The sequence below is a fragment of the Fimbriimonas sp. LA-C6 genome, assembly GCF_055398105.1.
In genome coordinates this window covers 1,260,574-1,316,582 of record NZ_AP038796.1, presented here as the reverse complement: position 1 = coordinate 1,316,582, position 56,009 = coordinate 1,260,574, and the positions used below count along the sequence as shown (strand labels likewise).

The following is a 56,009-nucleotide window of genomic DNA, read 5'->3' as shown; positions in this document are numbered from 1 at the left end:
CTGGAAGCGGTGGGTCAAGGCTTTGGAGCGGTTTGAGTCTGGAGCAATGGAGCTACCACGCGAAATGCAATCGCAAAAGTGACTCCGATTTTGTCTCCATCATCGGCGTCGCTTGCCTCGCGTGATTCGACGATTTTGTCGAGTTTGAGTCCGCTGAATTGGCTCTTGTGGAGTGCGAGCATGGCTCGGTGGGAGTCCTCTGTGTCGGTTACGTCTACGAAGTAGTTGGGGGCGTGGGTGGAGAAGAGCATTCGCCACTTGATGCCTGTGTCTTTGCTGGCGGCTATGGCTGCTTGCCCTGAGTGGAAGTGGTCGCCGTGGCTTGCTTTGGGTGGGTATTCGCCATCGAACGCCATGAGCCAGTCTGGTTTTAGTCGGACCATTTGGTCGTGGAGCACTTCGATGACTTCGTCTGTGGGTTGGAGGCGTCCGTCTCGGAATCCTAGGAAGATCAGGTTGTGTACGCCCCAGCTTTCGGCGGCAGCTTGTTGCTCGGCGTGGCGGGTGATTTTATTTTTCTCGGCGTTAACCCACGGGTAGAAGCCTTTGTCGCCGTCGGTGCAGATGACTAGATCGACGGTGGCGCCTGCTTGTTGGAGTTTCTTGAGAACTGGGCCTAGGTAGAACTCGCTATCGTCGGGGTGGGCGGTGACGATCATGACTCGGGCACCTTTTTTGAAGAGGGCTTTGGGATCGGGTTCGATGGTGGGATTTGGTACGGGGATGGGCTTTGGAAAGAGGTCGACTCGGATGGGTTGGTACCAGTAAAAGCCGCCTAGTAAGGAGACCAGTGTCCCGTAGATCCACAGTCTCCGTTTTGCGGTTTTACTCAAAGCCATAGGTTAAGCATGACTCCAAGGGACCCAAGATGGCGAGCTTGGCGAGCAAAACTCGGGACTTCTACGGGTTTGGAGGTACCTTGAAACTGTATGTTTCGCAAGCTTATGGAGCGTTTCGACCGTCTGGTTGGACGCGGTGTCATTGACGATGAGTTTTACGAAGAGTTAGAAGAGGCTCTGCTCCTCGTCGATACCAATATCACCACCACCACGGAGATTCTCGATGAGCTACGGAAGGTGGTTCGGGACGAGAAGGTCACTGAGCCGGAGGCGATTCGCGAGCGTTTGAAGCAGGCGATTGTGGAGCGGTTTGAGCAGAAGGGTGCGACCGGCTTGGACATCAACGATGACGCTCCTACGGTTTGGTTGTTTGTGGGTGTGAACGGCGTTGGTAAGACCACGACGATTGCTAAGGTTGCTCACTTGCTGACCACACGTGGTTTTAAGGTTTTGCTTGCTGCGGGCGATACGTTCCGTGCGGCTGCGATTGAACAGCTTGAAGTTTGGGCGGAGCGGTCTGGGGCTGAGATTGTGCGCAACCAGCCGGGGGCTGATTCGAGTGCTGTTATTTTTGATGCGATCCAAGCGGGTAAGTCACGTGGTGCTGACTTTGTGCTTTGCGATACTGCCGGACGTCAGCACAGCAAGGGCAACTTGATGGGTGAGTTGCAGAAGGTGGTGCGTGTGGCGGAGAAGGCTCTTGGACGCAAGCCGGATGAGATCTTGCTGGTTCTGGATGCGAATACGGGGCAGAACGCGATTCGTCAGGCGGAAGAGTTTATTAAGGCGGCAGACGTGACGGGCTTGGTGCTTACCAAGTTGGACGGCTCGGCGCGCGGTGGGGCTTTGATTGGGGTTTATGACCGGTTTAAGGTGCCGATTAAGTTGATTGGTACTGGAGAGAAGGTTGGCGACATTCGCGACTTCAAGCCTGCGGATTTTGCCTCTAGTCTGTTTGATTGAGGAAGAGCTCTGGGGGAGCTCTTCCTCTCTTCGATTAGATGCCCATGGGTCGGGCTTCTTTCCACTTGCCTCGTGTGAAGTCGGGGAACTTCACGGGTGCGCTTCCTCGTTTGACGGAGGCTTCGCTGACTGCGGAGGGGGCGCTCCAGGCGGCTGCGTCGTAGACGTCGCTGTCGGGGGCTGTTCCGTCGAGCATGCACTGAACTACGCGGTAGTTCATGATGAAGTCCATTCCGCCGTGGCCGCCTGACTTGCGTGCTAGTTCTCCGATTCGGCGCCAGAGGTCGTGCTCGAACTCGGCTTTATAGCTGTCTAGGTTGACGTACTCGTCGTCTTTCTGGCGGCCTTCGATGTAGATTCGCGCTGGGTAGTCCACGAAGATGCCGTTTGAGCCTGCGATCATGTTGATTCGGCTATATGGCTCTGGGCTTGAGACGTTGTGCTCTAGGCGGATCATCTTGCCCGTGTGGGTTTTTATGAGGCTGGTGTTTTGGTCGCCGCAGGCATAGGTTTCGTTCATGCGTGGGTCGTCTTTGGCGAGATGCTTTTTGCGGTACTCCGTGAGACCGGCTTCTGGTGAGCTCATGGAGACGAGGTAGTCGAATTTATCTCCTCGGTGGATGCCCATGTAGTTGGCGACTGGTCCGAGGCCGTGGGTTGGGTAGAGGTTTCCGTTGCGGTGCAGGTGTTCTGCGCGTCGCCACTCGCCTTCACCTTGTGCTTCGAAGAGGATCTCGCGGAGGTCGTGGTTGTAGGCGGCTCCGCCCTGGGTGATGACTCCTAGGAGTCCTGCGCGGACGACGCCGAGCATGAGCATCTCGTTGTAGCCGTAGCAGCAGTTTTCGAGCATGATGCAGTGCTTACGGGTTTTTTCGGATGTGTTGACCAGTTTCCAGCAGTCTTCCAGGGTTCGGGCGGCTGGGACTTCGCAGGCGACGTGTTTGCCTTGTTCCATGGCGTGGACGGCCATTTGGACGTGCCAGATCCATGGGGTTGCGATGTAGACGATGTCGATGTCGTCTCTGGCGTTGAGTTTTTCGAAGGCGGTGTCGCTACCAAAGTAGAGTGCTGGTTCTTTGTGGCCAGCGTTGGTTACATGTTTGGCTGCGCCGCGAACTCGGGATTCGATTTTGTCGCAGAGGGCTACGATCTCGACGTTTTCTAGAGCAAGAAGGTTGCCGAGGAGGCTTGATCCTCGACCGCCTGTGCCGATCATGGCGATTCGCACTTTGGTGTGTTTTGCGAACGGGACGCCCATCATGGACTGACCTTCTGCTGGGGGGACCGCAAACTCTAGTCGGCCGGAGGAGTCGGCGGTGAGGCCGAGAGTTGCGAGTCCTAGCGTGGCTGTTGCTACGCCGGCAGTTTGTAGCAGGCCACGTCGCGTCAATTCAAGTTCTTCTTTGCTCATGATTACTCTGTCGGGGGGTTGTTATCGTCGCTTACTTATACGTTAAAGTTCTTATCTGGATGATAACGCAGTTTAGTTAATCATGGGGCTCTAAACCAAGCTTAAAATTGCAATTTTGAAAAGAATCGCAATCAGGCTGTGCTGGTTGGTGTGGTTTGATCTGTTCAGCAAGTTTCCGGGCTGTTCAGATAAAATCTCTAGTGTTAAGTGTGAGACATGCCGTTTTGGCGTGAGATCATGCGCCCCGATTCCTTATGATCAGCCCCCCCGAGGATCTCCTTTGGGTCGAAATTAGTCGTTCGGCTCTTCGTCACAACTACGATATTGTTCGGGGTTTGCTCGGCTCTGGGGTTGAGATGGCTCCTTGTGTGAAGGCGAACGCTTATGGTCATGGCCGCGACTTGGTGGCTCGGGAGCTTGTTCAGCTTGGTGCTGAGTGGCTGGCTGTTCAGACCTTTGAAGATGCGCTGGCTTTGAGCTGTGAGTTTCCTGATCGGAAGGTGATGGTTTTTGGTCCGGTGCCTGCGCGTGCGATTCCTGAGGTTGTTCGGCGTCGGATTCGGGTTTTTCTGAGTCGGTTCGAGGACGTTGAGCTGTTTGCTGCGGAGGCTCGGAAGCAGGGCGTTCGGTTGCCGGTTCAGGTTGAGGTTGATACGGGGATGAGCCGTTATGGCGTGCTTCCTGGTGAGTTGAAGGCTGTTCGGGAGCGGATTGCGACTTTGCCTGAGCTTGAGTTGGAGGCGTTGGTGACGCACTTTGCTTCTTCCGGTGGGCCTCCTTATAACCAGCTTTTTGATGACCAGTGGCGGTGTGTTGAGAAGAATCTGTTGGGTGCGGATGTTCCTTTGAACATGGCCAAGAGTTCGGCGATTGTTCGGTATGGGAAGACGCACGGACAGATTGTTCGGCCCGGGATTATGATTTACGGGTACGGCGGGGCTTCGGAGATCAATGTCCAGTTAGCGGAGCAGGGTGTGCCGTTGAAGCATGCGTTGTCGTTTAAGACGCGTGTGACGTTGGTGAAGGATTTGCCACCGGGCGCGTCGATTGGATACGACGGGACTTATATTACGGATCGTCCGACGAAGATTGCGGTTTTGCCTCTTGGGTATGCGGACGGGTTGTCTCGGTTGTTGTCGAATCGGGGTCAGGTTTTGGTGCGAGGTCAGCGTGCGGTGATTCGTGGTCGGGTTTGTATGAACGTCACGATGGTGGATGTGACGGATATTCCGGGTGTGGAGTATGGGGACGAGGTGGTTTTGCTCGGTTCTCAGGGTGAGTGCACGATCTCGGCGGACCATGTTGCGTCTTTGACTCAGACGATTCCTTACGAGGTTTTGACGAGTATCAAGGAGAGCATTCCTCGTTACGTTGTGGATTGAGGGATTCTTTTTCGGTTTTGCGCATGGCGCGCGTTCCGTTGTTGGGGCTATCGGAGGGGGTGAGGGTTGGTGACTTCTGGCACCCCTGCCAGGGTGCGGGTTCGGGGGAGTTGACCTTGGGTCTGCGACCCAAGGCTACCGCGCTTGGACGCCTTCAGCGTCCCCCGGAGTTTTTGGAAGGGACTTGTTTGGTTGTGCGTATGTCGCGCCTTCAGCGCTCAGCTTTTGGTGAGGCTTTCCCAGGGCTTGCGCCGCTGGGCTGTATTATGCCGTTCCTTCAGAACTCTGGAGGGCGTGTGCTTATGGGCTCTGTTTTTGTGGCAACTCTCCCAGGGATTGCGCCACTGGGTTAGGTTATGCGTTTCCCTCGGAACTCCGGAGATGGGGTGAGGTTGGTTTGGTGTGTGGGGTGCCGGAATTTTTTGGCCGTTCTTTTAGAACTCCGGAGTTTTCTGTTGTGGTGGGCAGGGGTATGGGAGCTGAGTTGGGGTCCGCAAGGTTAGAGGAGCTTGCGGAATTGGTGTTTGCCTACTCGGAGGACTTTGTTTCGGAGGTCTTCTGCTGGGAGTTTGGCGTGGGGGTCGGTTATTTTTTCGGTTTCTACGGAGACAGCGCCGGCTTGCATGAGTTGGCGGGCTGCGCTGTTGCTTTTGGCTAGGCCTAGGCTGGAGATGAGGGCTACGATTTGCACTTGGCCTTCTTGGATGAGGTCTTCTGGGATCGTGGCTTCTTCGGCTTCTACTGGCTGTTGGCGTTTGGAGAAGGTGTTGATGAAATACTCTTCTGCTGCGGTGCCTGCTTCTGCTCCGTGGTAGAGGGTGACGATTTCTTTGGCCAGTCTCACCTTGGCGTCTCGTGGGTTTTTGCCTTCGGCGACTAGGGTTTTGACTTCGTCCATGGGGACGTCGGTGGCTAGTTCGAAGTAGTTCTCGATGATGTCATCTGGGATCGACATGGTTTTGCCGAACATGTCGTTCGGGGTGTCGATGATTGAGATGTAGTTACCCAGGGACTGGGACATCTTTTCTTTGCCGTCGAGGCCTACGAGGAGCGGGCAGAGGACTACGACCTGGGGTTCCTGGTTGTACTGCTCCATGAGGGTGCGGCCGACTAGGTTGTTGAACTTTTGGTCGTTGCCGCCGATTTCGATGTCGGCGTTGATTTCTACAGAGTCCATGCCCTGGCATAGGGGGTACATGATCTCGTGCATGGCGATTGGGCGGTGTTCGGCTAGACGCTTGGTGAAGTCGTCGCGCTCAAGGATTCGGGCGACTGTGTAGCGGGAGCAGAGGCGGATGACGTCTTCGAAGGTCATTTTGCCGAGCCAATCGGCGTTGAAGTAGATCTTGGTTTTTTCGCGGTCGAGGATTTTGCCGACTTGTTCCATGACGGCGTCGACGTTGGCTTGCACTTCTTCTCGGGTGAGCTGTTTGCGGGTTTTGCTTTTGCCGCTTGGGTCACCGATTTGGGCGGTGAAATCGCCGATGATGAGGCATGCGGTGTGGCCCAGCTTTTGGAAGTCGCGGAGTTTGCGGAGTACGACTGCCCAGCCGAGGGTGACGTCCTTTGCGGTTGGATCGACTCCAAGTTTGACGCGCAAGGGACGTCCGGACTCTAGCTTCTTTCGCAGATCGGCTTCGCTGATAATTTCGGTTGTGCCTCTGCGTAAGAGGGCGATCTGCTCATCTATCGTCATGGAAGCTCGAAGTTTACCGAGTTCCGAACTCCAGAGTCCAAGTTAGGCGAACTGAAACTCTGGAGTTGCGAAGATGAGTCGGGTGACGGCTGCTGCGGTGGCATTGGCGTTTTCTGGCGTTATACGGCCCGCAGAGGCCTTTTGGGCTGCTGATCTGAGTATTGGGAGCCTCTCGGGTTTTACGGGGGCGTCAAACACGGAGACGAGTTTATTGACGACACCGGTGGGCGAAAGGTCCTTCTCGAACAGTCCGTAGGCTGGGTAGCGGAGGCTGTACTTGACGCCTCGGGCTTGGCCGAAGATGCGGTCGCCCCAGGCGATGCGCTCTACCATGGTTGCGGAGGTGATCCATGCTTGGCCTGTGGTCCAGCCGGAGACGTCGGGTGGGTACATGAGCCACATGCCCATTCCTTTCATGGTGTTGAGGGTTGCTCCTGCGGGTGAGAAGGCGGCTCGGTTGATTTCGCCTTCTCCTGATGCGCCTTTGAGGCTGTCTCGCATTTGTGAGCCGACGCCGAGTTGTCGGAGGGTGGTTACGCAGAAGTCGGCGGGATTCTTTACGAGGGTGCGTGCTGCTTTGTCTGAGTAGAACTCAGGGGACTTCATGATGGCTTTGAGGAGCACTTGGATGTCGAGGCCGCTCTGGTGGAATTTGCGTGCGAATGGTGCGATGGTTTCTGGATCGGGCTTGGACCAGACGAACCAGTCCCAGATCTTGGTGGTGAGGAATTCGGCGGTGCGTTCTTGGTCGCAGAGGATGTTGAGGATGTCTTCGCCTGTGAAATCTGACTTGTTGCCGAGGAAGGTTTTGATTCCGTTATCGTGCTTGGCTTCGCGGAAGGCGAACTCTGCGTTCTTAATTTTTTTGCCTTTGCTGCGATTGAAGCTCCAGCCGGTGAAGGCTCGGGCGGACTCTTGGATGTCTTTCTCGGTGTAGTGGCCGATTCCTAGTGTGAACAGCTCCATGACTTCGCGGGCGAAGTTTTCGTTGGCGTGTCCTTTAACGTTTTCTTGGTTGTCGAGCCAGAAGATCATGGCTGGATCTTTGCTGACTTCGGTGAGCAGGGTGCGGAAGTTACCGATGGCGTTGCGGCGGAAGATTTCGTTCTGGCCGTACATCATCATTGCGCCCTGGACCTTGCTGGCGCTTGTGGCGAAGTGGTCGTGCCAGAAGAGGGTCATCTTCTCTTGGAGTGGGTGGCGCGTCATGAGGAGGCGTGCTCCCCACCAGTTGACGACGTTCTGGATTCTTACGCCTTTGCCTTGGAAGTCGAGTGAGTCGATATCGATGCCGAAGCCTTCGTCTACGGACTTGAAATCGCAAAGTCTATCGATGGCGCCGGACAGGCCGTCCTGGAGGTAGTAGGTGATTTCTGCCTCACTTGCTCCAAGGCCAAAACGCCTGAGTAGGTGGGCGCATTTGTCGCGTTCGCTTACGAGTGACATGGTTAGGATGACGAGCTTCGCTTTGGGAAGTTCAGTCTCCTATTAGGATCGGGGAGTTTGGCAAATAAAAAAAGGGGGGCCAAGTTTGGCCACCCCAGAAATCGAAATTTAGGCTTCTTCTTTAGCGCTGGATGCGTTGTAGTCTGCCTGGCTCACAAATTTGTAAAGCTTGGAGCCCTCGTAGTTAGCTGTGAATGCGTAGCGAGTTTGCTCGCCCGACTTTGTTTCTCGAACCATTTTCTTCTTGGTAATGTCTGCGTCTGCGACCTCAACGTGAGATCGAGTTTTAAGATTGTAAAACTTCACTTTCCCTCCTCGAAGGGCCATATAGCCCTTGTGTCAGTTCGGCGTGACTATATCACAATCTCAGGTTCCAGGGAACCTGTTTCGGGCAAGTAATTTTCACTGGAACGAACTTCGTGTAAATTTAGCGCAAAGTTGGGGGTCATTTACACGTGTTTATTCGGATTTGGAGTGATCTCTGCTTGTTGATCAACTTTCTTGATTGATGACAAATGCTGCATTCCGTTTCAACGATATGGTCAATTTTCTGTCAAAAGGAACACTATTACAAAACAAGCCGTCTACTCAACAGCAGTCATAGTGATACAGTGAGACTGTAGAATAAACCGCTCGGCTCCATCATCAGTGATGGGGTGGCCAGATAAGAGATATGAAACAGAGAAACGTCCGGGAAACGCTCGTTGCGTCGTCGCAACACGTGATCAACGATGCTCGTGGGTATGAGGAGTTCGCTCTGCGCGAGTTGCGTGCAGCTGGGTATCGGATTACCATGCCGCGTGTACAAGTCATCCGCTCTTTGGCCGATACGATCGTTGCGCTCAGTGCTTATGCGATCCACGAGAAGATTGTCAATAACGGTGGCAAGATCGATGTGGTGAGCGTGTATCGAATTTTGACAACCCTCCAAGAGGTGGGTCTTATTCACCACATTGGTGTGGTTGACGGTTATTTCCCTTGCCGGATGTCCAGCGGAAACGGCAAGCAGTCCGAAGTGGTTGTTTTTGAGGATTCGGGCGACGTTTTGGAGTTGAAGTTGCCACAGGCTGTTGTGGATGCGATTGAAGAGCAGTCTCACAAGAACGGCTTTGAAGTGGGCAGCATTCGCGTTGAGATCCTTGGTACTCGGGTTTCACGCTGACGAGTTGATTTGACGTGAAACGGGGCGGCTAGCTTTGCTAGCCGCCCCGTTTTCGTTTGTGGACGGTGTTCTTACTTGAAGAACATGTCTCGTTCGATGGTTGAGACGCCGTTGATGCTGTAGCGGGTGATCTTGATGCGAGTTTTATCGCCCCATTTGAGTTGGGAGATGGCTTCCTTCACATCTTGAGCTTTGTTTATTGTCTTGCCGCCGATTTCTGTGATGACGTCTCCGGTTTGAATGTCGTTCTTGTCGGCTACGGAGCCTGTGACGACGTCGGAAACGACTGCACCCTTGGCTTTGGCTGGGATGTTGAACTGCTTGCGTGTGTCGTCGTCGATGTTCGCGATTTGCACGCCGAGTTGGACTGGGCCTGTTCTTGGTTTATCTGGGGTTTCATCTTGATCCAGGTTCGGGAACTGTTTGGGGAGTTCTCCGAATGGGTCGAGTTGGAAACGACCTTTTGGCATTTCGACTTTGGGTTCGTCTGGCACCTTGTAGGCCATCAGCTTGATCTTGGTTGACTTGTGTTCGTCGCCTCGTAGGTATTCGACAGGGACCGTTGTTCCTGGGGCGTAGGCGAGCATGGCGTTTCGGAGGTCGAGTTGGCCTCGGATTTCGCTTGTGCCGATTTTTACGATGACGTCGTCTTTCTGGAGACCGGTGCTTGCTGCTGGCTCACCAACGATTCGGACGACGCGTGCACCACCGTTGGGGATGCGCGAGCCGGGTTTGGTGCGCTCGTACTCTTTGACATCGACTGGGATCAGGCCGAGCATGCTGCGGGTGAGCTTGCCTTTGCTGATGAGGATGTCTGCGATGAGCTTGACCTGGTTGCCTGGGATGGCGAAGCCGATACCGTTGCTACCGCCTGTTGGGCTGTAGATCGCTGTGTTCATCCCGATGACCTGGCCGTCGATATTGACGAGCGGGCCGCCCGAGTTGCCCATGTTGATGGCTGCGTCGGTTTGGATGAGGTCGGTATAGACTCGGTTTGAAATTGAGGTGCTTCGGCTGAGTGCGCTCACGTGTCCGATGGTGACCGTGTTTTCGAAGCCGAATGGAGCGCCGATGGCCATGGCGAACTGACCTGGCTCTACCTGTGAGCTATCGGCGAAGGTTAGGTAGGGGAGGTCTTTGCCTTCGATTTTGATGAGGGCGATGTCGCTATTGGAGTCGTTGGCGCGGGTGACTTTGCCTTGGAACTCTCGGCCGTCCTTGAGCGTGACGGTGACGGTTTCGGCGGTTCCTACGACGTGGTCGTTGGTGAGAATCCAGCCATCTGGCCGGAAGATGTAGCCGGAGCCTTCGCCCGAAGTCATGGGCATTCTCATTCCTTCCGCGTTCATCTCACGTTTGGAGGTGGCTTTGATATCGACAACAGCCGGAGCCACAAATTTGGCAAGGTTCTTGAACGAGGTGTCGAGATTTCTTAGTTCGGCGAGATTCTCGGTCTTCGTGGAACTAATCAATCTGGGCTTGACCGACATGACCTGCGGTTCAGAGAATGGCGATTTCCCGGCAGCGCCTGTTTTGACGCTTGCCATGCAGACCGCACCGAGTGCGATGCCTGCAACAAGTGTGTAGTAGACAGCCTTTGGCTTACTTGTATTCTGAGTCATTTGGGAATACGTTTCCTTGTGGGTTTGCGATAGCTAGTTTGCTTGAGCTCTTGGATACGGTGTTTTCCCGGCACGAGCCAAGTAATTATCCTTCACTTTCAAGCTTACGAACTTATCGCTTTCTAAATATGCGAACGCCGTGGTCCATGCTCTTGGTTCCCTCTTTGTGGAAACACAGTTGCCTTGGGACCAAGAGCCCATATAGGTTGTCGGCAGCGGTGGGTTTACTTGACAGTAGTTGGGGAAAGACTGGAGAAGTTTTTCTCGAACTGTTGGGCCGAGATCTGAGATGATCATCAGTCGGATTGCGCCAACGTCTCGGCGGCTTTCACCGTCCATGGTGGCTACCGTGTCGGGGTCGTTACGGCGGTATTCGTAGACGGTTGCCCTGGCGAGGCCATCTGTCAGGCGCAGGATCAGGGACTTCCACTGGGAGTTCTGATTGATCTGCATGTCTTGTGTTTGGAAACCGCAGGGGAGCTTAGTGGGAACGATGGGCGCGAACCCGACCATCTCTTTGGCTTTCGATGCATTCGTCAGTGAGGTGGGGCGTTGGTATCGAATGTGGTTGGTGCCTTCTGGGCATCGCATTTGGAAGACTTCGGGGTCGATTGATTCTGGGTATTTGATGTCTTGGACTTCGAACTGGACGACGACTTCACCTTCGGATGAGACGGTTTCCGTTTTGAGGGGGAAGTAGGTGGTGGTGTCCACGTAGAAGCGGCGTGTATCCATGTCTTCCGACTTGGGGGTGGCGACGATTTTCCAGGCTGTGCGTCCGGCGACCCTTGATTTGGAGTCCACGGAGAACTTGTAGTTCTTTGCCGCGAGGGCCAATCGGTATTCGATGTCCCCTTTCAGTTTGAGTGGGGATTCGTGATCGAGCAGCACTTTGGCGTCGGGATCGTAGAACATGTAGCGATCGCCATCATCGACCGACTCCATTCCTTGGGAGCGGAGTGGGTAGAGGACAGATTTGCGGGTTTTGCCGGTTTTGTCGCGCTCGATTTTGATTCTCTGTCTGGAGCCGTGTTGGGGATCTCTTTGCGAGATGATCCCCACTACGTTGACCGAGAACTTGGTCTGCATGCTGCGCTCTAGAAGGTCGATTGCCTTCTTATGAGAGCTTTGGGCATGCCCAGGGCCACTGAGTGTGCATGAAATGACACCCATTGCAAGCAGAGGATTAATGGCCATAGTTTGCAGTGGACATCATCGGCATTCCCGACATTGGATCTGCGGCAACGCTTACCATTTGATCACGCTGGATTTCCAGTGCGATGTTGCTTGCTTGTGTTTGCTGTGCGGGCGTGCTGCTTGCCGTTGCTTTTTGATTACTGGGATTTAGGAGTGTGAGCGTGACGAACATGGTCACTGCTGCCACGCCTGCGAACAACACGAAGGATCGATGTATGGAGTAGCGATTGCCCACGGGAACCTGATCGTGGGTTCGCACGGCTTTTAAAAGGCGTTGCTCGAAGTCGGCGGCAGGTTCGGGTGCGGAAATGCCTCCCAGGATTGCCTTGAGTGCTCTCAAGTCTTTTTCTTCGGCTGCGCATGCGTTGCAGTCTCGGATGTGCTGCTTGATTTGCAGGACTTCGGAGGCTGGTAGTTCGCGGTCGATGTACGCCGAGAGATTGTTTTGCACAAATTTACAGCTCTTCACTGTATCCCCCATAGGTGTCTGGTGCATTTTTGAGAAGGTGTTGTTTGAGTTGTTTTCGCCCACGATGAATTCGCGAGCGAACCGTTCCGACTGACGTTCTCATGATCTCTGCGACTTCCTCATAAGCTAGTCCTTCTACGTCTGCAAGCAGTACGGCCGTTCGAAATTCTGATGTCATTGCGAGCAGAGCTTTCTGAACGGGTTCCTCTAGAGAGTTTTCCATCATTAGCCGGTCTGGTGAGGCATCGAAGTCCGGTAGTTCCCAGGTGGTTGTACCTTCTTGGCTCTCTACTTCTAAACTGGTGACTTTGAGACGGCCTTTTCTGCGGACTGAATCGATATGGGCGTTTGCCATGATTCGGTACAGCCAGCTGGTGAAGGGGAGGGAGTCGTCGTACCTATGGAAAAACCGATAGGCTCTGAGGAAAGACTCTTGGACGAGATCTTCTGCTTCTGAGGCGTTTCCGGTGAGTCGAAAAGCGAGGCTGTAGGCCTGTTTATAAGCATCGCGCATGAGGCTTTCGAACAGGGCTTTCCTGTCTTGCGCTGCTACGGGTCTTTCTTTTACTGCCAAGAAGAACATTTCGGAGGACCTTCCAATTCGTTGATAGTACGGGGTCGAGCGGTTAAACAGTTCCCCGCGAATTACAACCTGGTACTTAGTCCCAATAGTTGTGCAAAGAGTGCATCGAATACCAGGCCAGCTGACACGTTGCCCTGAATTTTGCGGTGTGCTTCGATGACGAATTGGGGCCAGTTTGGGTTGACGCCTGGCTCTCTGGCGAGGAAGGTTGCCAGGAGGGAAAGGGTCTCAGCGTTGCTGGTTCTGGCTCCTCTTTTCTGGACGGCTTCGACTTTGTCGCAGATTTGACGGAACTCTTCGCTGACGACGAGTGCGTCGCCGATTTTGCGGGACTTGAGTGACTTGGCGAACTGTGCGATGAGTCGGTAGGAGTCGGGTTTTTCCAGAAGACGTGCGAGGCGGCCGGGGGTGCCTTCGGCGAGTCTTATGTCCTCTTCGGTGGCTTCGGGGAAGTTTGCTCGGAGTTCATCGAGTTCGGGGACTGCGCAGGCTACTGCTAGGCACCTGGAGAGGATGGTGGGGAGGACGCTGCCGACGCTGTCTGTGGTGAGGATGAGCTTTGCGTGAGGGTGTGGCTCTTCTAGGGTTTTGAGGAGGGCGTTGGAGGAGTCTCGGTTCATTCGGTGGGCATCGGTGAGGGATGCGACCTTGTGACGGGACATGAGGGGTGGGGTTCTGAAGAACGGGATGAGGGGCGTGGGGAAGTCCTCGGCGTCCTTTGGGCTGTCTGTGTATTGGATGGCTCCCAAGCGGATGATGTTGCTGGGTTGGGCTGGCCGAATGTTGAGCAGGTCGGCGCAGGTGCCTCGTTCGAACGAGAGACATGCTTGGCATTCGCCGCATGCGCCTTCGGGTCCTGGCTTACGGCAGAGCCATGCCTGGGCTAGGATTTCTGCCAAGACTTCTTTGCCGGAACCTGCGGCGCCGTAGAACAGCACTGCATGGACTCCACACTCTTCGGTTGCGAGGCGGTGGACGAGTTTTTTAGCGCCTTGGAGACCGGTGAGGTGGCTTAGTTTAGAAACGGTGGAATTGTTCGACATTCATCACAAACATCACGGCACCGCCCACGGGCACTTTTACAGGGCTGGGGATGAATGCGCCGGGAGGAGCGGTCTCGTAGGGGAGGACATTGACTAGTTGTTCTCGGCTTTGCGAGTTTTGCTCGACGACCTTTTGAAGGGTTGAAAGCTCTTCGTCGGCAACACCGATGAGGTACGTGGTGTTTCCTTCACGTAGGAATCCTCCGGTTGAACCGATGATCGTGAACTTGAAGCCAGCTTTGACTAGCTCGTCGGTGACACGGTTCTTGTCTCGGTTGTGGACAATGCAGACGGCGAGTTTCACTACCGGACATTATACGTGACCCTGGGTTGATTGCCCTAGTGTTTCGCACGGGGCGATGAGGGGGGTGTCTTTCTGAGCTTGAAGTAGGGGCAGCAGAGTGGATCGCCGATGACGATGTCTTCCCAGCCGACGAAGTGGGAGGCCGCATAGAGGCTTTCGGCCATGGTGTATCCGGCTGTATAGAGGTCTAGAGAGATGGTTGGTGAGGCGATTGCTTGGAGCAGGGGTTCATCGGAGTAGCCTTTGCCGCAGGTGAGGCCTCGGGCGATGAGGTCTGCGAGGAGCGATTGGCCGCCTTCTGTGGGGAGGAAAGTGCGGGCGCTTGTGGAGACTGCTGTGTCGGAGATTGAGCCAGGTGCGAATTTGAGTGAGAGATAGGCTTCGGCGGAGTATTTGGCGTCGTTGCTGCCCCAGGAGAAGTATCCGAGTAGGTCTGATCTTTGGCCGATGAAGGTTTCTGATAGGTCGAGTTCGGTTGGGATTTTTCTCGCAGTTAGGACTTCGTTTGCGTGTTGCATGTCGGCGTTGAAGTCGCTGTATTCAGACTCGCGGAGGATGGTTGTGGCGGTGATGGGGCAGGGTTGCTTGGCTTTGTCGCCGAGACCGAATGCGGGTTGGACGTCGAGCAGGACTTTGCCTTTTTTGAGGAGTTTTGGTTGGGTCGATTCGGCTTGGAGTGCTCGGGTTACGAGGGCTTTGGCGTCGGCTTCGGTGTAGCCGTCTAGTCGGGTGACGAGGTAGCCGCCGAATTTTGCGTGGGTGAAGGGCTCGGCGGCGTTCCAGTAGCGGTTGCGGTATGCGGTGCCGGTTGCTCCACTTCCGGTGATGGAGATTTTTACGGCGTCGGGAGTGAGGTTGTAGTCGAGGGCTGATAGGTAGCTGTCGACTGAGGGGTGGCCGCGTGTGAGTTCGGGCTCTTTACTGCCTTCGTCGCAGCATCCGAGAGGCGCGCCTGCGATGCGGATGGGGACACCTTTTGTGAGGACGATGAAGTTGATGGATGGGTGTTTGGCTAGGTAGGTGCGGAGTGGTTTTTCGATTTTTGAGGTGTAGTCCGCTAGTGGGATTGTTTCGTTTGCTGTGTTGAGAGCGGAGTCTTGGCATTGGATTGAGATGCGGTTGCGGATGTGTCTCTTCTTGGCGTAGTCGGCGGCAACGGATTTGGAGATGGGGCTGTTTGTGTTGCAGACCAGGAGCACTTCATCTGGGCTTCTTTTCTTGGGTGTATTGGGCTCGATTGCTGGTGAAAGCGATGCGAAGAGCATCAGAGCGGCGACTGGGAGGCATCTCAACTTCATGGAGTTTTTTGAATTTACCTGGGTGGGTTTTTGAAGGGATGTGTGCGTGTCAAGTGGTTGGATTATTTACGCGATTCAGCCGTGTTGAAATGCGCAATATGTTGAATAAAGTATAAGAATTGGATGAATATGTAAACAAATTAGATAAATTTAACAGTGACTTAATTAAGTAGATAAAGGATGGGTGATGCTTGGGGAATCGCTGTTAGATCCCCCTTGGAGAGTTTTATGAAACGAGCCTTCACCCTTATTGAGCTCCTCGTTGTAATTGCAATCATTGCGATTCTCGCTGCCATTTTATTTCCTGTTTTCGCGCAAGCAAAGGTTGCTGCTAAGAAGACGGCGGCGATTAGCAATCAGAAACAGATCAGCCTTGGGTTGCTGATGTATATGGGCGACAACGATGACACCTATCCTCGACAAGACAGCTGTGCGCCTGGCAGCTCTTTGAACCCAGATCTGAATAGCAAGCCGTTCAATAATCCTGGAGCGGGATGTACGACTGGCGCTTTCTATTACCGTGTCAACCACTTCTCGTGGCAGAAGTATGTGTTTCCTTATTCGAAGAACGTGGCTCTCTTCGAGCATCCGCTTCGGCAGAAGGACTCTACTAACTGGACGAATAATGGACAAATCTATGGTTCGTTTGCGTTGAACCTAGGCTTTACAGGAGCTTTGGATACGAACGCAGGCAATACGCCGAACAAGGCCTTTGGGAATCGCGTGCCTTTCACGGGTGGTACGCAGTCTGGAATTCCTAGCGTGTCTGAGGCGGCGATTTTGATGGAGTACCCGAGTGGGCAGTCCTCGGTGGTTCCTACCATGACGGACGACACGCAGCCATCCACCTCATCGCTTACTGCTTATCCGGTGGCAGTTCGCGAGTATTGGCGATACAAGATGATGAAGGGGACTGTTATTGACTGTGTGAATGGCACGAGCGGTACCGAACCTGATCCACAGAAGATTGCGTCGGGTGGTGTTGTTCTTGGATTTGCTGACGGTAGTGCTAAGTTCTACCAGGCGTCGAAATTCCTTGCTAAGACTCCGACGAAGGCTGAGATATTTGCAGGCGGCACTTATAGTTTCGGAAACGATTGCAGCAACTTCTCGGGCAACCTTGGATTTACGAAGCTGAATCCGAAGCTTGACTACCCGATGTGGGGACTCAGCCAGTGAGAACTGGTCTTGCTTTGATCCTGGCTTTGGTTGCTGGGATTTTGGTTGTTGGGTGCTCTGCGGGCGAGGTCACCGAGTCGGACTCGGCGAAGGTTCGGGCAGAATTTTCGCAGGACAAGTATGAGGCGGCTATGAAGGCTGCTGGCAAGGGTGACGAACTTGCTAAAGAGAAAGCCGCTGCTAGTGCGCGTGCGGACAGTCAGTAATTGAGATAGGAGGCTTCGCGGGTTATTGGTGGATTGAGACCATGCCTGCGGAGCCTTCGCTGCCTCTGACCGTGATGTGGATGGGGGTGAATTGTTTTACTACCCAGACGGTTGTGAGGAACCTTGAGGTTAGGACGGAGACCTTGAAGGTGGTGGGGCCCTCTGCTAGGACGCAGGGGAGCAGCATTTGATCGGCTAGGAACGGGTCTACGGTGGACTCTGTGCGTTGCCAGTCGACCAGGTCGTCGAATGCGCCTTGGATGACTGATTCTGCGCGGATGCTGCGGCTTCCTAGGGCTGTTGAGCCGCCGAAGCCTTTTTCGTAGTGTGCGGAGAGTGTTACGTAGAAACCTGGCTCGTGGGAGTCTGGTGACAGAAGCTCGATGTTTACGGGCATGTTGGCGTGTTTTGCCAGTTGTTTGAGGTGCGCTTCTGCTCTTTCTAGGAGGGAGATGGGGAGGTTGCTGCAGACTAGGGTGGCTTGGATTCCTAGGAACCTGCCTCTGTCGAGCCATTCGATTCCATGGAGGGCGCACGGCTCTATGTCCATGGAGACTATTCCGGCTGATTCTCTTCCGAATCCCGCTTGCATGAGTGTTGGGTAGGCGTAGAGGCCGACTTTCTTGAGCGCGGGTAGGGTGAGGGTGGAGAAGGCGTCGTAGCAGAGGCTGTTGGAGCCGTAGGTTTCGCCTTCTATGCTGATGCTGCTGTACATGCCTGTGAGGGCTAGGACGGGCAGGAGCGTATTGAGGACGATGAGTGCGTTGGAGCCTCGGCCGTTGTTGTGCCGTGGCGATTCCAGGGTGCCGTTGATGCCCTTGGCGCGCCTGGTGGGGAGGAAGCTGAAGGTTTTGGAGCCGATCTCGACGCCGATGGTTTCGGCCTGTGTGGAGATGGCGAGAGCCTTGATGATCGCGATGTCTTCAGGATCTAGGCCAGCGTAGCGGGTTGCTCCGCGTACGTTGATGATTCGGAGCGGCTGCTGGGTGAGCGCGCTCATTGCGATTGCTGTGCGAACGAGGGCGCCGCCGCCCTCGCCGTGGGAGCCATCGATGACGATCACTGCGCCAGATGCCATTTTAAACCTTGAGTTTGAATACTAGGAACTCCAGCAGTTTGAGCGAGTAGGTGAGGGCGATGAGGATGACGCCTGCGAGCATTGCTTCGACGAAGAATGCGGGTGCGGTGGCGGTTGCGCCACCTCTTTGGAAGGTCAGGTTATTGAATACTCGGTTGACGCTGTTGAGGATGTTCTCGACCTGGGCAACCAGCGGGCCGTGGAGCCCTGCGTACACCAGGACATAGAACGAGATGGTGACGGGGAGGAACAGCTTGTATTTGTGCTTCTGGTGCTCGTTGTAGATCACGCAGCTCTTGCACCGCTCTCTTTTTTGAGCGACGGTGAGGCGGTTGTTTCTTGGGATGTAGTTGGCGGCTAGAAGTGCATCTTTGGGAACGGGTTTGTTCTCCATTGCGTTTCGGATGACTTCTTCTTCGCACATGCAGCCGGTTTGTTCGCGCCAGCAGGTGACCTTGGCGTGGAAGATGGGGCAGCGCTCTCGGACGAACTTGCGGCAGTAGGGGAGTTGCCAGCATTTGCCCATGAAGACGTTCTGCTTGTCGGTCTCTTCTTTGATGCCTTTGCCGTATTTGAGCTGGTCGGCTTTGGCGCCGGTTTTAATTCTGTTTTTGGCTCTGTTGGCGATGTCTACCACGAGGACGACGATCGCGATGAGGCCGAGGATGAGTCCGCCGAGTTGGATGGCGGAGAGGGCCGAGTTGATGGCTTCGTTGGGGCTCTTGTCGCTTCCCATGAGCATGGGGACGTAGAGCGGAGCGAAGTACAGGGCACCTGCAATGAGGAGTTGCGCTGCTCCGAGGAGTTCCTCACCCCAGAAGAGGTAGGTGGAGCCAATGGCAACGCCGGTGACGCCGAAGGCAAGAACCTTCTTGAACAGCTCGACGTTGTTCATTGCGTCGCGTGCGAGGGTTTCTTGGCCTGCGACTTTGAAACATGTGAAGACAAGGATCCCTACGGAAATGAGGGAAGCAAGTGCTCCTAAACTGAATAGGAGCTTTGCAGCACCAGTAAGAAAATCCTGGAAACTCTCTGAGAGATCCCTCGTTCCGTATGACTTGCTCATGAAGTTATTTCTTTACGCGTTCTAGGTAGGACTCGGTTCTCGTGTCCACTTTGATCGTGTCGCCGACATTGATGTGGATTGGGACCTGGACACTTGCTCCAGATTCAAGCTTAGCTGGTTTGGTTTGTCCGCTACTCACCGTGTCGCCTTTATGCCCAGGATCTGTTTCCACGACCTCTAGTTCGACAAAGTTGGGTAGTTCGTATCCCAAGGTGACCTCGTTTGCTACGAGCGCTACGATTTCCATATCTTCTTTGAGGAACTTGGCTTGGTCGCCGAGGTTGCTCTCTGGGATTGGAATTTGCTCGTATGTATCGAGATCCATAACGATCATATCGTTCATTTGTCTGTAAAGAAATTGCATCTTTACTTTCTCAACGAACGCTGGTTCTACTCGCTCGCCGGATCTGAAGGTCTTTTCGATGACCTGTCCCGTGCGAACTTTGCGAAGACGAGTTCTAACAAATGCACCGCCTTTTCCGGGCTTTACGTGTTGGAATTCAATGATCGTCCAGACGTCATTGTCCATGTAGAAGTGCATGCCATTCTTAAAATCACTTGTATCGATTGCCAATCGGGTTGCTCCTGAGTCTATAAGCTTCTCGCATTGTGGCACGCGAGACGCTCTCGCTTGTAGCACCGTAAGGCAAGACGTTGCAAACACTCATGCGTTGCACAAAGATTTCTCAAATATATTAAGAAAAATGCAAAAGATCCAGAGAGTCATTACATTCGCCCTATTGACGGCTGTCAGCAGCGTTGCTCAGGCTCAATTTGCGTGGCCGAAGGCCGGCTATCACGATCGTCCTGATGGGCTGTATCAGGAGGATCCTTTCATCGTGGAGTATCGGATGAAATTTTTTAGTGTGTTCAAGGGAGACTTTGCGACGTTTGAGAAAGCGTACACAGAGATTCAGGGGATGCTGAAGAAAAATCCGAAGGATGCTCGGGCTTTGGTTTGGTTGGGAAATGGGCAGACGATCAAGGCTGGATTGGCTTATACGAAGGGAAACCAGGCTGAAGCGAGGTCTTTGATCAAGCAGTCGAGTTCTACTTTGGATCGTGCGGTTTCGCTTCGTCCGAAGGATCCGAACATCTACATGATGCGTGCGGCGACGTTGTATGTTCAGGGGCAGTATTTTCCGAAGGACTGGTTGCCTAAGGCTAACTGGGAGACGCTTCGGGACGATTGTTTGCGTTTTGTTAAATTTATTGGACCGCAGAAGATGCCTAAGGTGTCGATCCATCTTCGGGGGGAGACTTATGGAGAGTTGGGGATCGCTTATTTGAACCTTGGGGAGACTTCGAAGGCTAGAGCGGCCTTTGAGAAGGTCTTGGCGATGAACCCGGGCACTGCGTATGCGGATCGGGCGAAGAAGGAGCTTGAAAAGCTGAAGGCAAGGTGAGCCTGAACTGGTTCAGGCTCATCTTGCGAAGGGGGGCGCTTAGAAGCGAATACCGACGGTTACGCTGAGAGCGCTGGTATCGACTCCGCTGATCTTGCCGCGGAAGTTGTAGGCAGCTTCGAGGTTGTACCGGCCGCCAAATTCGAGACCGACGAGGGCTGTTCCACCGATTCGGTAGGCCTTGTCGGAGAATGACTGTCGGGAAGTGGTGGTTCCGCCGCTTCCGTTGTCTACGGAGACGAGTCGGCTTGCATCGACCTTACCGTATGCAACGCCTACGCCGAGACCGCCATAGAACGTTGGAGCTCCAGCTTTAACGCCCTTTGAGAATGGGAATCGGTCGACGAGGTTGAGGTTGAAGGACTCGATCTTGTTGCCGTTGCCGCTATTGCGTACGAAGTCGAGGTCGACGGACAACTTGCCGAATGAGAAGCCCTTGATGGCGTCAGCTGGGAGCAGGTAGCTGACTCCGAGATCAAAACCGGTTGCCTTTGTCGCATCGCGTGATGTTCCGGTGGTGAGGTAGTTGATACCGGCTTTCAGTGTGAAAGGTGTCTTTGCTTCTTGAGCGTGAGCTGAGGTGACGACCATGATGGTCGCTGCTGATGTTAGTAAGATATTCTTCAAAGTAGATTCTCTCCTCGAGTGATCGTTGGGAAGCTCATCGACTTCCTGGGCTAATTAAAACATATTTGTAGGACGTCACGCTTCACCAATAGTCCTAAATGGAAGAGGATTGCATCTTGGTTTGAACCTGTTCTGGGAGCGACCATGGTGGCTAGATCTTGCATATTTGTCCAGGATAAACCGTTCTTCTTGAATATATCAAAGAGTTCGTCAATGATGTCTGGACGGATCAGTGGGAGTGTTTCGTCGTAGAATTGCAGCGTCACTTCGCCCTTGGCGACCTGGCTGCCGAACGGACTTAACCGTAATTTTGCTGTCTGTGGATTGACCTTTGTGGTCGCGTAGTTTGCGAAAGTCTCTTGGAAGGGGATGGGTAGGCCAAGTTGCTGGGCGTCTTGTCTTCTTTGGTCTCTTTGCTCCGTTGTTTCCGTTTGTGCTTCGCGAAGCATGTCCTGCCAGTACCCGAAAAGGAGATTTGACGCGATGTCCCATGTGAACACTTTGAGGATGCGCTCTCTGCCTGCGGTGCCTAGTTGCTTTCGTAGCTGGGGGGACTGGAGGAGGGCTTGGAGGCGTTCACGGAGCTGATCGTTGTTGGTCCAGACGTTTTGGGCTAGAAGGAGGAAGTTTGCGGTGAAGGGCACTGCGGGACTCATTTCATCGATTCTGTTGAGGCCCGGCATCCAGGCGGTTTCGATGAAGTAGCCGGTTTCGCCTTCGATGACCATGTCTCGCATTCCGTCCCAGTCGGTGGTGATGACGGGTAGACCGGCTGACATGGCCTCTAGGATTGTGTTGTTCATGCACTCCTGGACGTTGTCGCTGGGGCATGCGAAGATGTCTGCGGCTGCGTAGTAGAGTGAGCGGGACCAGGGTTCTACTTTGTTGATTGCTAGGAAGCGATCGCCGACTCCGCATGTGTCGGCTTCCTGTTTGAGTCTTGCCAGGTATCCGGGTGAGTTTTCGAATCCGGCGAGGACGAGATGATCTGTGGGTCCGGCTACGGCTGCAAACTGGCGGACGAGGGGCATTAGGTCGGCTTTGGTGTTGGGTGTGAGGCGGCCTAAGTAGAGTGTGATGGTTCCTTCGGTGGGTAAACGGAGGAGGCGTCGGGCGTCTGTTTGTCGCTCTTGGGTGGCGGGGCGGAACTGCTCTGTATCGACTGTGTTGGGGAAGAATTCGAGCTTGAAGGGTTCGGGGGCACCAGCGGGGCTTATGTAGCCGTTGAAGGTCGCTCGAATGTGGTCGCGGCAGGCGTTGCTGAGGCAGCCGATTGCGTCGTAGGGGACTCGGGCTTGATGTGCGACGCGGTGTAGGACTTCGTAGATTGGGAGGTGTCCCATGCCGTGGGTCATGGCCCAGATTGGGGTGGGGCCGGTGGCGAACCGGTCTCGTAGGTAGCGGTCTCTTGCCATGAGGGCTACATCGACTGTGAGCAGGATTCTTGGGGTTGGATCTTGCCAGACCTCTGGGAGGGCGTGGATGGGATAGAAGCGAAGGACGCCTTTGCCTCGGAGGTGTACGGGCAGAACGCGGCCTGCGATCTGGCCCATGAGTTCTCTTCGTTGGTACTCGACTGGGGGGAGGTAGAATTCGATGGCTTCGAGTCGCGGATCTGCAATGAGCTTTTTGAGGACATGTGAGATGCCGAGATTGGCACCATGGACATCGACGCCGCCTTCGACGGAATCGATTTGCTCTAACTGTTGAAGAACGACGCTAACTACTAAACCAGGCACGGAAATGACTATACATGCCTGGGCTATACGCGGACGACTGTTGCTTCTGGCAAGAGGTGCTCAATCACGGGGCGTCTTGCTATTTCGCTGCCGTCGGTGAGTGCGGTTGCTGCTCCTGCGGCTAGGCCCCATTGGAAGGCATCGGGTAGGGAAAGGCCGTCTTCGAGTGCCCACAAGAGGCCTCCGATGAGTGAGTCGCCACTGCCTATGGTGCTGTGCGGGATGATCTTTGGTGAGGTTCCGACGTAGCGTCCGTCCTCGGAGAATAGAACTGCGCCATCGGCACCTCGGCTGATGACGGCGAAGCCCCCTGGTGCGAGAAAGTTTTGAAGATGGTCGCAGGCTGATAGTGCTTCTTCGAGGGTGTTGACGGGGCAGCCGAGGAGGCGGGAGCACTCTTTGTGGTTCGGCTTCACGAAGTGGGGTTTGGCGTTGAGACCGAGGCGCAGTGCTTCTCCATCGGCGTCTAGCATGACGCGGCATCCTGCTTCTGAGAAGAGCTTTCCGAGGATCTCAAATGCTTCGATGGGGACGCCGGGTGGGAGTGAGCCGCCTAGTGTGGCCCACTTGGCGTTGTGGGCGAGTTCTGAGCATTTTTTGAGTAGGGCGTCCCATTCTGCCTTGCTGATTTCGGGGCCGCGTTCGTTAAAGGTGGTGGGAGGTTTGCCGCTGTCATCTTCCACGCTGAAATTGGTGCGGGTTTCACCTGCGACGGGCACGAAATCGTTGGTTACGCCTTGTTTGGTGAGGACTGCCTGAACGTAGGCTCCGGCTCCTCCGCCTAGGAAGCCGGTTGCGGTTGTTGCTCCGCCTAGTTCTGCGACCACACGGGATACGTTGACGCCTTTGCCGCCTGCATCACGCTCGGTTCTTGTGACCCGATTTGTGTCGTTGAAAACTAGCTGGTGTAGGAACAACGCATGATCGACACACGGGTTTAGCGTAACGCTGAGAACCATGTTTTATTATGGTCCTGTGGGGGTAGCCCAGAGAGGCTACTGGGCCATTACTTCGGCGAGGAGTAGTTTCTCTGGGTCGATATCGCGCTCTGTGCTGAGAACGTAGCTGAGTGGGTGGCTGACGAGCTTGCCGCCGTCTGTACCGACCATTTCGCCACGGAAGCCGCTGATGAGTCTGTTGGCTGCGAGTGCTCCTAGGCGAAGGGCTAGAACTCTGTCGAATGCTGTTGGGCTTCCGCCGCGTTGCATGTGTCCGAGGACGACTGCGCGGGTGTCGAAGCCTGTGTTCTTTTGGATGAAGTCGCGGATGTCGCTTGCTCTTGCTGCACCTTCGGCGACGATGATGATGGAGCTTCGCTTGCCTTTTTGGGCCTGTTCGTTGAGGCTTTCGCAGATTTGGAGGAGGCTGTAGGGAACTTCGGGTAGCAGAACTGCTTCTGCGCCGCCTGCGATGCCTGCTTCGAGGGCGATGAAGCCGTTTCTTCGTCCCATGACTTCGATGACGAAGACGCGTTCGTGGCTATAGGCGGTGTCTCGGACTCGGTCGATGGCTTCGACTGCGGTGTTGACGGCGGTATCGAAGCCGACTGAGAAGTCGGTTCCGCTGATATCGTTGTCGATGGAGCCTGGGACGCCCATGACGGGGAAGTCAAACTCTTCGTGAAGTTTGAGGGCTCCGGTGAGGGATCCGTCTCCGCCGATGACGACTAGACCTTCGCACTCGTTTTTGCGCAGAACTTCTAGGGCCGTTTGGCGTCCTTCAAGTGTCATGAAGGTTTTGCTTCGTGCGGTTCGGAGGATGGTGCCTCCACGATCGATAATCCCGCCTACTGCGAGGGAGTCGAGGGCTTTGCTTTCATCATTGATGACTCCTTCATATCCATGATAGAAGCCAACAACGTTCACGCCTCTTCCCAATGCAGCGCGAACCACAGCTCTTAGTGCTGCGTTCATTCCCGGAGCGTCGCCTCCGCTAGTAATAACTCCGATTCTCTTCAAAGCTTTCGGTCCTCTTTAGGCGACAATGCCCGGCTCATTATGACGAACCCAACACCTGTGTAGAATACGGTCTTGGACGAATCGATCAATCGAAGGACATATGCCCCCTCATAATCTCTCTTCACCCGTTGGTATCTTCCTCCGGCCGACCCTGATGGTGGACGATGGAGACTCGCTTTCGCGGGCCATTGCCATGTTCCGAGAGAACGGGCTGCCTGTGCTGCCGGTGGTTCACGAACGGAAGCTGGTGGGTGTCATTACTGAGTCGGTAGTCGCAGTTGCATTATTGGACGACGTGGACTCAAATGTAGCTGCGGGACAGTATGCCTTAACGGATTTCCCAACTATTCGGCCTTATGAGAGTGGTGCTGAGGCTTTGCGCCGCACTCAGGATGGCGATGTGTTGGTTGTTACGGACAACGACGGCTATGTTTTAGGGGTTGTATCGCCTTCGGATCTGTGGCCCAGGAAGTTGGATTTGCCGAGGCCGCCGATGGTGGGTGGGATGGCCACTCCTTTTGGGGTTTATCTCACGACTGGGAATATTTCTGGTGGAGTTTCCAAGTGGGCGCTTTTGGCTACGGGGGCGGTTATGTTTACGATGCTCGCGTTTGGCACGGTTGTGGCGACTTTGGCGATGGACTGGATGGAGCAGCACCACGTTTCCGTGTCGGTGAGCACCTTTGTTGGGAACGTTTTGTCGGTTGGGGTCTTTTTGCTGTTGATGAGGCTAGTGCCTCTCTCGGGGACCCATGGTGCGGAGCATCAGGTGGTTCACGCGATTGAGCGGGAGGAGGAGCTTGTTCCGAGCGTTGTGAGTCGGATGCCATTGGTTCACCCTCGTTGCGGGACGAATCTTGCTGCTGCTGCGGGTCTGTTCTTGGGAATTGCTTCTGCGGAGAGTGTTATCAGCGACTTTGGTGCTCGGTGCATGCTCGGGGCGGTGGTGACGCTGTTTTGTTGGAAGTCGCTTGGATCGTTTATGCAGCGGTATGTGACGACCAAGAAGCCGACTCAGAAGCAGCTTGAGGGTGGAATTCGCTCGGGTGAGGATCTATTGATGCGTTATGCGCAGGCGGAGCATTCGGTGGTGAGTATTCCGGTGCGGATTTGGAATAGCGGTTTGTTGCATGTGGTTGCGGGATCGAGCTTGATGTTGGGGATCATCTGGTTGCTGGATCGGCTCTTTCACTGGAATCTGCCGATTTCGTGAGCCGATTTGGGGGACTAACGACCGAGCGAGTGGTGTAGAGATGGTATCTTGTAGTGTCCGAGGTTTGTCTTGAACGTTATTTACAACATTCTCATTGGTATCGGCATCATCGTTGCCATCGTTTTCTCGTTGCTCGTGTTGATCACTGGCAAGGGCGACGCAATGTCTGGCGGCGGATCGATCCGAACGACCTACAAAGGCAAAGCGAACTTCGACGACATCATGTCTCGAGTCACCCTTTATTTGGGCATCTCGTTCATGGGCATTATGCTCGTGGTCGACATCATCAGCGCGCACCTTACCAAGACTAAGTAAGGGCTGAAACAGAAAGAAGGCGTGTTGCTTGCAACACGCCTTCTTTCTGTTTGGCTTGAAGGGTTTTTACTTCTTCTTTGCTTTTGGAGTTGGGAGGTGAGGAGCCTTTGCGTACTTGGCTGGGTTCTTCTTGAACGCGTCTGGGCAGCCAGCGCAGCAGAAGTAGTATCGGTTGCCCTTGTAGTCGGCGAACATCTTGTCTTTGGTTGCTTTGGCGATGTCCAGCTTGTGGTCTGGCATCACTGCGCAAGCGATGGTCTTTGGAGCTGCGGCTGGCTTCTTGGCCTGAGCTGCAGCGAACGAACAGACTGCCATTGCAGCCAATACGATCATTGAGAACTTCTTCATTTTTGATTACCTTGAAATATCCGACGAATCGGATTGAAATCCAATTATCGGCAACACTGCTAGTATACGAAGAAAAAAGTGGCTTGCTTCACTATCGGGAAAGATGAGACTTAAAATCCTGCAAACAAACGACATGCATGGAACTCTGACTGAGGAGCGTTTTCAGCAGTTGAAGGCGCTTCGGCGGGAGGCTGACGTGTACTTTGACTGTGGGGATGCGGTTAAGACGGGGAATGTGGGGATCCCTGTGCGGCCGGAGGCTGTGTGGCCTTTGTTGTCTCAACTGGACTGTACTGCCAGTGTTCCTGGAAATCGGGAGAGTCACTTTTTGGCTCCGGTGTTTGAGTCTAAGTTGGCTGGTGCGACGCATCCCATTTTGTGTGGGAACCTGCATCTTAAGGATGGGACTTATCCGTTGCCGCGTACTCTGATTCATGAGTCGCAGGGGATTCGCGTTGGGATTTTGGCGGTGATGGTGCCTATGGTTACGGAGCGGATGAAGACCAAGGCGATTTCTGCGTATCTTTGGGATCAGCCGGTGCCGGTGGCTTGCGGTCTTGCCGAGGAGCTTCGGCCGCAGGTGGACTTAGTGATTGCTTTGACCCACATTGGGCATCGGGCGGATGTCCAGCTGGCCGAGATGGGTGTGGTGGATATTATTTTGGGCGGGCACTCTCATACGATCTTGGAGTCGCCTGAGAAAGTGGGTGGTAGTTGGATTTGCCAGGGTGGATCGCACAACCGATTTGCTGGGTTGTATGAGTGGGATGGGACCACTTTGACGGGTGGTCTTCATCCCTTGAGATAGGTTAGGGAACGAGCATCGTACCGATGCCCGTGTCCGTAAAAACCTCGACCAGCAGTGCGTTGGCTGCGCCGCCGTTGATGAGATGGACGCTTTGGACGCCGTTTTCCAGCGCGTGGATGGCCCCTTCTAGTTTGGGGATCATTCCTCGGTCTGCTCTTCCGGAGTCGAGCATGCTGTGGGCCTGCTCTCTTGTGAGTCGGGAGATGGTGCTGTTGGGGTTGTCTTTGTCGCTCAGGACGCCGTTGGTGTCGGTGAGGAGGACGAGTTTGCTGGCACCTATGGCTGCGGCGATGGAGCTAGCTGCGCTGTCAGCGTTGACGTTGAGCGGCTGGTGGTTGGCATCGGTGGCGACGCTACAGACGACGGGGATGTATCCGGCTTCTGAGGCGACTTTGAGGATGCCTGGGTTGACGCTGGTGATATCGCCGACTCTGCCGAGTTCTTCGGAGATTTGTTCGGCTACGAGGAGGTCTGCGTCTCGTCCTGAGAGGCCAATGGCTTGTCCGCCGGCTTTTTGGACTTCGGCTACGAGGGCTTTGTTGGCTCTTCCGGCGAGCGCCATTTCTACGACGTCCATGGTTTCGTCATCGGTGACGCGTAGGCCGTTGAGGGTCTTTTTTTCCATGCCGAGTTTTTGGAGCCAGCCGTCGATTTCTGGTCCGCCACCGTGGACGAGGATGGGGTGGATGCCTACCAACTGGAGCAAGAGTACGTTGCGGATGACGCCTTCCATGAGACCGGGGTTGCGCATGGCGCTGCCGCCGTATTTCACCACGAAGGTTTGGCCACGGAAGGACTGGATGTAGGGCAAGGCTTGGTTGAGAACGTCTGCCTGCAGTTGGGGGTCGAGCATTGACACTGGTTTACCTGAATTCGTCTAGGGCTGGCTCTGAGATTCGATTCGCGTCATACTCTGTTTATGCCAGAGCTTTTGCATACGGCTCTTCTCGGATTGCCGCCCGCACGTGTTGGAAAGGTGCGAGAAGTGTACGATTTAGGTGATGAGCTACTCATCGTAGCCACCGACCGCATTTCCGCATTTGACGTTGTTATGGCGAACGGTGTGCCTGATAAGGGGCGCATTTTGAACCAGATGAGCTACTTCTGGTTTGAGAAGCTTGCCGACGTTTGTCCGAACCACGTGATTACGGTGGATGATGCCGAAGTCCAGAAACGGTGCAAGCAGCCTCAGCCTGAGCTTGCTGGGCGCACGACGGTTGGGAAGAAGGCGAAGCCGCTTCCTATTGAATGTGTTGCTCGCGGATATATTTCTGGATCGCTTTTGAAAGAGTATCGCGCGCAGGGAAGTGGCGTGCATGGTCTGGAGTTGGCAGAGGGGCTGGTGGAGTCTTCTAAGCTTGCGGAGCCGATTTTTACTCCTGCGACCAAAGCTGAAGAGGGGCATGATGAGAACATCTCTTTTGCCCGCGCTGTGGACTTGGTGGGTAAGGAGACGGCTGAGCTGGTGAGGGATTGGACTCTTAAGCTCTATTCACGTGCGGTTGAGCATGCGGCGACGGTTGGGCTTGTGTTGGCTGATACCAAGTTTGAGTTTGGTGAGACGAAGGACGGGATTATTTGGATTGACGAGGCTTTGACGCCTGACTCGTCTCGATATTGGGAGGCTTCTGCTTATTCGCCGGGGCAGTCTCAGCCGAGTTATGACAAGCAGTTTGTTCGTGACTTTTTGGAGTCGAGCGGTTGGAACAAGATGCCGCCTGGGCCGGTTTTGCCTGAAGATGTGATTCAGCGGACGCGACAGAAGTATTTGGAAGCTTATGAGCGCGTTGTGGGTAGACCGCTCGACGCCTGAGTCCTAAACTATGTGGCTTCTCTATAACATCCTGCTTACTTTGCTGGCACCTGTTTGGGTGCCTTGGATGGTTTGGCGGGTATGGAAGCGGAAGGAGAAGCCGGTTTGGGCTGAGCGGTTTGGCAATTACGCGAGCGTTCCCAAGAAGACTGATCGGCCTCGCGTTTGGGTTCATACGGTTTCGGTTGGGGAGTTTGTGGCTGCCCAGCCGGTGCTGAGGGAGATTCGGAAGATTGCTCCTAACTATGAGATCGTGGTGAGTGTGACCACGAGCAGCGGGCACCAGACTGCTCGCAACGGGCCTGAGGGGTTGTTTGATCACCTGGTTTACATGCCCATGGATGTGGCTCGTTTCCAACTGTCGGCGCTTCAGCGTGTGAGGCCTGATGTGGTGATGGTGTTTGAGACGGAGCTTTGGATGAATTTTCTGTGGGCGTCTCAAGTGTTTGATGCGAGAACCTATTTGGTCAATGGTCGCATCTCGGATAAGAATTTTCGTCTTTCCAGGCATCTAAAGTTTTTCTATGGTGCTCTGTTTCGATTTGTGAACCACTGCTTGATGCAGACCGAGGTCGATGCGGAGCGGATTGCTTCTCTTGGGGCTAAGCGCGTTACCGCTTTAGGTAATTGTAAATTTGATCAAGCATTAGAGGGAATCACCGCAGTTAGTTCTGAGTTCTCTGAGAGCTTCCATCTGGATGGTGGGAAGATAACTATAGTAATAGGTTCAACCCGAGGAGAGAGCGAGGAGCAGTTAGTGCTGGAGGCTTTGGGGCTGGTTGGATTTGATCGGCTTAATGTGATTCATGCTCCTCGGCACCTTGAGCGGGTTCCTGAGTTGACTCGATTGGTGAAGGAGAAGACCGGTGGTGTTGCGCTTCGTTCGGAGAAACAGATCGGGCCTTATATGATCTTGGACACGTATGGCGAGCTTTCTCGTGTTTATGCTCTGGCCGATATTGTGATCATTGGTGGTGGGTTTTCGAACTTGGGTGGGCAGAATATCATTCAGCCTCTTGCGCATGGGAAACCGGTTTTGCATGGTCCTCACATGCAGAATTTTCGAGATGTGGTGACGATGGCTTTGAATGCTAAAGCATCAATTCAATGTGATAGTGCCGAAACACTTGCTAAAACAATCCTAAATTTAATAGAGTATTCCGAGCTTCGGGAAAGTATGGGGGCGGCGGCGATTCAGCTGGTGAGCGAGAATGCCGGTGCAAGCGAGAGAATTACTAAATTTATCTTTTCCTAACTTGACACGTATCGCTTAAGTGTTTTTGAACGAGTAAAATTACCAGCCATGAACCTAGATGTCGGAATTATTATGGGCAGCAAGAGCGACCTCGATACCATGAGGGCCGCTGGCGATGCTCTTGAGAGGTTCAACATTCCTTTTGAGATTCGCGTGGTCAGTGCGCACCGTACTCCGGAAGGGATGGTTTCGTATGCAAAGTCAGCTGCGGCGCGCGGTTTGAAAGTGATTATCGCTGGCGCTGGTGGGGCTGCTCACCTTCCTGGGATGGTGGCTTCGCTGACGACGCTGCCGGTGGTGGGTGTGCCGGTTCACACACGTGCGCTGGGGGGCGTTGATTCGTTGTATTCGATTGCCCAGATGCCTGCGGGCGTGCCTGTGGCTACTGTTTCGATTGGTGGCGGCTTCAATGCGGGGCTGTTAGCAGCTCGAATCCTGGCGGTTCATGATGCGGAGTTGGCGGCTAAGCTGGAAGCGTACGCGGAAGAGATGCGGATGATTGTGGCTGAGATGAATAACACGCTGGGCGAATAGTTATCGCCCAGCTGACGGGTTTTTACTTGCTCATCTTTACGAGGAGTTCGTATGCGGCCTCTTCTAACAGGATTCGCTTGATGTAGAACCGGATTTTTTCGTCGGAAGACATTTTGTCTACTTTGATGCTTGGATCGACTAGCTCGGGTTTGAGGGAGTTCTCCATCACCTTTTTCTGGCCAGCGTTCAGTGATTTCTTGACGGCATCGAACACCAAGTCCGTCATTTCGTTTAGGGCTACTTGGCGTCGGATGCCGAGTGCTCTGGTGAGTCGAAAAGTCTCTAGTTGGAGTTCCCGTGGTGGGTAGGCGCCTTTTTCGACTGCAGCAGCGATTGCGGCGGTGAGTTTGGCATCTAGTTTTGCCAGATCTCCATCTTCAAGTTTTCGAATTTCGAGTTCCTTCTGGCGAGCCTTTTCGATGGCTGGAAGGATGTCTTTGACCTGCTCTTTGGTGAGTGCGAGCGGGATGATCTGCACCATTGCGTCTAGCTGACGCATTTTGCGTAGGATTTCGTCGCTTTTGGCACCGTTTTCGGTGACGGTTTGAGCGGAGGATGAACCTACCAGGCATGTGGCGAAGATCAGACTTAACAGAATCGGCTTCATAGACTTTCTTGGGACTCCTCTTGAGTGGACGACGGGGACGTGCTTGGGGTTACTGCTGATTCTCTTGCTAGCACCGCAAGCATGGCTGTTGCGTAGGTTTGTGCGTGTACAAAAACCAGGCCGACTAGGGTGATCACGATCCATGCCCAGGGCTTCATTGAGCCTGGAACAAACCCTTGCAGTTGGTCGATGAGTAGCAGGCACAGAAACAGCAGGCACAGACCGCCGATGAGCAGCAGTGGTGCGCCGATCAGTCGTTGTTTACGACTGAGGTCTTTGACTGTTTGCAGGAGTGCTCTGCCTCTTCGGACTTGTAGCACACCGTAGCCGATCCATATGAGGAACGACAATCCGGCTTGAATCATGAACACAACTCAATCGTACCGCTTTGAGGGGCTCGGCTCGGTATTCTGCTTGCACCGTGGTTTTAGTGTTTGGCACGATTTGCATTGATCGACTCCGACGCGTGGAGAAGCTTCCTCAGTTAGGGGGCTATGCGGAGGTGATTGATGAGCATGTGATGTTGGGTGGAGAGGCAGCGAACACGGCTACGGCTTTGACGTTTTGGAAGCATGATGTGCGCTTGACTGGAAATCGGTTGGGTGATGATGACGACGGAGCGATCTTGTCGAAGCTCGTTGCGGAGAAAGAGCTTCCTTATGTGGAGTTAGACATCGATGTTCATGCGGTGCCTTTCAATGCGGCGCCTGTTTGTGATGTGTATGTGACTCCGGATGGGGAGCGGACCATGTTTGGGCGTGGGTTTAAGGATGCTGGTCATGGTTTGCAACTTGATCGCATTCCGTTTGAGTCTGGAGCTTGGTTCACGGCTGAGCCTAATATGACGGAACTCTCTGAAACGGTGGCGCGAATGGCACACGAGAGAGGGATGAAGATTTATTTGATGGACTTCCTCTGGCCGGATGAGCCGATTGCTTCGGGTTCGTTTTGGCAGGGGAGTACGGACTGGGCTGGGCATCGGAATAACACTCAGAAGAACGTCGCTTGGGTTAAAGATTTGGTGGCGAAGCATGGTTGCTTCTCGATTTTGAGTGATGGGCCAAACGGGTTTGTTGCGGGGTCTCCTACACATCCTGTGCGGGCCTATCCTCCTTTTCCTGCGCCTGAGGTGGTTGATACGACGGGGGCTGGGGACATGTTTCGTGCGGGGATGTTGCACGGTTTGGATAGTGGGTGGCCTATTGAGGAGTGTCTGAAGTTTGCTGCGGCTGCGGGTTGTCTGAAGTGCAAGGGGTTGGGCGCGACGACTTATGTGCCTTCTGTTGAGGAGATCGTGACCCATATTGCAGAGAACGACCATGTGGCGCGGCAGTATGGGCCGTAATCGGTGGTCCTGACGTAGATTAGTTGTGGTGTTGGTCATTCGAGCGTGACGGCCACGGAATTCATAATTAGAAGCGAAGATGCCAAAGAAGGGACTGCCTGAGATTGTTGAAGAGAAGCTGAAGCTTCTGCCCGCAGAGCCCGGTTGCTATATTTACAAGGATGCTGAGGCGAATGTCCTTTATGTAGGCAAAGCGATTTCTTTGAAGAACCGGGTTCGGAGTTACTTTCAGACTTCGACGAAGCACGGTGCGCGGATTGCTCGGTTAGTCTCCAAGATTCGGGATATTGAGTGGATTGTGGTGACGACCGAGGTTGAGGCGCTTGTATTGGAGTGCAACCTCATCAAGCAGCATCGGCCTCCGTTTAACGTGCGGATGCGTGATGACAAATCGTATCCGTACATCGTGATTACGAAGGAGAAGTATCCGAGGGTTTTGTTTACGCGTCGGGTGCAGAAGGAGGGCGGGAAATATTTCGGGCCGTACACCAACTCCTATGCTGTTCGGGACACGTTGCAGTTGTTGCATAAGATCTTTCCGCTGATTCCTTGTGGCAAGAGTTGGAGTGGGCGGGATGAGCAGCGGCCTTGTCTTTATTATCATCTCGGTCGGTGTCTTGGGCCTTGCGCGGGGCTGAGCGATAGGAACGAGTACGCGAAGGTGATTGACCAGGTGGAGCGGTTCCTCAGCGGGAAAGAGGAGACCATTTTGGATGACCTTCGCGCGGATATGTTGGCTGCTGCGGAGGAGTTGAATTTTGAGAAGGCTGCCAATATTCGCGACCAGATCCAGGCGATTGAGACGCTGCTGCAGCGGCAACGGGTGATTGTGGGCGACACCGTGGATCAGGACGTGATTGCGGTTGTGAAGGATGACCGCGGGGCGGCTATCCAGATGCTGTACATCCGTGGTGGCAAGTTGATTGGGCAGAGGCAGTACATCTTGGATGGTGCTGCGGATGCTCCGCCCCAGGAGGCGGTTCAGGAGTTTGTGAAGCAGTATTACATGGATGCTCCTGAGGTTCCTCGCGAGATTCTGCTGCCGGTGGAGATAGAGGAGCGGCAGATTGTTCAGTCTTGGCTTCGGCAGAGGAAGGGAAGTGCGGTGACTGTGGAGGTGCCGCAGACGGGTGAGAAGTCTCGGTTGATGGATATGGCTGCTGCGAATGCGGAGCAGGCGTTGAATCAGTTTGCGACTGAGCTCCAGATGAAGGAGGATTGGGCTGAGGAGGCGATGACTCAGTTGCAAGAGGCGCTGGGTCTGCCTAACCTTCCGATGCGTGTGGAAGGGTACGACATCTCGAATATTCAGGGGACGTCGCCGGTTGGGTCGATGGTTGTTACGGAGAATGCTGAGGCTGCCAAGGCGGAGTATCGTCGCTTTAAGATTCGGTATCACCCTGAGAGTCCTAATGACTTTGCGATGATGCATGAGGTGATCACGCGTCGGCTGAGGTCGTACCTGGATGGCGATGAGAAGTTCCAAAAGCTGCCTGATCTGTTTATGATCGATGGCGGCAAGGGGCAGCTTTCGGCGGCTCTGAAAGCGCGGGATGAGTTGGGGATGACTGTGCCGATGATTGGTCTGGCGAAGCGGCACGAGCTTATCTATTTGCCTATCGACGGTATTGATGGAGGGGAGCCTGTCACGACGGTGGCGAGGACCGAGGAGTACTCCTTTGCCCGGCCAGCGCCGAAGTCTTATGGGTATCGAGAGATTGAGCTGCCTTTGAACTCACCCGGGTTGATGCTGCTGAGGAAGCTTCGTGATGAGGCTCACCGGTTTGCGATTACTTATCACCGGAAGATACGCGACAAGCGGATGGGAGCTTCTGCTCTGGAGGAGATTCCAGGTGTGGGTCCACGGCGGAAGAAGCTTCTTTTGCGGACGTTTGGTTCGCTTGAGGGAATTCGTCGGGCGAGCGCTGATGAGATTGCGGCGGTTCCGACGATGACGAAGACTCTTGGCGAGAAGATCAAAGAGTATTTGGCTGAGGGGTAGGGGCGTGGAAGTAGGTCCCGAGCAACATCCTTGCTTCAGGATGCCGTCCTCATGCGCGATTCCATACTATTTAACGTAAGTCTATGCCGGTCTTAGTCTTCTCTCAGTTCGAAACAGAAGGTGCCTTGCTTACCGTTTTTGTCGTCGCCATACGCGATGATGAAGCTCCCGCCAATCGTAAACTCGTCTCCAAATGAGTTGAGACTTGACACGTCAACTTCAAGCCGCTTTCCGGTTTCTCCATCCAAAATAGCTCTTGGGCTCGAAGTAAGAACGTAGTTCTTCCCAAGCCAGCGGCCACCGGAGAAGTTCGCATTTGACCACTTGACCTTGCCTGTGAGCGGATCTCCCAGTGCCAATGGCGAAGTAGGGGTGTTCTTGAGATGCTGAACCGTTTCATAGGTCTTTCCTTTCGGCAGTTGGACACCAAGCACTCCTTGGGTTGGACGAGAGATGTCGGAGTAGGTGATAAATTGCAATGGGGAAATCCTGAGGGGCGGAATGATGAGATCTTGAAAATTTGTCATTCGCCCGCTGCCTTCGATAAACCTGCCGATTGCCCAAAACTCCCCTTTGGAGTCGCCAGTCACCCATACATTGCTCATGAAAGAGTGTCTTAGCGTCAGTGATCGGGTCACTGTTTTGGTTCCTGGAAGCATCTCGACGACTTCGCCGTAGCCGTTTGGAGCTTTGTAGTTGAAAGCTAGCTTGCGATGTGGCGTGTCGAAGAAGGCATTCATCTTCCAGTCATCCAGAATGCGGTGCGTTCCAGGGAGTTGTTGTGTCGCGGGGTTGTTTGTGGCGGAAATGCTCCCATCGGTTAGTGAGAGCATCCCGTGTTCGGTAATGGCAACCTTCTCTGAGATTGGCTCAAGGTAGCGCACTCCAATATGATATGGGAGGGTCCAGACGGATACCAACCGAAGGTGGCGCAGCCCTGAACTGATTGCGGATGCAGCTAGTAATGAAACGATAGTGATCATGGTTTGTCCGATATACGGGCGGACTTCAAAATGGGTCGCCGTCTATGTGACATATCAGAGCGTGAGGCAACATTAGAAAGAACAAGCTAGAAGCTCCATACCGACTCGTCATTCTGACGAGCCACTTTTCTGAGAGTTTCTAATGGCTTTAGAGGTTCCCCGCTGATGAGAGTGGAGTGTGCCAGGTTGCTATGTGCCGAGTTTGGGTTTGGGATTCAGGTTATTTTTGCTGCAAGATTTTCTTAGATGGAGTTTCAGATGAATCTTGTGGGCACATTGGTGATTTCCAAGTGGAAAGACCGATGCGCCCCGGTTCTTCTAGGTGGAGGCTTCCTGTATTCGTCGTGGAGTATCTGCTATCGCTTGCCGGAAGGGGTTAGGATTGTTGTTTTTTAACGCTCCAAAGACAGTCGGTATTCCTTCGGTAGAGGGGCTTGGTGGAGCCAGGCTTCTAGGGTTTTCTTTTGGGCTGGGGTGGCTTGTGGGTTGCGGGTGACTCCTTTTTCGTTGAGGAGCAGTCCTGCTTTGGCGAGGGTGGCTTCTATCGGGAGGTCGCCGGGTTGCATGACCCAGGCGTCGTAGAGTTGGCCCATGGGCGCGCCTCCAAAGTGGACGAGTTGTTTGCGGATTTCGTCTTTTTTGAAGCCTGGTTTGCCGTCTTTGCAGAGGTTCCAAAGGGCTCGTTCGACGTCGTCTAGGGAGTGTTTGCCTTTGGTGCGTGAGCGGAGTTCGATGTCGAACATGAGGCCTAGGAGCCAGCCGGTTGGGTAGTAGTTGACTCTGTAGCCGCTGCTGTTGCTGCTGGACTCTGGGGTGCGATCGCCGGATTCGAATGGGCTGACTTCTAAGCGGGCTTTGTTGGAGCGGACCTCTGCGGTGGTCTCGGTTACGTGTCTCAGTAGGTCTGCTTCGTCCATTCCTTGTGCGCGGTAGGGGATGATGGATGCGTAGTAGTCCGTTACTCCTTCCAGCCACCAGAGAGCTCCGGCTTTGGGGAGTTGGGTGTAGTCGAAGGGGCCGAGCGCTTCTTCTCTGATGCGTTTTACGTTGAATAGGTGGAAGAACTCGTGCGCCATGCCGCGGAGTGCTCCGCGTCCGATTTTGTTTCCAAGGAAGATGTCGGTGCCGTTGAGGTGTTCGACTCCGCCTGCGTTGTCTCCGAAGGGGACTGCCATGACGTGCCACACATATTTGGGATAGGGGGCGGCGTGGAAGAAGTCGGTGGTGGATTTGGAGATGAAGCGGGCTAGTTGGACGACTTTATCTTTCTCAAGCTTTGCGGCGTTGGGACCGCGAACGGCTAGCGTGTACTCCTTGTCTCCGACCTGATACTTCCATTCGATGTATTCGCCGAAGGTGACGGTTGCGTCGGCTAGTTCATCGTAGTTGGGTGCTTGGTAGACGTCGCCCTTCTGGGCGAGGCCGACTGCTGCTTTGGTGTCGGTTGGGAACAGGGTGAGGGTGCAGGGCTCGTTTTTGCGATCTACTAGGTAGAGGTAGGTGGATGGGCCGGTGTAGTGGATGGCTTTTCCGCTGGAGGCGAACATGCCGATGCGGCTGTTGGAGCGGTCGACTTTTCGGCTGTAGCGCACGGTGACTTTCTTGGCGCTGTTTGTGGTGACTTCCCAGGTGTCGCCTTTGGGGTGGGTTATTTCTAGTGGCTGCTGGTTTTCATCTTCCGCTTTGAGGTCGTTGAGCGTTTTCCAGTAGTCCTCACGCACGTAGAGGCCGGGCGACCAGCTTGGGAGTTGGAGGACGGTTTTGGTTGATTTGGGGGTGAAGGCTAGGGTGATTTGTAGTTGGTCTTCTGCTCGGTCGAATCTCACTCGGTATTCGATTTGGGCGCGTCCTACGGCAGACAGTGCGAGTAGGGAGAGGGCGACGTAGGTTCTGTTCTTCATGAGGGATCTTAGTGAGTGGGCTCGAATCGTACTACAAATCGATGGTTGGGGCCAACTTTTGAGGGTAGGGGGAGTTTCATGGTTGGACGGCTCTTGCCGGAGAGTGCGAATGATAAGTTGGGGCGGTCTGAGGCTTCGGTTGTGAAGGTGAGTTCGTGTCGCTTTTCGTCCAGCGTGATGGGGCCGGAGAAGCGGGTGCCGTGGAGCTCGAGGTCTAGCGAAGTGTGTGAAGTGCGGATGGAGAGACGGCGGCGGAGGCCGTCTTTAGGGACGAAGCTGTAGCCTTGTTTGCTGGGGACCGTGGAGCCACCAAAGCAGAATCGGCCGAAGATGGGGTCGTCAGCTACGACGGTTCGGGCGGCTCGGAGAGCGCCGGAAAAGCCGAGGTCGATCTCGCATGAGTAGTACCAGGAGCCTCTGCCGTGAGGTTGGTCTAGCCAGGTGTGACCGTAGGCTGCGGGTTCGAATCCGCCACCGGCTGCTCCGTCGTTGTCTTTGCCGGGGTACCAGTAGCCGTAGTTTGAGGTTGCTGTCCCGCTGTTCATGAGTGCCCAGGAGCTTAGGATGGATTGGTATCCCAATCGGAGGTAGGGCGAGGGATCCGGGGCGTAGTTGAGGCCGTAGTGGAGGACGCTACCGCCTCCCATTTGGGCCATGTAGGACAGCGTGTATCCATCTCCGCCACCGCCTCGGTAGTCGCTGCCGAGGTAGTAGTAAGCGGGTTCGATGGTGCCTCTACAGAAGAGGTTGGCGGCCATCTGTTTGTCTAGGAATGCTCTTGCTTTGGTTGGTTGTTGGTTGTTTTTGATGACGTAATCGCCGAGCGCTTCTGTGGATTCGAAACCTGTTGAGTCGAAGGCGTATTCGGAGCTGAAGAGGTCTAGGTCTCCGCCGACGAATGCTTGGACTTTCTTGGTCCAGAACTCTCGGAGCTTGGCTGCTTCGTCCGTCATGTGTTCTTGTTCAAGGTCTTTGATGAGCTCGGGGATGACTACTTCGTTGTAGTAGCCGGTCTCGTAGGGTGACCATTTCACCAGTTTGTCTGGGACTGTGAACATCGCGACGGTTGTGCCGTAGGCTCGCTGGAGGTATTCGCGGGCTGGGAGTTGGGTCTTGATGCTTGGGTTGTTTTTGGCTACCTGGTACATGCTGCGGTACATGAGCACGATGTGGGGGTAGTCGTAGCATCGCCAGAGATGTTCGGTGCCTTTGGTTTTGTCTGTGGCTTTGCTTGCGCGCAGGGTTTTCCAGTCGGGAATGCCGTAGATGGCGTAGGGGAAGGGTTCTTCAGTTGTGTGTTGGAGTCCGCCCCAGACGAAGTGTGTGATGTATCGATCGAGGGCGTCTACTTCTTTTTGAACTGGGAATTCGGCGTTTTTGGATGCTAGGTAGCCTGGCTTGCCTAGGCCTGGGTCGTCGCAGGTTACTTCGTAGATGCGCCAGCCTTTGATGAGATCGTAGTTGTCTGGGCTGAGCGATACTTTGCTCTTCATGTTCCACTCGCGGAGGAGGCCCTGGTACCACTTTTCCGGGTTGAGTTCTTGCGACTTGGTGAGGAAGGCTGCGCGCTTCTTGATGAGGGTTTCTACTGGTTCGCAGGAGAAGAATTCTAGGTAGGTCTTGGACTTGCCTTGGTTTACCGTGAGGAGGTTTTCGCCTAGTTTTTTGAACTGTACGCGGTAGATCTTATAGTTGCCCCGCGTGGTGATGTATTGGATTTTGGTTTGTGCGGGATATTCGGGTTTGATGCTGCTGATGGGAGCTGAGGATCTGAGGGCGACCTCGGTGGTGAGGTCAGTTGGGACGGTCATGCCGGGGGCTATTTGGACGTCGAGCTTGCCGTTGCGTGCGAGGATGTCGCGGACGGACGGGTAATCCTTTGCCCATTCGAAGGCGTAGCCGTAATCGACTGACTGGCCGGGGAGGAGCGTTTTGGAGGTGTGGGGTAAGCGCCAGCTTCCGTTTTTTGACTGGATGGTTGGGATTTCGGAGGCTGAGTGGACGAAGGTTTGGTAGGTTCCGTCTTGGGTGTGGTTCCAGTATTCGAGCGACGTGCCGGGTAGGCAGGTCATGGTTAGGTAGGGGCCCTTGCTGTCGGGGCGCATCCAGAACGCGAAGGAGCCTGCGCCGGAGATGAAGCTGTGTTTGAGGACGGATGACTTGTGCCCGTTTTCGAAGCGGGTGTTCATTGGGAGAGGGGTGGCTACTCCGCCTAGTTCTAGCGGTTTGGTGGACTGATTGGTGATTTTGAAGTGCCAGATCAGTTTGCCGTTTTTCGTTTCGAACGTTGAGTTGACACCGAGGTTTTTGTCGGCTGGCTGCCATGCACCTTGTTTGATCCGATAGTGGACTTGGACTGCGCCGAGTTTTTTCTTGGTTGCGATGTACTCGGTGGCGAGCTTGTCGTTTGCGTATCGGATTGAGGTGATCGTTCCGTGGGAGGTCTGGATTTGGAACGGGTTGGTGGGTGATTGAGGTGAGAGACAGAGGAACAGGCTGAGCATGGTGATGACCGGATGCCCACACATTCTATGGGATGACTTGGTCTGCGCCAAGACCGAAAGCAGTCAAGTTGTGAACCTATTTGCGTCGCTGCTTCAGAAGAGGCTTTCTTGTTTGGGTTTGGATTCTTCGAGGACTTGGGCGTGGGGGATTGGGTTGCCTTTGTCGTCTAGGTGCAGGACTGTGATGCCTCGGGTGGTGAGTGCTTCGGCGATGAGTCTGGAGCGGTGGCAGCGGTGGGGGCGGAGGCAGCCGCACATGAGGCAGATTTGGCGTTTGGGGTCTTCGGCGGCTTGGATCAGTTTGTCGAGTCCTAGGTGGAAGTTGGGCTGGTGGAAGAAGGGGGCGATGTCTACTGAATCGGGGTCTTTGCAGAGGACGGGGCTGTTTTGGACTCCACCCAGTGTGTCGCCCATGTAGATGTATTTGAGGCCGGTGGGTGGGACGATGTGGGCTAGGCGTTCTCTCCGGAAGTCTTCCCAGTAGCTGGATTGGGGGACGCTGCGGACGTCGACCAGGTGGGTGACGCCGTGGCGTTGCATGAGCTCGATGAAGGCGGGGAAGCCGCGATTGCCGTATCCGGCGGTAAGGATGTGCATAACCGTACGAAGAGACAATTGTATCTCTTCGTACGGCTGAAGGTGCTACTTGATTCCGCTCATGACGATGCCTTTGACGAAGTATCGCTGGCCTAGGATGAACATGATGAGGAGGGGGATCATGACGAGCACTGCGGCGGCCATGAGGAGGTCCCATCTTTCGTTGTTGAGGGATTGGTAGGTTCGGAGGCCTGCTTCTAGGGTCTGCTTTTCGGGGCTGTTTAGGTAGAGCAGTGGGCCCATGAAGTCCTTCCAGTTGCCGATGAAGCAGAAGATGCCGACCGTTGCGAGGGCTGCTCCTGAGTTGGGGAGGAGGATTCTCCAGAAGATGGTGGCGTGGCTGGCACCGTCGATGAGTGCTGCTTCGTCGAGCTCTCGGGGGACGCCCATGAAGAACTGGCGGAGCAGGAAGATGTTGAACGCGCCACCTCCGAAGAATGCGGGGATGGTGAGGGGATAGAAGGTGTCCACCCAGTGCAGATATTTGTACAGCACGTAGGTGGGGATCATGGTGACGATGCCGGGGAGCATCATGGTGGCGAGAAGCAGGATGAAGAGGCGGTCACGACCTCGGAATCGGAGTCGCGCGAAGGGGTAGGCCACTAGGCTGGAGCTGAGCAGGACGCCTAGGGTGGAGATTGTGGCGATCAGCAACGAGTTCTTGAAGAACATGTCGAAGGGCGCGTTGGGGTTGGACAGGACCGTGTGGAAGCTGTCCCAGGTGATGGCTTTGGGTGGTGCCCAGATGGAGGAGGAGGCGATTTCGGAGGGGGATTTGACCGACATCACCGCCATGATGTAGAGCGGCATGAGGAACGCGATGGCACCTACGACCAATAGAAGCCACATGGCGAGCTTGCCGACTCTGCTTGCTTGCTCGCCGCGTTTGGCTGCGATGGTGTACTTCTCTAAATCTGTTCGGACTTGTACGTGACTCATGGCTACTTTGCCTCCGACTCGTAGTGGACCCACTTGCTCATTCTGAATTGGATGAGGGTGAAGATCAGGATGATGAAGAATAGGATCCAGGCAAGGGCTGAGGCGTATCCCATTCTTAGCGATTGGAACGCTTGTGAGAACAGGTGGTACATGTAGAAGCGGGTGCTGTCGTTGGGTCCGCCTTGGGTCATGACGAACGCTTGGGTGAAGACTTGGAAGCTTCCGATGAAGCCGGTGACCAGCGAGAAGAAGAGCGTTGGGGTGAGAAGTGGCAGCGTGACTGCTTTGAACTTCTGGAACACGCCTGCTCCGTCGAGGGTTGCTGCTTCGTAGTAGAACTCTGGGATTCCTTGGAGTCCTGCTAGGAGGATGACCATGCCTCCGCCTGCTCCCCAGACTGACATCATGATGAGCGCTGGGAGGGCGAATCTTTCGTTGCCTAGCCAGTCGAGGTTTTTGCCGGGTGTGCCTGCTATTCGGCTGATCATGTCGCCTAGCCAACTGCCGTGGGAGCCGTAGATGACGGCGTTGATGAGGCCGTTATCTGGGTTGAAGACTTTGCGCCAGATGAGGGAAGCGGCGACGAGGCTGCTGAGTGACGGGACGTAGTAGAGTGCTCGGAAGAGGGGTACTCCTCGGATTTTTTGATTGAGGAGCAGTGCTAGGCCGAGTGCTACGCATAGACCCATGGGGACGCTGAAGAAGGTGTAGATGAAGGTGACTTTGATCGACTTCCAGAAGACTGGGTCGATGCTGACTGCTTCGACGTAGTTTTGGGGTCCGCGCCATTTGGCGGCTTGGATGATGTCCCAGTCTGTGAAGCTCATCACGAGAGAGAGGAGCATGGGGCCGACCGTGAAGACGATCATGCCGATGATCCATGGTGAGATGAACTTGTAGGCGGATCGGCTTTCGATTTTTTCTCGGCTTGTGTATTTGAGGCGTCTTTCTGGGAGGTAGATCCACGCAAGGATAGCTGCGGCTAGCATGAGGATGACGGTGCCGCCGTAGCGCCAATCGAAGGTGCTGAGATTCTCTTCTTTGATGAGCGTTTCTAATCTTGCTTGCGCGTTTTTCTGGGCAGGGATCATGACCTGCTCGGCGGTGCTTTGTCCGTTCCAGAGGAGATCGAGACCTGTGGCTAGTCGCTCACTGACGCTGGGCCAGTAGTCGGCGTTGGGGCCGAAGATGACGTAGGGTACGGCCTGATCGGTTGCGATCATGTTCTTTGGATACTGTCTCTCGGGTGGGCTGCTGGCTGTTGGGAGCCAGGCATCGGAGAGCGCGAGTTCGCGGATGGCTGGCTGGGCGATGCCTGCTTTTGCCATGGCGACCATTCCTTTGGGACCTGCCATGTAGCTGGTGAGCTTCCAGGCTTGCTCGGGGTATTTGGTGGAGCTGAAGATGCTGTAACCCGAGCCACCGGTGGGAGCCATGCGTTTGCCGTTTGCGAAGGCTGGGAAGAGGGTGATGTCCCAATCGAAGAACGAGCTTGTTCCCAGTTTGATTTCACGGCGCATCTTGGGCACTTCCCAGATGCCGGATTGGAACATGGCGATTTTCTGGCTGGAGAAAAGCTGTTGCGCGGTGGACATGAGCACGCCCGTTGTCTCCGTGGAGTTGGGCATGTACTTCATTTTGTTCATGAAGTCCGACGCGTACTGGTAGGCCTTGATGGCCACTGGATCGTTGGTGGTGACGAGTGTGGGGTGTTCGTTGTCGTTTGCTTGTTTGCCACCGGCGGAGTACATGAAGGTGGTGGCGAGGAGCTCGGGCCAGCCGGAGGCGATGGCCCAGCGGTTGACTTTGCCGCTGCTGTCACGCTTGGTGAGTTGATCGCAGACCCAGATGAAGTCTTTGTTCTTGAGCTCGGGACGCATTTTGTAGTCCCAGGTCCAGGTGCCATCGGGGTAGGGGAGACCTGCTTCGTCGAACGCCTTCTTGTTGTAGTAGATGAGACCTTCGGGCGCGATGTCTCGTGGGAGGACGTAGACGGAGCCTTTCCACGAGTGGGCGTCTACGATGGGTTTGTAGAACTTCTTGATGTCGAAGTCTGGCGCGCGGTTAAAGAACTGGTTGAGTGGGAGGATTGCGTTGCGCTTGGCCAGGCTTTGGAAATGCCCTGGGTCCATCATGGCCACGTCGGGTGCGACGTTGGCGGCGTACTGGACCAGCATCTTTTGGTGATACAGGTTGTAATCGGGGAAGGTCTCCAGTTTGACCTTGATATCTGGATTGTCTTTCTCGAACTCTTTGATGACGTTTCGGATGACGACGAGTGCTTCGTCGCCGTCCCAGACGGTAAATCTCAGAGTGACCGGGTCGGCAGCGATCGCGCTGGAACTCGCTAAAAGAAGGGGCAGCGCTGCGGCCAAATAACGAACTATTTTCAATATCGACACCTTTATCGAAGCGTTTCGACAAGACGATACCTAGCTCATCTTGTAGAGACGATATGGATGATGCAACAAAAAAGGCGAATGAACAAGGAATTCATTCGCCCAGCTTTGTGAAAAGGTTAAACGCGGACTTTTTCGCGCTTGTCCGGCAAAGGTTGTGGAGCCGGCATAATTTCGTGCTTGCCTTTTTCGATGGCGGTCATGGCCTTTCCAACTACGCCTTCGAGTTGGCTTAGCACGTCGTAGGCATACTTCTCAGCGCCTCGACGCATTTGTACAGAGTCTCGATCCGCGGCGTTGCGAATCTCTTCACTCTGCGCTTTGCTGAGCTTCAGGATTTCGCTTTCTGCCACCATTCGCTCTTGCTGAAGTTTTCCTTCCTCCAAGATTCGCTCGGCCTCTTTGCGAGCCTCAGCGAGTATGCGTTCCGATTCTTTACGAGCGTTGTCGAGGACCGATGAAGCATCTTCACGTGCTGTCTCCAGGATCCGATCTGTCTCACGAACAGTACTGACTGCGACCTTCAACTCTTGGGGAAGAGAAGCGCGGATTTTCGCGATTTGCATACTGACATCGTCCCTGTTGAGACCCCATGAGATAGGGCCGAAATGAGGAGTGTTGTCAATGATTTTATTAAGGTCGTCAAGCAGGCGGAGAATGTCCATGATCAGGAGGAGTCCTTAATTACAAAGGACGGATGGGGCAACACTATTGTGGCACGCCATTTAAGATTCCGCGCGATGAAATGTTAAGGGTTTTGTGACAGCTTTGGGCGTGTTGGGGCAAGCCTGCGATTTGGAATAAGGTTTATAATCCGTTCCAGCGTATGCGAAGGCTGGCAATTTATCCTGGATCGTTCGATCCTCCTACTCTTGGACACCTGGATCTCATCGAAAGAGCTTCAAAACTGTTCGATAACCTCATTGTGTCGGTGGGTGCGAACTCCGCGAAAAAACCGATGTTGAGTACGGAGCAACGCATTGAGGCTTTGAGGAGAAGTACCCACCACTTGTCGAATGTGAAGGTGGATACGTTTCAGGGTCTGCTTGTGGAGTACGTGGAGAAGAAGGGTGCTTCGGCCATTATTCGGGGTTTGAGGGCGACGGCTGACTTTGAGTATGAGTTCCAGATGGCGATGATCAACCGTCGGTTGAATCGCGATGTGGAGACGATGTTCTTGATGACCACCTGGGAGCATAGCTACCTGAGCAGTTCGATTGTGCGAGAGGTTGCTTTGTTGGGTGGCGATTACAAGGGCATGGTGCCCGAGGGCGTGGCAGACATCATGGCTGAAGTTCTCGGGCGTTGATGGGCCAGTTTCTGTTGACCATATCGTGCTGACTCAGAAGTGTCAATAGTTGTGGAATTGTGCATATTTAGGTCGTATTCATAAACGATTTTAATTCATGTGACGGAAACATATAAAGTACTATAATCATTCTTAGATAGGGTTATCCTGCTAAGAATGCGGGGGCTTGGAGTTATTTGACAGCGAACCCTCAAGGAAACTTATATGTCCGACTCTACAACTTCGACCTTATATGTTCAGGTGATTAACGACAGTGGACTTCCAGATGCATCCGTGTATCTGCTTCTTACAGGACAATCTGGAATTGTTGGAAGTGGGATTACCTTCCTCGATCTTTCTAAGAACCCCAGTGGCATCACCACGGGAGGGGCACTCAACGCTCTTTCTTCCGTAGGCTACTTTATGTCGCCTTATACGGGCAATACGCTTCCTATCTATGAATTCACCGTCAGCTCGTTAGACTCTGGTCGCCTCATTGCTTCTTATAACACCCCTATCAGCTTTAGTGGCGCTACTGGGCCTAGCTCAACCAACTCACCGATTCGCTGGGACAAGATGGAGTTTGCTTATGCTGGGCCGACATCCGGAGCTGCTGATCTGACGTCACTCGATTTCTTTGGTATTCCCATGCAGCTCGACTATCTCGATGGCAGCGGGAATGTTATCTCCAGCGCCTCCTTCTATACATCGACGCCTACGCTTCTCAACACTTTGTATGGTCTGGACAAGAAAACGATGGCGAACGCTTTTCAGAAGGTCAGCAATGGATCGCCGGTGTTTGGTTGGAATCCAAGTACGGATAGCCTTTCTACTTTCCTGAGAGTCGTAGGACCGCAGACATTGACGGCCGGTGACAATCCACCGACTCCGTATCCAAGCTTTAGTGCCTATCTCTCAGTTTTGTGTGCCTCGAATCAGAGCTTTACCATCACCGGGTCGGCGGGAGTAGGAGCACCTGCACCTCCCAACAACAATGTCACTTACAACTACACGGGCAGCTTCTCGACGGATGGGAAAGGCAATTATCAGTTGACCTTGACAGGGACAACCAGTGGCAAGCCGTACGGCCTCTACACAGATTCGGAAGGTGATACTACAGACGCACAGCTGCCTGCAAGCCTGCCTGTTACGTTGGATCTCTCGGCAAGTGATCTGGACAATACGATCTATAGTGCGGCGGCTACGTCCTTTACAGTGGGGCAATCCACCGATCCCAACGCACCCAACTATATCGCTCCAGATTCGGTGAAGTACACGAAGAATAGTGCTTACGCAACTGTTGCAGGGGACATCATTGCAGGGCTTAACTTTGGTTACCCAGGCGGGGTCTTTGGGAATACGAGTTCCGACTGGTACAGCAATCCACCTACCCCGTTCCCATTTGGTGCCGCACGTAGTAGTAACGATGGTCTCTATAACCCTTATGCTGCGGTGCTGTACAACCAATCGGATAGCTACGGATTCCCATTTAGCGATCGTGGCGGACGGCCAAGCCCGCTTCTTCCTCAGCCAAGTAACGCAGCTACGCTCAGAATCACCATTTTGAATGATCAGCGTATGGATGCTCCTCAGGTAACCATTACTCAGCGTAACGACTGGACATTTACTCTCGATTGGGACCCCATTAACCTGCCTGCTGGCGCAACCTTAACGGGTTATGAGCTTGATATTACGCCGCCCTACAGTCCTTGGATCTTAGAGGTTCCGGCAAACACAACGACTACGACGGTTGGAGGTTTGCCGGAGGGCACGCTGTACACCTTTAAGCTCACCGCTTTGGGAACTGCGAGCAACGGTAATCCCATTCGTTCGCATTCTACGGTGGTCAGCGGTGTGACAAGCGGTAAGGCTCCGGCGCTCGATGGAGACTTCAAGTTCCTGACGACTCTCAACTGGAGTGCACAAATCCCGCCACCAGTAGGAACCACGTACACGATTGGAGGGGTGAGTTATACTCCCGGACAACCTCCGGCACAGATCAATGGGGCTGCGGGGGTAAACGTATTCCCACTTATCATCAAGAACGGTAAGCAGACTCTTTACCAAGGCAACTATGTGGTGAGCCTCGAAGCGGATGGAAGCGGATACAATCTCACGCCTAACGGAGATTTCATGCTAGATGGCAATGAAACCCCTCTGGTGATTGCAGGGGGGACACCCCCCTATACCAGTGCACCAGGGAATCAGTTGGTTATCGGTACTGCCTTTGCACCTGTAGCCACTAAGGAAGCCTGCGCTGTGGTCTTCCCGAGGAAAGAGATCTATGATTTAGACATGGATTCTCGTCCCACCGCGGGTGTTTAGTTTGAAAGTCAGCAGGTCGGCACGAAGTTGCCGACCTGCTTTGGTGAACCAGACGTTACGATGAGGTCTGCTGGCTGATGCTAAAACTCCATTCGCCTGCAAGGATTGCGTAGACCCGGGTGTCTCTGCGATTTCCGGTTGCGTCGAAGGCGTCTTGGCGGAGGGTGCCTTCGAGGGTTAGGCCGCATTTTTCTGCTACTCGGATGCTGGCTGCGTTGTTTGAGTCGCATTTCCAGACGAGGCGATGCCAGCCCCATTGGGTGAAGCCCCATTCGAGCATCGCTTGGAGGGCGCGTGTGCCTAGGCCGGTGCCTGCGGCGCTTTGGCGGATCCACATGCCTATTTCGGCGTTGCCGGATTCGATGGGGCCGTGGCGGAGGTGGAAACCGGTGCCTCCTAGGAGTTGTTGGTCATGCCAGATTCCCAGAATGAAATCTTGCTTCTGCATGTAGGTTTCGTGGAACCACCTGCACCGAGCTTCGGACACTTCTACGCTTTGGTTTGGTGTCGCCCATGGCATCCAGGGTCTTAGGTGCTCATAGGAGCTGTTGACTGCATCGGAGAGTGCACTCCCATCGGCTTCTGTGTAGGATCGGATTACGAAGCCGTTTGCCTCGAAGCGGGTGGGAGGGATGAACTTTTCGTCCATCCCTTAATCATACTGCCGGTTAGCGGCCTAGGCGGGCACTTCGGGTTGGGGCTGGGACTGGGGTTCCTGGTTTGAGGGCTTTCCAGAGGATCTCGTTGAGCTTGTCTGGGTCGGCGGCGTCGTACTTGGACCAGTTGAGGCGGTTGCTTTCTTCGACCAGTTTGCCTTTGGTTGGGTTCTTGGCTTCGATGTCGATGAGTGGGGAGATGACGGTGTACGGGGTGAGGTCTGCGGTTCGGGTGAAGGCACCGAACATGGGCTGGGCGCTCTTGTCGTACTGCGTCATTGGAGGGAGGCCGAGGATGATCTCCATGGTTCGGATCATGCTGGCTGTGGTGTACATAGTGTTGTCTAGGTAGCCCTTTTTCACATAGGGGCTGACGACCATGGCTACTGTTCGGTGGGCGTCTACGTGGTCTGGGCCGTTTTGTGCGTCGTCTTCAATGATGAAGATGGCAGTGTCTTTCCAGAACTTGGAGTGGCTGATGGCGTCCACCAGTTTTCCGACGCCGTAGTCGTTCGAGGCGACGGCGGCTTGTGGCGTGAATGCTCCGGCTCGGAGGCCGCTGGTGTGGTCCTCGCCGAGCGACATCACCATGTAGCCGGGCCACTTGCCTGTGGATTCGGCTGCTTTGAGGTCTTCGATGAAGACATCGACCTTCTGCCAGTCTCGTCCGCCGCGACTCCATTTCTCGCTGGCGTGGCCGGTTAGGCCTTTGTTGCCGTTGAAGATTGGGGCCGTGTCGGGGCTTGATTTGAAGCTGGCGAACTCGCCGTAGCTTCTGTAGTCGATGCCCTTCTTGCGGCACTGGTCCCAGAGATAGCCTGCTGGGGATTCTTGTAGTTCGTCGTCACCTTCGGGCTCGCCTTTGCCGGAGTAGCTGTTGATCCAGGCTTTTTGTACGAACTCGGTGGCGTAGGCTCCGTTGCACCACTGGTGGCCGTCTTCGCTGACTTCTCCGTTGCAGTAGGTGTTGTCTAGGAGGGTGAAGCGGTTGATGAGTTCGTGTGCGTTGGGCGTTACTTTTTGGCCGAACATTACGAGGCTCTTGTCGCCGTTGCCTTTGGGCACGTCTCCGAAGACCTGGTCGTAGGTTCGGTTTTCTCGGATGATGTAGAGGACGTGTTTGATCTTCTTGAGCGCTGCCATGCCATCTGCTTGTTCGGATTTGGTGGCGAAGGTGGGCTGTGGGAAGTTGGATTTGACTTGGGCGGTGTACTTTTCGAGTTGGTCTTCGTCTGGGAGGTCCACCACGTTGAGGGTGCCTTCGAGCAGGCTTGCGATGTACTTCATCTTCGGCTTGCCCTCGGATGAGACGGAGCCGTTGGGGCCGAAGGTGAGGCCTTTGCCGGTTCCTACGAAGAGCTTTTTGCCGTCTGGGGAGACTGCAAGGGCGCTTGGGTACCAGCCTGTGGGGATGAAGCCTTTGATCCGTGACTCTCTCTTGGAGACGTCGATGACGGCGACGTCGTTGTTGTCGGCATTGGCGACGAACAGGGTCTTTGCGTCGGGGGTGAGTGCGACTGCGATTGGGGTGGAGCCCACGGGGTCTTTGGGTGTGAGGCTCGTTTTGATGTTTTCGAGCACCTTATTTCCGGCGATTACGGAGACCGTGTTGGAGCCTGAGCAGGCTACGAACAGGCGACCATCGGGGGACCAGACCATTTCGTTTGGCGTCTTGCCGACTTCGATGGTGGTGAGTGTTTGGAGAGTTGCTGAGTCTAGGATGGCCACTTTTGAGGCGGCCCAGAGGGTGACTGCGAGCTGTTTGCCGTCTGGGGATAGGGCGACGCTGTAGGGACGGCCGGTTAGAGTAGCTTCTCTGGACTCGGTGGCTTCGTATCGGTCGATGTGGCCCGTGTTGACATCGGCGATCCAGAAGACGCCGTTTTTGGCGGCGATTCCGGATGTCCAGCCGGTCTTCATGGGGAGGTCGGCCTCTCGTTTGAGTTCGGTTCCGTTGACAGTGAGCGTGTGGGTTTTGGCGGAGCCACCGGACACGAGCACTTTATCTTGGTCCACTGCGAGTCCTGCCCAAACTCTTGCGAGTTCGAGTTTGCTGGCGACTTTTTCTGTTCTGAGGTCGATGAGGGAGACGGCTTGATTGTGCCAGCCTCCTGTTGCTACGAGGAGACCTTTGCCGTCCGTTGTGAAGGCTAGTTTGAGTGGCATGTCGCCGCTCAGTGGGATGGGTCTTCCGGCTGGCGTGATGCTCCAACCGTTTGGAAGGAGCATCTTGCCGTCTGCGCTCTTGGTATTCGGTTTTTCTCCCTGTCGGATCATGGCAGTGGCTGCCAGGGCTCCTACAACACAGATTGAACTTGCGGCAATGGCCAGCTGGAATTTCATGATTCCATTCTCGCACTCAATGGTTAAGAATCGGTAATTTCGCGGGGGTTAGGGCGCGAGTTTTGCGGTTCGGTTGGGCATGAGTCCGAAGATGTTGGCTTTGATGCCGGTCAGTCGTGGGTTGACGAGGACTGGATCGTTCTGGAAGAAGAGGGGGATTCTTGCTGCGTCGGCGATGAGAATATCCTCCGCTTGTTGATACATTTTGGTTCTTTTCTCGGGATCTTGTTCGACATCGGCGGCGTCGCAGAGTTGGTCGAATTTGGGGTTTGAGTAGCCGTCGTGGTTGAGTTTGGATTGGGTGGAGAGTAGGAGACTTAGGAAGTTTTGTGGGTCCAGATAGTCGGCGTACCAGGAGAGGAATGCGAATTGGAGTTCGTTTTTGTCTCGCTTTGCGAGCATGGTGCCCCATTCGTAGGACTGAACCGTGACGGGTACGCCTAGGTCTTGGGTCAGGCTTGTGGCTGCTGCTTCGCAGGCTGCTCGGGCGTCGTTTGTGGACTCTTTATAGGCAAGGATGAGAGGAGGCAGCCCTTTTCCGTTTGGATATCCGGCATCGGCGAGGAGCTTTTTGGCTTTTTCTAGATCGTAGGGGATGCCTGGTAGGTTTGGCCTGTAGCCTGGGACGCCGTCTGCGATGAGGCCTTTTGCTTCTAGGAATCCGGGAAGGACGTCGCGCACGATGTGTGGGCGATTGATGCCTATGGTGAAGGCCATTCTTACGCGTTGATCTTTGAAGGGCGGGTAGGCGTTTTGGTTGAGGAGGAAGTAGTTGATGGCTGGACGCAGTTCAAAGTGAAGTTGGGGACTGAGTTTTGCGTCGGCTTTGATTCCTGCCACGTCTCGGCGGTCCAGGGTAAGGAACTGGATGGCTCCGGTTTTGAACATATTGAGTCTTGTGGCGCCGTCTTTCACGATGGGGCGTGCGATGGAGTCGACGGGGGGAGGTCCCTCATAGTAGTCCTTGTTTGCGAGGAGGTCGATCTCTTGCTCGGGTTCGATTCGGCTGTATTTGAAGGGGCCGGTGCCGATGGAGTGAGCCATGTCGGAAATCTCCTTGTCACCCGTTGCTTCTTTGGCTAGGGCGAAGGCGCAGGGGTAGGTGAGGTTTCCGAGGAAGTAGGGTCTGGGTTTGTCGAGGGTGATGCTGAGGGTGTGGTCATCGACGACTTTGATGCCGGAGACTTCTTTGGCCTTGCCTTCTACATATTCCTTCACGCCGGCGATGGTGTCTAGGTAGTTTCCAGCCACTGGTGATGCGAGGCTTGGCTTGAGATTGCGCTCGAAGGTCCATTTGAAGTCTTCGGCTTTGAGTTCGCGACCGTTGTGGAACTTGACGCCTTTGCGGAGGGTGAAGACGTAGGTTTTGCCTCCATCTTTCACTTCCCATTTTTCGGCAAGGCGCGGGACGAGCTTGTTGTTCTCGTCGTACTCCACGAGGCCTTCGTAGACATTCTTGATGACGTCAGTCATGTCGATGTCTTGGACCTTGCCTGGATCGAGAGTGGTGACCTTGTTGTTCAACGCATAGGAGAAGGTTGAGTCCTTTTGAGTTTGGGACCCTTTGGAAAAGCCTCCTTTCCCACAACCCGCCAAAACAGACGATAACGCTAAGTAGATCCAGACACGCTTCAAAGTTCCGTAACTTTATCACGAACCAAACCGGATACAGTTGAAAAATGGAATCACTGATCTTTCTCGCTATCGGAGTGTTTGCAGGTGTGTCTGGTGGACTGTTCGGTATTGGCGGCGGGATTGTGATTGTTCCGGCGATGGTTTACTTTGCGAAGATGAGTCAGCAGAAGGCTCAGGGGACTTCGTTGGCGGCCCTTCTTTTTCCGATTGGTCTTCTGGGTGTTTATGAGTATTGGAAGAATGATGCGGTTGATATTCGGGCTGCTGCGTTGCTTGCGGGTGGGTTTCTGTTTGGTGCGCTTGGAGGCGCGAAGATTGCCGTTATGTTGAACGAAGTGACGATGCGACGGATCTTTGCAGGGTTTTTGGTTTTGATCGCTATTCAGCTGGTGACCAAGAAGTGATGAAGGTTGCGGTTCAGCTCTTTACGCTTCGGGACTATGTCCGGACGGGTGAAGGTCTTTACTCTGTGTTTGGTCGGTGTCGCGAGCTTGGGTATGACGGGGTGCAGTGCTCGGCTGTGGCTTGTATGGACGGTGATGAGCCTGAGGTGAGCGCTGAACAGGCTAAAGCATGGCTTGATGAGTTTGGGCTGGAGTGCTGTGCTACGCATCGGCCATGGGAGAGGTTGCGGGATGAGACTGAGGCGGAAATACGGTTTCACAAGACTCTGGGATGTGACTATGCAGGGATTAGTGGGCTTTTTAGTCCGGATCCCATTCTAAGTGTTCATTTTCGGGCCTTCCTTTCTGAGGCGCGGGTGGTGATTGAGAAGCTACGAGCGCACGGGATTGATTTTGGATATCACAACCATTCGCATGAATTTCTGCGGGATGAGAGCACAGGTTTGAAGGGTTATGACTTGCTTGTTGATGAGGGTGCGCCTTATCTCCAGATGTTGATTGATACGTACTGGATCAATCATGCGGGGGCTTCGCCTGAGACGATGCTGAAGCGGTGCGAGGGGCGGATTCGGATGGTACACCTCAAGGACAAGGAGTATGTGCATGGCGAAGGGCTGGTGATGGCTCCGGTTGGGGAAGGCAATTTGGACTGGCCTGAGATTTTGGAGGCTTGCGAAGCGGGTGGGACGGAGTGGCTGATTGTGGAGCAGGACACATGTCGGCGTGACCCGTTTGATTGCCTCCGTTCGAGCAGGGAATATCTCCGTTCGCTGGGCTACTGAACTGCTACTATAGGGCATGATTTCCCCGCTTCAGGTCGTTGCTGATCGCAGAGCCGTTCGTGCATGGTTCCCGTCTCTTCAGAAAGGTTTTGCCTATCTGGAAAACGCTGGTGGTTCACAGGTTCCCGAGGTGGTTGCTGACGCGATTCGGGATTATATGTTGAGCACCTATGTGCAGCTCGGTGCCGGGTATCCGCAGTCTGTGGTGGCTACTGACACGGTTGCTGAGGCTCATGCGTTCATTGAGGAGTTTATGAATGTTGGGGCTACGGGGCGAGTGGTGCTTGGTCCTTCTACCACGGCTCTGACGAATCTGATTGCGACGGCCTACTCCAAGATTATTCAGCCCGGCGATGAGGTGATCATTGCGGATGCCAACCACGAAGCGAACGCGGGTTGTTGGGCACGGTTGCAAGATGTGGGCGCGGTTTTGAAGTTCTGGAAAGTGAATCCAGAGACGTTTGAGAGTTCGCTTGTTGAGTTTGAGAAGTTGCTGTCTTCGCGTACTAAGTTGGTGGCGGTTGCGCATGTTTCGAACTTGCTGGGGATGGTGGTGGATGTGAAGGGCGTTTGTGAACTCGCCCATCGCGTTGGCGCTAAGGTGTGTGTGGACGGGGTTGCGTTTGCTTCTCACCGCGCGATTGATGTTCAAGAGATTGGTGCGGACTGGTATGTGTACAGCACCTACAAGGTTTATGGTCCGCATATGGCTGCGATCTTCGGGACGCATGAGGCGTTTGAGGAATTGACTGGACCTAATCACTACTTCATTCCCAAGACTCAGATGCCGTATAAGTGGGAGCTGGGTGGCGTTTCGCATGAGGGCTGCGCTGGACTGCTGGCTTTGAAGCCGTATCTTGGGTTCTTGGCGGGTGGTGTTTATGAGGGGCGGCAGACGGTTGTAGACGCGTTTGCTGTGGCCCAGGCGCTGGAGAGTGAGCCTTATGGAATGTTGCTTGAGTTCCTTCAGAAGCACCCTCGTATTCGGATGATTGGGGCGCACTCGCTGAGTGGGGCGTCGGTTCCGACGGTGGCGTTTTTGCATGACTCGAAACCATCGAGCCAGGTTGCGCACGAGGTGAATGAGCACGGGATCGGTATTCGGAACGGAAACATGTATGCCGTCCGGCTTTGCGAGAATCTAGGAATCGACCTGGTGGAGGGTGTGGTTCGGATTAGCTTGGTGCATTACAATTCGCCGGAGGAGATTCAGAAGCTGATTGGCGTGCTTGAGGGCGTTCTGTGATAGTTGTCCGTGTAAGTGGTAAGTTGTAGGCCGTATGCTCGTTGAGATTGTTTGTATTTCTCCGGAGGACTGTGTGGCGGCTGAGGAGGGGGGAGCGCAGCGTTTGGAGCTTTGCTCGGCTATGGCGCTTGCTGGGTTGACGCCTTCTGTTGGGACGATGAAGTTGGTGGCTGAGAAGTGTCAGTTGCCGGTTATGGCGATGGTTAGGCCGCGAACGGGTGGGTTCTGTTATACGGATCTCGAGTTTGAGTCGATGTTGTACGACGTGGAGGCTCTCAAGGATGCTGGGGCGAAGGGCATTGTGTTTGGGATCTTGGATGAGAACGCGAACGTTGATGCCAAGCGGAGCGCTGCGCTGCTGCGAGCGGCTGACGGTCTTGAGACCGTGTTTCATCGGGCTTTTGATGTGACTGCGGACCCCTTGGCGGCTCTTGATGTTTTGATTGATTTAGGGGTGCAGCGACTGCTTACAAGTGGGCAGCAGCCCAATGCCTTGTTGGGGGCTGATCTTATTCGGGGCCTCATTGAGCGGGCAGATGGTCGGATAGAGATCCTTCCGGGCGGTGGGGTTAAGCCTCATAACGTGGTGGAAGTGATCGAGAAAACGGGTGTTGATCAGATCCATCTGGGGCTATTTGGCAAGCTGGAAGATCCTTCGATGAGGTATTCGAAGGTTCAGTTCAACAGTGAGTGTATTTCTGAGGACAGCTATGGGCGAACTGATGTGGAGTTGGTTCGGCAGGTTGTCGAACTTACATCATCACTCGGCTTCTGAATCCGGGCTTGCCGCTGACGCCGACGTTTAGGCGGAGGAGTTCGCCGGCGCCTTCGCCGTCTTCTTTGTGCTGACCGCCTGCGGTGGTGACGTAGAGGTGGGAAAGTTGAGGGCCGCCGAAGGTGGGGCAGGTTACTTTGTTGGCGGGAAGCGAGTGGCGCTTGATTTGATCGCCTTTTGAGTTGAAGTGGAGGATGCAGTCTCCGCCCCAGACTGCGACCCACAGGTCGCCTTGGGCGTCGAGGGTCATGCCGTCTGGCGCACCGTACTCGGCGGGGAGTTCGATGAGGGTTTTCTGGTTGGAGATTTCGCCGGTTG

At 54.4% G+C, this 56,009-nt stretch carries 55 protein-coding genes (2 of these 55 only partly in view); 21 read left to right on the top strand and 34 right to left on the bottom strand.

Annotated features, from left to right (window positions below):
• Nucleotides 1–82: the 3' portion of a PIG-L family deacetylase gene (locus ACZ51B_RS06170; RefSeq protein WP_464296362.1), read on the top strand. 689 nt of this gene lie to the left of the window's left edge; only the last 82 of its 771 coding nucleotides appear in the window; the start codon falls outside the window, past its left edge; its stop codon occupies nt 80–82.
• Here the strand turns inward: ACZ51B_RS06170 and ACZ51B_RS06165 are convergent.
• Nucleotides 15–839: a PIG-L deacetylase family protein gene (locus tag ACZ51B_RS06165; RefSeq protein WP_464296361.1), complete on the bottom strand. Its 825-nt coding sequence runs from the start codon at nt 837–839 to the stop codon at nt 15–17. The genes ACZ51B_RS06170 and ACZ51B_RS06165 overlap by 68 nt on opposite strands.
• Nucleotides 840–929: 90 nt before the next feature.
• On the opposite strand from ACZ51B_RS06165, the gene ftsY reads away from it, so the two are divergent.
• On the top strand, nt 930–1,802 hold the full coding sequence (gene ftsY / locus ACZ51B_RS06160) for a signal recognition particle-docking protein FtsY (RefSeq protein WP_464296360.1): 873 nt from the start codon (nt 930–932) through the stop codon (nt 1,800–1,802).
• Between the two features lie 34 nt (nt 1,803–1,836).
• On the opposite strand, the gene ACZ51B_RS06155 is transcribed toward ftsY, so the two are convergent.
• Entirely contained in the window at nt 1,837–3,213 is a 1,377-nt protein-coding gene (locus tag ACZ51B_RS06155) for a Gfo/Idh/MocA family protein (protein ID WP_464296359.1), read from the bottom strand.
• A gap of 254 nt (nt 3,214–3,467) precedes the next feature.
• Here ACZ51B_RS06155 and alr point away from each other — a divergent pair, with 254 nt between their 5' ends.
• On the top strand, nt 3,468–4,595 hold the full coding sequence (gene alr / locus ACZ51B_RS06150) for an alanine racemase (protein WP_464296358.1): 1,128 nt from the start codon (nt 3,468–3,470) through the stop codon (nt 4,593–4,595).
• Nucleotides 4,596–5,094: 499 nt separating this feature from the next.
• On the opposite strand, the gene tyrS is transcribed toward alr, so the two are convergent.
• From tyrS to ACZ51B_RS06135, 3 genes are all read right to left on the bottom strand, one after another.
• On the bottom strand, nt 5,095–6,291 hold the full coding sequence (tyrS, locus tag ACZ51B_RS06145) for a tyrosine--tRNA ligase (protein WP_464296357.1): 1,197 nt from the start codon (nt 6,289–6,291) through the stop codon (nt 5,095–5,097).
• A gap of 42 nt (nt 6,292–6,333) precedes the next feature.
• Complete coding sequence (locus ACZ51B_RS06140; protein ID WP_464296356.1) at nt 6,334–7,737, bottom strand: DUF1800 domain-containing protein; 1,404 nt, start codon at nt 7,735–7,737, stop codon at nt 6,334–6,336.
• A gap of 108 nt (nt 7,738–7,845) precedes the next feature.
• Entirely contained in the window at nt 7,846–8,043 is a 198-nt protein-coding gene (locus tag ACZ51B_RS06135; protein ID WP_464296355.1) for a hypothetical protein, read from the bottom strand.
• A gap of 367 nt (nt 8,044–8,410) precedes the next feature.
• Between ACZ51B_RS06135 and ACZ51B_RS06130 the strand changes: the two genes are divergently transcribed.
• Nucleotides 8,411–8,899, top strand: a complete 489-nt coding sequence (locus ACZ51B_RS06130; protein WP_464296354.1) for a Fur family transcriptional regulator — start codon at nt 8,411–8,413, stop codon at nt 8,897–8,899.
• Between the two features lie 71 nt (nt 8,900–8,970).
• Here ACZ51B_RS06130 and ACZ51B_RS06125 read toward each other — a convergent pair whose 3' ends face one another.
• The 7 genes from ACZ51B_RS06125 to ACZ51B_RS06095 all read right to left on the bottom strand — a co-directional run bounded on the left by ACZ51B_RS06125 (nt 8,971) and on the right by ACZ51B_RS06095 (nt 15,415).
• Nucleotides 8,971–10,521, bottom strand: coding sequence for a trypsin-like peptidase domain-containing protein (locus ACZ51B_RS06125; RefSeq protein ID WP_464296353.1), 1,551 nt, complete (start codon nt 10,519–10,521; stop codon nt 8,971–8,973).
• 33 nt (nt 10,522–10,554) lie between these two features.
• Nucleotides 10,555–11,718: a sigma-E factor regulatory protein RseB domain-containing protein gene (locus ACZ51B_RS06120; RefSeq protein ID WP_464296352.1), complete on the bottom strand. Its 1,164-nt coding sequence runs from the start codon at nt 11,716–11,718 to the stop codon at nt 10,555–10,557.
• Nucleotides 11,708–12,169, bottom strand: coding sequence for an anti-sigma factor family protein (locus ACZ51B_RS06115; RefSeq protein WP_464296351.1), 462 nt, complete (start codon nt 12,167–12,169; stop codon nt 11,708–11,710). The genes ACZ51B_RS06120 and ACZ51B_RS06115 overlap by 11 nt, the downstream gene beginning before the upstream one ends.
• Nucleotides 12,170–12,173: 4 nt before the next feature.
• Complete coding sequence (locus tag ACZ51B_RS06110) at nt 12,174–12,770, bottom strand: sigma-70 family RNA polymerase sigma factor (RefSeq protein ID WP_464296350.1); 597 nt, start codon at nt 12,768–12,770, stop codon at nt 12,174–12,176.
• A gap of 62 nt (nt 12,771–12,832) precedes the next feature.
• Nucleotides 12,833–13,813 carry a hypothetical protein gene (locus tag ACZ51B_RS06105; protein ID WP_464296349.1) on the bottom strand — a complete coding sequence of 327 codons (981 nt, stop codon included), beginning with the start codon at nt 13,811–13,813 and terminating at the stop codon, nt 12,833–12,835.
• The gene (locus ACZ51B_RS06100) at nt 13,788–14,117 is read right to left on the bottom strand and encodes a cyclic-di-AMP receptor (RefSeq protein ID WP_464296348.1); all 330 of its coding nucleotides are present in this window, start codon (nt 14,115–14,117) and stop codon (nt 13,788–13,790) included. The genes ACZ51B_RS06105 and ACZ51B_RS06100 overlap by 26 nt, the downstream gene beginning before the upstream one ends.
• Nucleotides 14,118–14,152: 35 nt before the next feature.
• On the bottom strand, nt 14,153–15,415 hold the full coding sequence (locus ACZ51B_RS06095; protein ID WP_464296347.1) for a TIGR03790 family protein: 1,263 nt from the start codon (nt 15,413–15,415) through the stop codon (nt 14,153–14,155).
• A 228-nt stretch (nt 15,416–15,643) separates the two neighbouring features.
• On the opposite strand from ACZ51B_RS06095, the gene ACZ51B_RS06090 reads away from it, so the two are divergent.
• Both ACZ51B_RS06090 and ACZ51B_RS06085 read left to right on the top strand, forming a co-directional pair.
• Entirely contained in the window at nt 15,644–16,594 is a 951-nt protein-coding gene (locus tag ACZ51B_RS06090) for a prepilin-type N-terminal cleavage/methylation domain-containing protein (protein WP_464296346.1), read from the top strand.
• Nucleotides 16,591–16,800: a hypothetical protein gene (locus ACZ51B_RS06085; protein ID WP_464296345.1), complete on the top strand. Its 210-nt coding sequence runs from the start codon at nt 16,591–16,593 to the stop codon at nt 16,798–16,800. Before ACZ51B_RS06090 ends, ACZ51B_RS06085 begins: the two co-directional genes overlap by 4 nt.
• A 22-nt stretch (nt 16,801–16,822) precedes the next feature.
• Here ACZ51B_RS06085 and ACZ51B_RS06080 read toward each other — a convergent pair whose 3' ends face one another.
• The 3 genes from ACZ51B_RS06080 to efp are packed head-to-tail and all read right to left on the bottom strand — an operon-like array spanning nt 16,823 to nt 19,518.
• Nucleotides 16,823–17,878 (bottom strand): RNA 3'-terminal phosphate cyclase, encoded by a 1,056-nt coding sequence (locus ACZ51B_RS06080; RefSeq protein WP_464296344.1) that lies wholly within the window; start codon nt 17,876–17,878, stop codon nt 16,823–16,825.
• A gap of 1 nt (nt 17,879) precedes the next feature.
• Nucleotides 17,880–18,944, bottom strand: a complete 1,065-nt coding sequence (locus ACZ51B_RS06075; RefSeq protein ID WP_464296343.1) for an NADH-quinone oxidoreductase subunit J — start codon at nt 18,942–18,944, stop codon at nt 17,880–17,882.
• Between the two features lie 4 nt (nt 18,945–18,948).
• Nucleotides 18,949–19,518, bottom strand: coding sequence for an elongation factor P (gene efp / locus ACZ51B_RS06070; RefSeq protein WP_464296342.1), 570 nt, complete (start codon nt 19,516–19,518; stop codon nt 18,949–18,951).
• Between the two features lie 130 nt (nt 19,519–19,648).
• On the opposite strand from efp, the gene ACZ51B_RS06065 reads away from it, so the two are divergent.
• Nucleotides 19,649–20,350 carry a tetratricopeptide repeat protein gene (locus ACZ51B_RS06065; RefSeq protein ID WP_464296341.1) on the top strand — a complete coding sequence of 234 codons (702 nt, stop codon included), beginning with the start codon at nt 19,649–19,651 and terminating at the stop codon, nt 20,348–20,350.
• A gap of 39 nt (nt 20,351–20,389) precedes the next feature.
• Here ACZ51B_RS06065 and ACZ51B_RS06060 read toward each other — a convergent pair whose 3' ends face one another.
• Genes ACZ51B_RS06060 through pfkA form a run of 4 tightly spaced genes read right to left on the bottom strand, consistent with a single transcriptional unit; the run spans nt 20,390 to nt 24,674 of the window.
• Nucleotides 20,390–20,977, bottom strand: coding sequence for an outer membrane beta-barrel protein (locus ACZ51B_RS06060; protein WP_464296340.1), 588 nt, complete (start codon nt 20,975–20,977; stop codon nt 20,390–20,392).
• 50 nt (nt 20,978–21,027) lie between these two features.
• The gene (locus ACZ51B_RS06055) at nt 21,028–22,716 is read right to left on the bottom strand and encodes a glycosyltransferase family 4 protein (protein ID WP_464296339.1); all 1,689 of its coding nucleotides are present in this window, start codon (nt 22,714–22,716) and stop codon (nt 21,028–21,030) included.
• A 23-nt stretch (nt 22,717–22,739) separates the two neighbouring features.
• Entirely contained in the window at nt 22,740–23,675 is a 936-nt protein-coding gene (locus ACZ51B_RS06050) for a 1-phosphofructokinase family hexose kinase (protein ID WP_464296338.1), read from the bottom strand.
• 36 nt (nt 23,676–23,711) lie between these two features.
• Nucleotides 23,712–24,674, bottom strand: a complete 963-nt coding sequence (gene pfkA, locus ACZ51B_RS06045; protein ID WP_464296337.1) for a 6-phosphofructokinase — start codon at nt 24,672–24,674, stop codon at nt 23,712–23,714.
• 100 nt (nt 24,675–24,774) lie between these two features.
• On the opposite strand from pfkA, the gene ACZ51B_RS06040 reads away from it, so the two are divergent.
• A complete protein-coding gene (locus ACZ51B_RS06040; RefSeq protein ID WP_464296336.1) occupies nt 24,775–25,887 on the top strand; it encodes a DUF1385 domain-containing protein in 1,113 nt (370 codons plus the stop codon).
• Nucleotides 25,888–25,956: 69 nt separating this feature from the next.
• On the top strand, nt 25,957–26,202 hold the full coding sequence (locus tag ACZ51B_RS06035) for a preprotein translocase subunit SecG (RefSeq protein ID WP_464296335.1): 246 nt from the start codon (nt 25,957–25,959) through the stop codon (nt 26,200–26,202).
• A 66-nt stretch (nt 26,203–26,268) separates the two neighbouring features.
• Here the strand turns inward: ACZ51B_RS06035 and ACZ51B_RS06030 are convergent, their stop codons facing one another.
• Nucleotides 26,269–26,550: a YHS domain-containing protein gene (locus ACZ51B_RS06030; protein WP_464296334.1), complete on the bottom strand. Its 282-nt coding sequence runs from the start codon at nt 26,548–26,550 to the stop codon at nt 26,269–26,271.
• A 103-nt stretch (nt 26,551–26,653) separates the two neighbouring features.
• Here ACZ51B_RS06030 and ACZ51B_RS06025 point away from each other — a divergent pair, with 103 nt between their 5' ends.
• On the top strand, nt 26,654–27,358 hold the full coding sequence (locus ACZ51B_RS06025; RefSeq protein WP_464296333.1) for a metallophosphoesterase: 705 nt from the start codon (nt 26,654–26,656) through the stop codon (nt 27,356–27,358).
• Nucleotide 27,359: 1 nt separating this feature from the next.
• Here the strand turns inward: ACZ51B_RS06025 and argB are convergent, their stop codons facing one another.
• A complete protein-coding gene (argB, locus tag ACZ51B_RS06020; RefSeq protein ID WP_464296332.1) occupies nt 27,360–28,211 on the bottom strand; it encodes an acetylglutamate kinase in 852 nt (283 codons plus the stop codon).
• A gap of 66 nt (nt 28,212–28,277) precedes the next feature.
• Here argB and ACZ51B_RS06015 point away from each other — a divergent pair, with 66 nt between their 5' ends.
• From ACZ51B_RS06015 to purE, 3 genes are read left to right on the top strand one after another with little or no spacing between them, the layout of a single operon-like run.
• Entirely contained in the window at nt 28,278–29,171 is an 894-nt protein-coding gene (locus ACZ51B_RS06015; RefSeq protein ID WP_464296331.1) for a phosphoribosylaminoimidazolesuccinocarboxamide synthase, read from the top strand.
• 10 nt (nt 29,172–29,181) lie between these two features.
• Nucleotides 29,182–30,426, top strand: a complete 1,245-nt coding sequence (locus ACZ51B_RS06010; protein WP_464296330.1) for a 3-deoxy-D-manno-octulosonic acid transferase — start codon at nt 29,182–29,184, stop codon at nt 30,424–30,426.
• A gap of 48 nt (nt 30,427–30,474) precedes the next feature.
• Complete coding sequence (purE, locus tag ACZ51B_RS06005; RefSeq protein ID WP_464296329.1) at nt 30,475–30,960, top strand: 5-(carboxyamino)imidazole ribonucleotide mutase; 486 nt, start codon at nt 30,475–30,477, stop codon at nt 30,958–30,960.
• Between the two features lie 22 nt (nt 30,961–30,982).
• On the opposite strand, the gene ACZ51B_RS06000 is transcribed toward purE, so the two are convergent.
• The gene (locus tag ACZ51B_RS06000) at nt 30,983–31,567 is read right to left on the bottom strand and encodes a hypothetical protein (protein WP_464296328.1); all 585 of its coding nucleotides are present in this window, start codon (nt 31,565–31,567) and stop codon (nt 30,983–30,985) included.
• Nucleotides 31,564–31,938: a hypothetical protein gene (locus ACZ51B_RS05995; RefSeq protein WP_464296327.1), complete on the bottom strand. Its 375-nt coding sequence runs from the start codon at nt 31,936–31,938 to the stop codon at nt 31,564–31,566. Before ACZ51B_RS05995 ends, ACZ51B_RS06000 begins: the two co-directional genes overlap by 4 nt.
• 50 nt (nt 31,939–31,988) lie before the next feature.
• Between ACZ51B_RS05995 and ACZ51B_RS05990 the strand changes: the two genes are divergently transcribed.
• Both ACZ51B_RS05990 and uvrC read left to right on the top strand, forming a co-directional pair.
• Nucleotides 31,989–32,912, top strand: a complete 924-nt coding sequence (locus ACZ51B_RS05990; RefSeq protein ID WP_464296326.1) for a carbohydrate kinase family protein — start codon at nt 31,989–31,991, stop codon at nt 32,910–32,912.
• Between the two features lie 79 nt (nt 32,913–32,991).
• The gene (gene uvrC / locus ACZ51B_RS05985) at nt 32,992–34,914 is read left to right on the top strand and encodes an excinuclease ABC subunit UvrC (protein WP_464296325.1); all 1,923 of its coding nucleotides are present in this window, start codon (nt 32,992–32,994) and stop codon (nt 34,912–34,914) included.
• Nucleotides 34,915–35,006: 92 nt separating this feature from the next.
• On the opposite strand, the gene ACZ51B_RS05980 is transcribed toward uvrC, so the two are convergent.
• The 7 genes from ACZ51B_RS05980 to ACZ51B_RS05950 all read right to left on the bottom strand — a co-directional run bounded on the left by ACZ51B_RS05980 (nt 35,007) and on the right by ACZ51B_RS05950 (nt 44,803).
• A complete protein-coding gene (locus ACZ51B_RS05980) occupies nt 35,007–35,897 on the bottom strand; it encodes a hypothetical protein (protein ID WP_464296324.1) in 891 nt (296 codons plus the stop codon).
• A 392-nt stretch (nt 35,898–36,289) separates the two neighbouring features.
• Nucleotides 36,290–37,798: a M61 family metallopeptidase gene (locus ACZ51B_RS05975; RefSeq protein ID WP_464296323.1), complete on the bottom strand. Its 1,509-nt coding sequence runs from the start codon at nt 37,796–37,798 to the stop codon at nt 36,290–36,292.
• 8 nt (nt 37,799–37,806) lie between these two features.
• On the bottom strand, nt 37,807–40,302 hold the full coding sequence (locus ACZ51B_RS05970; protein ID WP_464296322.1) for a DUF5695 domain-containing protein: 2,496 nt from the start codon (nt 40,300–40,302) through the stop codon (nt 37,807–37,809).
• A 93-nt stretch (nt 40,303–40,395) separates the two neighbouring features.
• Nucleotides 40,396–40,917, bottom strand: a complete 522-nt coding sequence (locus ACZ51B_RS05965; protein WP_464296321.1) for a DUF488 domain-containing protein — start codon at nt 40,915–40,917, stop codon at nt 40,396–40,398.
• Nucleotides 40,918–40,944: 27 nt separating this feature from the next.
• Nucleotides 40,945–41,838, bottom strand: coding sequence for a carbohydrate ABC transporter permease (locus ACZ51B_RS05960; RefSeq protein ID WP_464296320.1), 894 nt, complete (start codon nt 41,836–41,838; stop codon nt 40,945–40,947).
• A 2-nt stretch (nt 41,839–41,840) separates the two neighbouring features.
• Nucleotides 41,841–44,231, bottom strand: a complete 2,391-nt coding sequence (locus ACZ51B_RS05955; protein WP_464296319.1) for an extracellular solute-binding protein — start codon at nt 44,229–44,231, stop codon at nt 41,841–41,843.
• 125 nt (nt 44,232–44,356) lie between these two features.
• Entirely contained in the window at nt 44,357–44,803 is a 447-nt protein-coding gene (locus ACZ51B_RS05950; protein ID WP_464296318.1) for a hypothetical protein, read from the bottom strand.
• A gap of 260 nt (nt 44,804–45,063) precedes the next feature.
• Between ACZ51B_RS05950 and coaD the strand changes: the two genes are divergently transcribed.
• Complete coding sequence (coaD, locus tag ACZ51B_RS05945) at nt 45,064–45,546, top strand: pantetheine-phosphate adenylyltransferase (protein WP_464296317.1); 483 nt, start codon at nt 45,064–45,066, stop codon at nt 45,544–45,546.
• Nucleotides 45,547–45,750: 204 nt separating this feature from the next.
• Nucleotides 45,751–47,850: a fibronectin type III domain-containing protein gene (locus tag ACZ51B_RS05940; RefSeq protein ID WP_464296316.1), complete on the top strand. Its 2,100-nt coding sequence runs from the start codon at nt 45,751–45,753 to the stop codon at nt 47,848–47,850.
• Nucleotides 47,851–47,905: 55 nt separating this feature from the next.
• On the opposite strand, the gene ACZ51B_RS05935 is transcribed toward ACZ51B_RS05940, so the two are convergent.
• Genes ACZ51B_RS05935 through ACZ51B_RS05925 form a run of 3 tightly spaced genes read right to left on the bottom strand, consistent with a single transcriptional unit; the run spans nt 47,906 to nt 52,484 of the window.
• Nucleotides 47,906–48,499: a GNAT family N-acetyltransferase gene (locus ACZ51B_RS05935; RefSeq protein ID WP_464296315.1), complete on the bottom strand. Its 594-nt coding sequence runs from the start codon at nt 48,497–48,499 to the stop codon at nt 47,906–47,908.
• Between the two features lie 19 nt (nt 48,500–48,518).
• The gene (locus ACZ51B_RS05930; protein ID WP_464296314.1) at nt 48,519–50,849 is read right to left on the bottom strand and encodes an alkaline phosphatase family protein; all 2,331 of its coding nucleotides are present in this window, start codon (nt 50,847–50,849) and stop codon (nt 48,519–48,521) included.
• A 48-nt stretch (nt 50,850–50,897) separates the two neighbouring features.
• A complete protein-coding gene (locus ACZ51B_RS05925) occupies nt 50,898–52,484 on the bottom strand; it encodes an ABC transporter substrate-binding protein (protein WP_464296313.1) in 1,587 nt (528 codons plus the stop codon).
• A gap of 44 nt (nt 52,485–52,528) precedes the next feature.
• On the opposite strand from ACZ51B_RS05925, the gene ACZ51B_RS05920 reads away from it, so the two are divergent.
• From ACZ51B_RS05920 to ACZ51B_RS05905, 4 genes are read left to right on the top strand one after another with little or no spacing between them, the layout of a single operon-like run.
• Nucleotides 52,529–52,888: a TSUP family transporter gene (locus ACZ51B_RS05920; RefSeq protein WP_464296312.1), complete on the top strand. Its 360-nt coding sequence runs from the start codon at nt 52,529–52,531 to the stop codon at nt 52,886–52,888.
• Nucleotides 52,888–53,670, top strand: coding sequence for a sugar phosphate isomerase/epimerase family protein (locus ACZ51B_RS05915; protein WP_464296311.1), 783 nt, complete (start codon nt 52,888–52,890; stop codon nt 53,668–53,670). The genes ACZ51B_RS05920 and ACZ51B_RS05915 overlap by 1 nt, the downstream gene beginning before the upstream one ends.
• Before the next feature lie 16 nt (nt 53,671–53,686).
• Nucleotides 53,687–54,916 carry an aminotransferase class V-fold PLP-dependent enzyme gene (locus tag ACZ51B_RS05910; RefSeq protein ID WP_464296310.1) on the top strand — a complete coding sequence of 410 codons (1,230 nt, stop codon included), beginning with the start codon at nt 53,687–53,689 and terminating at the stop codon, nt 54,914–54,916.
• A gap of 34 nt (nt 54,917–54,950) precedes the next feature.
• Nucleotides 54,951–55,691 carry a copper homeostasis protein CutC gene (locus tag ACZ51B_RS05905; RefSeq protein WP_464296309.1) on the top strand — a complete coding sequence of 247 codons (741 nt, stop codon included), beginning with the start codon at nt 54,951–54,953 and terminating at the stop codon, nt 55,689–55,691.
• Here ACZ51B_RS05905 and ACZ51B_RS05900 read toward each other — a convergent pair.
• Nucleotides 55,669–56,009, bottom strand: partial view of an SMP-30/gluconolactonase/LRE family protein gene (locus ACZ51B_RS05900; protein ID WP_464296308.1) — the end only. 514 nt of this gene lie beyond the right edge of the window; only the last 341 of its 855 coding nucleotides appear in the window; its start codon lies beyond the right edge, outside the window; its stop codon occupies nt 55,669–55,671. The genes ACZ51B_RS05905 and ACZ51B_RS05900 overlap by 23 nt on opposite strands.

Bases quoted from the DNA above. Each gene is read 5' to 3' on its own strand.
- ACZ51B_RS06165 (WP_464296361.1), bottom strand. From the start codon at position 839: ATGGCTTTGAGTAAAACCGCAAAACGGAGACTGTGGATCTACGGGACA.
- ftsY (WP_464296360.1), top strand. From the start codon at position 930: ATGTTTCGCAAGCTTATGGAGCGTTTCGACCGTCTGGTTGGACGCGGT.
- ACZ51B_RS06155 (WP_464296359.1), bottom strand. From the start codon at position 3,213: ATGAGCAAAGAAGAACTTGAATTGACGCGACGTGGCCTGCTACAAACT.
- alr (WP_464296358.1), top strand. From the start codon at position 3,468: ATGATCAGCCCCCCCGAGGATCTCCTTTGGGTCGAAATTAGTCGTTCG.
- tyrS (WP_464296357.1), bottom strand. From the start codon at position 6,291: ATGACGATAGATGAGCAGATCGCCCTCTTACGCAGAGGCACAACCGAA.
- ACZ51B_RS06140 (WP_464296356.1), bottom strand. From the start codon at position 7,737: ATGTCACTCGTAAGCGAACGCGACAAATGCGCCCACCTACTCAGGCGT.
- ACZ51B_RS06130 (WP_464296354.1), top strand. From the start codon at position 8,411: ATGAAACAGAGAAACGTCCGGGAAACGCTCGTTGCGTCGTCGCAACAC.
- ACZ51B_RS06125 (WP_464296353.1), bottom strand. From the start codon at position 10,521: ATGACTCAGAATACAAGTAAGCCAAAGGCTGTCTACTACACACTTGTT.
- ACZ51B_RS06120 (WP_464296352.1), bottom strand. From the start codon at position 11,718: ATGGCCATTAATCCTCTGCTTGCAATGGGTGTCATTTCATGCACACTC.
- ACZ51B_RS06110 (WP_464296350.1), bottom strand. From the start codon at position 12,770: ATGTTCTTCTTGGCAGTAAAAGAAAGACCCGTAGCAGCGCAAGACAGG.
- ACZ51B_RS06105 (WP_464296349.1), bottom strand. From the start codon at position 13,813: ATGTCGAACAATTCCACCGTTTCTAAACTAAGCCACCTCACCGGTCTC.
- ACZ51B_RS06095 (WP_464296347.1), bottom strand. From the start codon at position 15,415: ATGAAGTTGAGATGCCTCCCAGTCGCCGCTCTGATGCTCTTCGCATCG.
- ACZ51B_RS06090 (WP_464296346.1), top strand. From the start codon at position 15,644: ATGAAACGAGCCTTCACCCTTATTGAGCTCCTCGTTGTAATTGCAATC.
- ACZ51B_RS06080 (WP_464296344.1), bottom strand. From the start codon at position 17,878: ATGGCATCTGGCGCAGTGATCGTCATCGATGGCTCCCACGGCGAGGGC.
- ACZ51B_RS06075 (WP_464296343.1), bottom strand. From the start codon at position 18,944: ATGAGCAAGTCATACGGAACGAGGGATCTCTCAGAGAGTTTCCAGGAT.
- ACZ51B_RS06065 (WP_464296341.1), top strand. From the start codon at position 19,649: ATGCAAAAGATCCAGAGAGTCATTACATTCGCCCTATTGACGGCTGTC.
- ACZ51B_RS06050 (WP_464296338.1), bottom strand. From the start codon at position 23,675: ATGGTTCTCAGCGTTACGCTAAACCCGTGTGTCGATCATGCGTTGTTC.
- ACZ51B_RS06040 (WP_464296336.1), top strand. From the start codon at position 24,775: ATGCCCCCTCATAATCTCTCTTCACCCGTTGGTATCTTCCTCCGGCCG.
- ACZ51B_RS06030 (WP_464296334.1), bottom strand. From the start codon at position 26,550: ATGAAGAAGTTCTCAATGATCGTATTGGCTGCAATGGCAGTCTGTTCG.
- ACZ51B_RS06025 (WP_464296333.1), top strand. From the start codon at position 26,654: ATGAGACTTAAAATCCTGCAAACAAACGACATGCATGGAACTCTGACT.
- argB (WP_464296332.1), bottom strand. From the start codon at position 28,211: ATGCTCGACCCCCAACTGCAGGCAGACGTTCTCAACCAAGCCTTGCCC.
- ACZ51B_RS06015 (WP_464296331.1), top strand. From the start codon at position 28,278: ATGCCAGAGCTTTTGCATACGGCTCTTCTCGGATTGCCGCCCGCACGT.
- ACZ51B_RS06010 (WP_464296330.1), top strand. From the start codon at position 29,182: ATGTGGCTTCTCTATAACATCCTGCTTACTTTGCTGGCACCTGTTTGG.
- purE (WP_464296329.1), top strand. From the start codon at position 30,475: ATGAACCTAGATGTCGGAATTATTATGGGCAGCAAGAGCGACCTCGAT.
- ACZ51B_RS06000 (WP_464296328.1), bottom strand. From the start codon at position 31,567: ATGAAGCCGATTCTGTTAAGTCTGATCTTCGCCACATGCCTGGTAGGT.
- uvrC (WP_464296325.1), top strand. From the start codon at position 32,992: ATGCCAAAGAAGGGACTGCCTGAGATTGTTGAAGAGAAGCTGAAGCTT.
- ACZ51B_RS05980 (WP_464296324.1), bottom strand. From the start codon at position 35,897: ATGATCACTATCGTTTCATTACTAGCTGCATCCGCAATCAGTTCAGGG.
- ACZ51B_RS05975 (WP_464296323.1), bottom strand. From the start codon at position 37,798: ATGAAGAACAGAACCTACGTCGCCCTCTCCCTACTCGCACTGTCTGCC.
- ACZ51B_RS05970 (WP_464296322.1), bottom strand. From the start codon at position 40,302: ATGCTCAGCCTGTTCCTCTGTCTCTCACCTCAATCACCCACCAACCCG.
- ACZ51B_RS05960 (WP_464296320.1), bottom strand. From the start codon at position 41,838: ATGAGTCACGTACAAGTCCGAACAGATTTAGAGAAGTACACCATCGCA.
- ACZ51B_RS05950 (WP_464296318.1), bottom strand. From the start codon at position 44,803: ATGCAAATCGCGAAAATCCGCGCTTCTCTTCCCCAAGAGTTGAAGGTC.
- coaD (WP_464296317.1), top strand. From the start codon at position 45,064: ATGCGAAGGCTGGCAATTTATCCTGGATCGTTCGATCCTCCTACTCTT.
- ACZ51B_RS05940 (WP_464296316.1), top strand. From the start codon at position 45,751: ATGTCCGACTCTACAACTTCGACCTTATATGTTCAGGTGATTAACGAC.
- ACZ51B_RS05935 (WP_464296315.1), bottom strand. From the start codon at position 48,499: ATGGACGAAAAGTTCATCCCTCCCACCCGCTTCGAGGCAAACGGCTTC.
- ACZ51B_RS05930 (WP_464296314.1), bottom strand. From the start codon at position 50,849: ATGAAATTCCAGCTGGCCATTGCCGCAAGTTCAATCTGTGTTGTAGGA.
- ACZ51B_RS05920 (WP_464296312.1), top strand. From the start codon at position 52,529: ATGGAATCACTGATCTTTCTCGCTATCGGAGTGTTTGCAGGTGTGTCT.
- ACZ51B_RS05915 (WP_464296311.1), top strand. From the start codon at position 52,888: ATGAAGGTTGCGGTTCAGCTCTTTACGCTTCGGGACTATGTCCGGACG.
- ACZ51B_RS05910 (WP_464296310.1), top strand. From the start codon at position 53,687: ATGATTTCCCCGCTTCAGGTCGTTGCTGATCGCAGAGCCGTTCGTGCA.
- ACZ51B_RS05905 (WP_464296309.1), top strand. From the start codon at position 54,951: ATGCTCGTTGAGATTGTTTGTATTTCTCCGGAGGACTGTGTGGCGGCT.